Here is a 57,383-nt window from a genome sequence, read left to right as displayed (position 1 = left end):
GCACGCACTGGTTGCACGCGCAATTGTCGCGCAGCCAGACGAAGTGATACGGCGAGCTGCGCGCATCGCTCCACTGCACGACGATCGCGTCATCGCTCAGTGTCGCGCCGGCAATCGACACGCTCGTTGCAAACGCGCGCCAGTCTTCAACCATCGATCCGGCAACCTGCATCTCATGTCTCCCGAAGAGAATGCCCGATGCCGTGTGGTTCAACCGGCCGGGACGTCGTGAATACTGTCGGTGTGGCTTGCCGGCGTATCGCGTAGAAAGCGGCACACTTCGTCGTGCATGCGCTGCGCGCCCGGGCTCGCATCGAGTGCACGCCAGCAGCCATGCACGAGCCCTTTACCGAGCCAGAAACGCCCGTTGCCACCCGCTGCATGAATACGCTCGACGAACACGCTCGCGTCGTCGCGCAGCGGGTCGTGCTCGACGCCGATCGCCAGCACCGGCGGCAAGCCGTCGAAACGACCCGCGTCGAGCGGCACGGTCCACGCAGGCGGCGACACGTCGCCCCAATACAGCCGACGAAACGCATGGACATCGGCAAGCGTGAGCATCGGTGCGTCGGCCTCGGTGTCGCGTGCCGGTAGTTGCGGTTCGAAACCGAGCATCGGGTAGACGAGTGCTATTCCTGCAATTTCCGCGACTGCCGCCGCGCCGTCGGCGCCCGAGTCGCGCAGTTGCACCGCGACGCCTGCCGCGAGATTGCCACCGGCACTATCGCCGGCGAGCAGCAGCGCTGCCGGCAACGTTCGCTGCCACGAGACAAACGGCAACCGGCCTTCGAGCGCGGCCCGTGTGACCTCGACGCAGTCGTCATGTGCCGCAGGGGCGGAATGATCGGGTGCGAGCCGGTAATCGACAGCGATTACACATAGCCCGGTATCGGCCGCAATACGTGCCGTGATGATCTGATGACTGTCTAGCGAACCCAGCACGAAGCCGCCGCCGTGGAAGTACAGCACGGTGCCGCGTGCGGGATTAAGCGTGGACTGGTAGAGACGCAGCCGGATCGAATGACCGGCGGCAGATTCGAACTCCGCATCTTCAACGGATACGCCCGGCGGTAGCGGTGGAGTTAAAGCCAACGCATAACGATCGTAGATGACCCGTTGCTCGGCAACCGGGCGCTGTGCCGTGTCTGCGGGATAGACCGCCGCAGCCCGTGCAATGAATGCGGCGATTTCAGGTTCGAGCATGATCGCGGGGGTTCGATGTTATCGATTGTCGAAGCACAGACGCCGTTTTAACTGCGTCGCGCCGGCGGCAGTCCGATCACACGCCCAGCATATTGCGCCGGCGGCAGCGCGGCTTGCGACGCACCCAGTGCCTGCACGCGCCCGGCAACATCCGGATCGAACGCTACCGACCGCGGACCATTCGTATCGACGTGCAACAACATCTGCTCGCTCGCCGCGACCGCTTCGCTGTGCGCGTCGGCGTGCATCTCGAGGTACAGGTGCAGGCGCTTTGCATCGTGCGCGAGCAGCCGAGCGGCGACGCGCACTTTGGCGCCAAGCTTGATCTCGTGCAGGTAGTTGATATGCGCTTCGAGCGTATAGATCGAACGGCCCCGCGCACGGCGCGCCGTATCGTCGAGACCGATGTGCTCGATCAGCGCGTCGGTCGCGAAGCTGAAGATCAGCATATAGAACGCGTCGCGCAGATGGCCGTTGTAATCGACCCACTCCGCGCGAACCTCGTCGCGATAGATCTCCAGTCCTGGCATGGGCAGCTTGCTCCTTTCGCGTTGTGACGGTTGATCTACTCGCGACCGTTACTCGTCGGCATGCAAACCGTGCCGCGCCTTCGCCTCGCGGATCGCCGTCAGCACGCTCGTAATGCAGTCGTCGCGATAGCGTTCGAGCTGCTTGATCGAGCGCGGTCCGACCTGCTCGGCCGTGCCTTCCACTACACGGTCGATCAGTTCGTCGGTGAGTTGCGGTGCGACCAGTTTGGTCCACGGCAATTCGAGCGCCGGTCCGAACTGCTGCATGAAGTGTCGCATCCCCGCATCGCCGCCGGCAAGCGTGTACGTAAGGAAGGTGCCCATGAACGACCAGCGCAGACCGGCACCGAAGCGGATCGCATCGTCGATCTCGCCGGTCGTCGCGACGCCTTCGTTCACGAGATGCAGCGCTTCGCGCCATAGCGCTTCGAGCAGACGGTCCGCGATAAAACCCGGTACTTCCTTGCGCACGCGCAACGGTCGCATCCCCAGCGAGCGATAGACCTGCTGCGCGGCATCGATCGTCGCGGGCGCCGTACGTTCGCCGCCGAGCACTTCGACGAGCGGCAACAGATACACCGGGTTGAACGGATGCCCGACCACGCAGCGCTCGGGATGCAGCGCTCGCGCATAGAAGTCGGTGGGAAGCAGGCCCGATGTCGACGAAGCGATGATCGCATCGGGCTTTGCTGCCGCGCTGATCTGCTCGTGCAATGCCAGCTTCAGTTCTTCGCGCTCGGGTGCGCTCTCCTGAATGAAATCCGCTTCGGCGACACACGCTTCGATGGTCGTGACAAAACGCAACCGATCCTGCGATGCGCCCTCCTTCAACCCCGCGCGTTGCAATGCGGGCCATGCGTTTGCGACGTTGGCACGCAACTGCTGTTCGGCGCCCGGTGCCGGGTCCCATGCCACCACGTCGAGTCCGTTCGCGAGTGCGCGTGCCACCCAGCCGCTGCCGATCACGCCGGCCCCGATTGCTGCAAATGTCCTGATATCGACGATCACTGCCATTGCTGACGATCCCTTGCAAAAAGTGCGTTCATGCGAATTTCTTAAGCAAACTGTTCGACCGGTCGCCGCTCGAGCAGACGTTCGCCACGCGCCGGCAAACCCAGCTTGCGACGCCCTTCGGCCGGCGTCAGCGCCCGGCCACCCAGACGCTCGATGATCTCGACCGCACGCTGCACGAGCGTGCCGTTGCTCGCCGGCACACCGCGGTCGAGCCAGATGTTGTCTTCGAGACCGACGCGCACGTGGCCGCCGAGCAGCATCGCCTGCGCGACCATCGGCATCTGCATCCGGCCGATGCCGAAGCCGGCCCACTGCGCGCCCGGCGGCAGGTTGTCGGCCATCGCCTTCATCGTCGTGGTGTCGGCGGGTGCGCCCCATGGAATGCCGAGGCAGATCTGGAACATCGGCGGCGCATCGAGCAGCCCTTCCTTGAGCAACTGCTTTGCGAACCACAGGTGCCCCGTGTCGAAAATCTCCAGCTCCGGCTTCACGCCGAGTTCCTGGATACGCTTTGCACCGGCGCGCAATTGCGCGGGCGTCGACACATAGATGTAGTCGCCGTCGCCGAAATTGAGCGTGCCGCAATCGAGCGTGCAGATCTCCGGCAACAGCTCTTCGACATGCGCGAGCCGCGTTAACCCGCCCACCAGATCCGTACCCGCGCCGAAGCGCATCGGATCTTCGCCGGCGCCGATCTCGAGGTCGCCGCCCATACCCGCGGTCAGATTGATGATCACGTCGGTATTCGACGAGCGGATGCGGTCGACGACTTCGCGGTACAGGTTCGGATCGCGGCTGCCGCGGCCGGTCTGCGGATCGCGCACGTGACAGTGCGCCACGGTAGCGCCCGCTTTCGCAGCTTCGATCGCAGCCTCGGCGATCTGTTTCGGCGTGACGGGAATGGCCGGGTGTTTGCCGACCGTATCGCCGGCGCCGGTCACGGCGCAGGTAACGATGACTTCGTGGTTCATGCGGGGTAGTCCTGTCTGTTCATGTCGAATCGGCCGCTAGTGCGCCCAACCGTGTGTCAAAGCCCGAGATAGGCTTTCACCGCCGGCAGTCCATCCTTGCCGTCATACGTCTTCACACCGGCAAGCCAGGTATCCAGTACCTGGGGGTTCTTCTTCAGATAGGCCTTGGCAGCATCCGTGGGTTTTTCCTTGTTCATCACCGACTGCATCACGACGTTTTCGAGCTGCGTCGTGAAGCGCAGATTGCTGACGAGCTTGCCGGCGTTCGGACAGCGCGTCAGAAAATCGGGCGACGTCAGCGTATAGACGCGCGCTTCTCCGTCGTTAGGTCCGAACACGCCGTCACTGCCGGTCAGATATTTCATGTCGATCTGGATGTTCATCGGATGCGGTTCCCAACCGAGGAACAGCACCCACTTCTTGTCGCGGATCGCGCGATCGACGGTGACGAGCATGCCGGCCTCGCTCGACTCGATCAGCTTGAAGCCGCCCAGACCGAACTGGTTCGTGTCGATCATCTTCTTGATCGCAGCGTTCGCGCTGCTGCCCGGTTCGATGCCGTAGATCTTGCCGTCCAGTTCCGTCCGATGTTTCGCGATGTCGGCGAAGGTCTTGAGGCCCGCGTCGTATTCGTAGGTCGGCACCGCGAAGGTCGCCTTCGCACCGGACAGGTTGGGCGGTTGCAGCACCTGGATCGTCTTCGCATCGACAAACGGCGCGATCGCTTTTTCCTGCACCGGCCACCAGTAGCCGAGCGACACATCGAGTTGCTTCGTCTTCAGACCCGCGAACGAGATCGGCACCGACGCGACCGTCGTGACCGGTTGATAGCCGAGCCCTTCGAAGACCGTCGACGCCAGCGCGGTAGTCGACGTGATGTCGGTCCAGCCGATGTCGGCGAAGCGCACGTTGCGGCAGGTGGCCGGGTCCTGCGCGAAGGCCGGTTGGAGCAACGTGGCCGCGGCGTATAGCAGACCAGCGGACAAGGCTTTGACGCGTAACTTCATGACGTTCCCCCTTCTGATACCTGGTGGGTGGGTCGCAGCGCTATTCGCCAGAAGGCGAACCGGCCGGACACCGTGTATTGCGTGGCGTGATGCAAAGGTACTAGCGCATATTCCCGCCAAAGCGACCGGCTGCGACCCGTTCTTGCTTGCTTGCGACCATGAGGGAAAACCAGCATGATCGCCTCGCGCGCCGTCCTGATCGCGCGAACGTCAATATTGGCGGGCCTTGCCGGCTCGCGCACCGCTTGTTACGCTCGCCCGGATCGCGACCGCAGGTCCACGCAACCGCCCACGCCAGGCACCCCACGCTCCACACGATGCCCGAAGACATTTCGTTCCTGCTGCTACCGGGCTTCTCGGCGATCGGCTTCATGTCGGCGGTCGAACCGCTGCGCGTCGCGAACCGCTTTCGCGAGAACCTGTACCGCTGGCACATTCTCAGCGTCGACGGCGCGCCGGTCGCCGCGAGCAACGGCATCTCGCTGAACGCCGAAGCCGCCTTCGATAGCGTCGATCACGCGCAGACCGTTTTCATCGTCGCGGGCTTCGATCCGCTTGCGTGCTACAGCCGCGCGCTCGCCGGCTGGCTGCGACGGCTGGCGCAGGCGGGGGCGACGCTCGGTGGTATCGATACGGGCAGTTTCGTGCTTGCCGAGGCGGGACTTTTCAGCGCCGCGGACAGCCTGACCGTGCATTGGGAGGCGCTGCCCGCGTTCCGCGAGCGTTATCCGGCGCTGCAGGCCAGCCAGGAGTTGTTTGAGATCGGCGCGCGGCGCATTACCTGTGCAGGCGGCACCGCTTCAATCGACATGATGCTGGACCTGATCGGCCGCAGCCACGGCGCGGCGCTGGCATCGGCGGTGTCGGAGCAGTTTGTCGTGAGCCGGATCAGGCAGCGCTCGGACCATCAGCGCATGGAGATTGCCGCGCGCTACGGCGTGCACAATCGCAAGCTGATCCAGGTGATCGGCGTGATGGAACAGCATATGGAAGAACCGCTCGCACCCGACGCGCTCGCGCAGGAGATCGGCGTGACACGGCGGCAGCTGGAGCGGCTATTCTGCTCGTCGCTGAAGGACACGCCGACGCATTTCTATCTGCAGTTGCGGCTCAATCGCGCGCGCGAATTGCTGCAGCAGACCGACATGACGATCACGTCGATCTGCGTTGCGTGCGGATTCGAATCGCCGTCGCATTTCTCGCGGACCTATCGCGCGAAGTTCGGTGCGAGCCCGCGGCGCGATCGTAGCCCGGTGCGGGTTGCCGCGCAGTAAGCCATGTCTGCGCGCGGGGTCGCGAAGCTCCGCTGGCTGGAACCACGACACAACGCAACACGGCCCGCATCGCACGAACTTCGCGATGCGGGCCGTTACCCATTGGCCATGGATGTCTGGCACTCCAGGTCACGCGCCATACCGCAAGCGCGCGTGGCGCTCAGAACGAATGCCGCATACCCACGCGAACGTCAGCCTGCGTCGTCGTAGTAGACGGCGTGAAGCTATAACCGATCACCGCATCGACCCCTTGCGACGCCTTCAGGTAATCACCCGAGATATACACATCGGTGCGCTTGGAGAGCAGATAGTGGAAGCCCGCCGACACCTGGTTCCAGTGATGCCCTTCGAAGTTCGTGTACTGATAGCCGCCGATCGTGCTGAACGCCGGCGTGACCTGCCAGATCGCGCCGCCTTCGAGCACCTTCATATGCGACGACACGCCGAATGCCTTGATCGTCGTGTACGTGAAGTCGCCGTTCAATGTCACATTGCCGATCGCGTAGCTCGTCCCGACGCCGAACGTACCCTGCTTGTCGACGGGGAACGACGAACTCGAATACAGATCGGTGATGGCACCGGTCGTCTGGTTGACGCTGACGGTCGGACGACCGAGGAACGTGCTCGTGCCGATCATCGCGTACGGATCGAACGCGTAGATGCCGTTCGGATTGTTCAACTGCGTATAAGCCGCACCCAGTGTGAACGGCCCGTTCGCATAGTGCGCGCCGAGGCTGTATGCGCTGTTCTGGTGGAAATTGCCGGCCACATTGCCGAACGAATACATACCGCCGAACATGAAGCCCGAAAACTCATTCGACAGGAATTTCACCGAGTTCGGCAGACGGTCGCCGTTAAAGCGGTCGAAGTCGCCCTGGTGGATCGCGTACCCGCTGCCCCAGCTGGAGATGTTGTACAGATAGACCATCTCTTCGGTCATGTCGAGCTGATCGCCGAAGGACAGCGTGCCCCACTGGTTCTTCAGGCCGACATAGGCCTGGCGCCCGAACTCCGCGCCACCGAAGCCGAGCTGGCCATTGCCCACGTGAAAACCGCTTTCGAGCACGAACACGGCCGACAGCCCGCCGCCGAGATCTTCGACGCCCTTCAGACCCCAGCGGTTGCCGTACGACACACCGTCGTCGAATTTGACGACATGCGAGCCACCGGTGTTGTTCACGTAGGTGATACCGGCGTCGAGGATGCCGTACAGCGTCACGCTGCTCTGCGCGTGGCTAATGGCCGGGACGCTGGCGAGCACGAGGGCTGCGCCGGAGAATGCTGCGGCATTCAGTCTTTTCATTGTGTGGTTCTCTCTTGCCTTGCTGGATGGAAAGAGGATTCCGCCGCTAACCGGGCGAAATCGCCTGTCTTGCTGGAATGACGCACTGTCGGTGCAACGCTCGTCGCGGGTGCCATTACGCATAAACCGTCGTCGATGATGGACATTACAAATCCAATTTGCGGCCAATACGATCTGAAGCGACATCGATTGGTCGGAATGCGACAACCGGGGGAAAACGACAATGAGGGTGCGCCGCCCCAGAACGGGGCGGCGGGAGCAACGCAAGTTGAGGGGTTTAGCGAATGCCGAGCTGGCTCTGCACGGCCTGCAGGCCATCCGCGCCGCTGGCGGTCGTCACGCCCTTCAGCCACGTCGCCACGAGCGCGGGATTGCCCTGCAACGCGCGCAGCGCCGCCGTGTTCACATTGACCTTGTTCTGCAGCACGTTCGCGATGATCTGGTTTTCGAGGTCGACGTTGAAGGTCATCTGCTGGAACAGACGCGCGAGGTTCGTGCACTGACCGGCGAAGCCCGCCCGCGTCACGGTGTTGACGGTCGCGCCGCCGTAGTTCGGCCCGAAGTACGCGTCGCCGCCGGACAGATACGTGAGGTGGAATTTCGTGTTCATCAGATGCGGTTCCCACGCGAGAAACACGATCCACTTCTTGTCGCGCGCGGCCCGTTCGACCTGCGTGAGCATCCCCGTTTCGCTCGATTCGACGATCGACCAGCTGCCAAGCCCAAACGCCTTGTCGGCGATCATCTTCTTGATGTTCTGGTTGGCCGGCGCACCGGGCTCGATACCGTAGATCTTGCTGTCGAACTGGGCCGCATGCTTCTCGAGATCGGCAAACGAGTGGATGCCCGCAGCGGCCACGTAGTCGGGCACCGCAAGCGTGAACTTCGCGTTGGTCAGGTTTGCGTGCAGCACATCGATCGAATGCTCATCGACGAACGGTTTGACGAGCGGTCCTTGTGCAGGCATCCAGTTGCCGAGAAACACGTCGATCTGGCCTTTCTTCAGCCCCTGGTAGGTAATCGGCACCGACAGGTTCGAGACGTTCTGCTGATAGCCGAGCGCCTTCAGCAGCACGCCGGACATCGCGTTGGTCGCATCGATGTCGGTCCAGCCGGGATCGGCCATGCGTACCTGAGTGCAGCTTTGCGGTTCGGCCGCGGCAGCCGTGGTGACGCTGGCGATAGCGCCGATCCCTGCGCCCGCTGCGGCAAGCAGCAGGGACAACAACCACGTGTAGCGTTTTTTCATCATGGCCTCCGGTTCGTATGCAGAACGCGTTTGTATCGTGAGTGAGAAATTCGTTTCATTCCCTGGTCTCGCAGTCAGCGGGAACACAGTGTTCGAGGTGTCGCTTGTAGAGGCGTTCAGCTTCGCGCCAACCGTCCTCGGTCAGGATTGCGGATCTCGCCTTGTTGCGTGGATCGGTAATGAGGTCTCGCTCGTAAAGCTGGTCAAGTGCACCCCAGTCGCAGCCCCTCCACGCTCGCTTGTGTTCATGCTCCGTCAAGTAGAGAAGCGTCAGAACCGCGGTGTCGATCGAAGCGGTGTCGACGCTCATGCCGCTCATGACGGCCGCATCGTAGCTATGCCGTGCATCACGCAGTGCTATCGCCGGCAGGTTATTCAATGAATTTCTCGCTCATGACATTAACGGACGACGCGCGGAAACCGCGCCATCGCTTCCAGTGTGTCGAGCTCGATGTGATTGCGCATGTAGCGCTGGCTCGCATCGGTGAACGGCTGCCAGTCCCACGACTGGATGCGCCCCTGCGTCGTCGCCTCGAAGTGGAAGCGCCGCCGGCTCTGGCTCGCGAGCACGGCGTCATGCAGCGCAGGGAGATTCCAGCGGCGCGCCGTCTCCGCGCGAAACGCGTCGAGTACCGCGGCTGCGGCAGGGTCGGCGGCGAGGTTGTGCAGTTCGAGCGGATCGGCGGCGAGGTTGTACAACTGATCGGGATCGCATGGTGTGTGGATGAACTTGAAGTCGCCGCGCCGGATCATCACGATCGGCGCGACCGCGCCTTCGGCGAGGTACTCGGCGATCGCTTCGTCGTGCGCACTGTCGTGTGTTTGATCTTTTTCGCCAGTGCCGTGCAGATGCGGTACGAGGCTGCGACCGTCGACGGGGTCCGGCCATGCGCTGCGGCGCTCGCCTGTAGCCAGTTCGACGAGCGTCGGCAGCAGATCGACGTGCGATACCGATGCGGCGACGCGGTGCGCGTCGAAGCGGCCCGGCGCATGCACGATCAGCGGCACGCGCACGCCGCCTTCGAAGCAGGTCATCTTGTACCAGAGCCCGCGCTCGCCGAGCATTTCACCGTGGTCCGAGGTGACGATCACGATCGTGTCGTCGGCCATCCCGGTCGCTTTGAGTGCATCGAGAATCTGCCCGAACTGCGCATCGACATACGAAAGCGCGCCGTAGTACGCATGACGTGCCGCACGCACCTGCTGCGCGGTTGGCGGCGTCACATCGGCTTCGTAGACGTCGCGCAGGCGCCGCGAATGCGCATCGCTTGCTTCGCGCGACAGCTCGACCTTCGGCATGTCGATCTCGTCGTCGGAGTACAGGTCCCAGTATTCGCGCGGAATCGCGTACGGATCGTGCGGATGCGTCAGCGACGCGACGAGGCAGAACGGCCGCGCATCGCCGCCGGCTGCCCGCTCGCGGGCGATGTCGAAGAGCTTCTGGCGCGCGGTGAAGGTCACTTCGTCGTCGAAATCGAGCTGGTTGGTGCGCACGCACGGACCCGCGTCGAGTACCGAACTCATGTTGTGATACCAGCTCGGCCGTACATCCGGCTGCGCCCAGTCCGGCACCCAGCCGAAGTCGGCGGGGTAAATGTCGGTAGTAAGACGTTCCTCGAAACCGTGCAACTGGTCGGGGCCGCAGAAATGCATCTTGCCGGAAAGCATGGTCCGGTAGCCGGCCGCGCGCAGATAGTGGGCGAACGTCAGGGTTTGCGCTGGAAATTCGGCGGCGTTATCGTAGGCGCCTATCTTCGACGGCAGCTTGCCCGCCATCATCGAGAAGCGGGCGGGCGCGCACAGCGGGCTCGCGCAATACGCGGAATCGAATACGACGCCTTCGCGCGCCAGCGCGTCGATACGCGGCGTCAGCGAGACGGTATGGCCATATGAACGCAGCGCAAACGGTGTCATCTGGTCGGCCATCAAGATAAGGATATTCTGCTTTGTATTAAGGCTCATGGGCGGGGTCGATTAGAATCGAGAGTTCGTTTGCGGCCGCGGGTTCGTAGCGACCCGGCTGCAGCGCCAGTCCTGCACGCGCCGCCTGCATCGTCGCGTACGGTGCAGAATCAGGCTGAAAACCGCACCGCGCACGAAAGCGTCCTCACTATTGCCGGTTAATTTCGCTGTGTGAAGCCGCGCAATGCTTATAGGTCCATAAGGGGGTGTTATGCCGAGACAAGATCGCCTGCCGCCGATGCAGACGCTATCGGTATTCGAATCGGCCGCGCGGCTCGCGAGTTTCACCGCGGCTGCGCGCGAGCTCGGTTCGACGCAGCCCGCCGTCAGCCAGCGCGTCGTGCAGCTCGAAACCGATCTCGGCACACCGCTCTTCGAGCGCGGACACCGTGGCGTGACGTTGACCGCCGACGGCGAACGGCTCTTCGAAGCCGTGCGACAAAGCCTCGACGCGATCCGCGTCGCCACCGGCGATATCCGCACGCGCCGTGCAACCGGCTCGCTCACCCTGCTCACCGATTTCGGCTTTGCCACCTACTGGCTGATGCCGCGCCTCGCCCGTCTCAAGCATTCGATGCCCGACGTGAGCGTGAAAATCGTCACGTCGCAACAGGGCTTCGATCCGCATCGCGATCACGCGGACGTCGCAATCGCATTCGGCGACGGCGACTGGGCACCCTGCACGTCGACGCGGCTCTTTCCCGAAGAGGTCACGCCGGTCTGTTCGCCCGCATTCGCCGCCGCGCACCCGGGCATCGTCCACGCCGGCGATCTCGCCCATCTGCCGCTATTGCATGTGCAACCCACCGAGCCCGAACGCTGGCTCGCGTGGGATAGCTGGTTTGCAGCGCTTGGCATCGAACGTGGTGCGACGAACACGGACGGCATGACGTTCAACAGCTATGCGCTCGTGGTCCATGCCGCGCTGATGAATCAAGGTGTCGCGCTCGGCTGGACACCGCTTGTCGATGAACTCGTCGCGACAGGTCAGCTCGTGCGTCTGCTCGACCAACCCGTGGTCACCGCGCGCGGCTATTTCCTCGTCTGCCCGCTCGCACGACCTGAAGCTGCGGCGGTGCCGCTGTTTCGGCGCTGGCTGTTCGACGAGTGCCGGGCGCTGGCCGCCTGACATCGCTTTGTGCAAGATCGCAGCGGAAAGCACCGCGTCGCAACATCGTCGCCAGGTGCAATGAATCCGAACCGGCATAACACGAGCTTCAGCCAATCCTAACAATTACCTGACAAACATCGATCGTTGAGCTTTCCTGTGTGCGCGAGCGCACAGACTGCTCCGCACCGCTGCGCGCCCTTCTCCAGCCGGCGCAATACCCCACACGTATGTCATCTGGCCTTGTTACCATGCGCCGGGCACTGCACGTTAGCGTCACCGTTGTTCCGTTTGGTGCAATATCTGCGAGAGGACTCCGTTGATTTGCGCAACGAACTTTTCCAGTTGCGGCATCGCACAACCCGCGCTGTCCGGCATAAGATAGCGGAGCCCCTTTCTACCGAAACGACTGACAAAGGAGTACGCATGAAAGAAGACCAGGTACGCTCGAAGGCGTTTGCGATGCCGCTCACCAGCCCCGCATTCCCGATGGGCCCTTACCGTTTCGTCGGTCGCGAATTCCTGATCATCACCTACCGCACCGATATCGACCGTCTGCGCGAGATCGTGCCGGAGCCGCTCAAAGTCACCTCGCCGCTCGTCCATTACGAATTCATCCGCATGGCTGACTCCACCGGTTTCGGCGACTACACCGAAAGCGGCCAGGTCATTCCGGTCGAATACAACGGCGTAGCAGGCGGCTACACGCTCGCGATGTATCTCGACGATCACCCGCCTATCGCTGGTGGACGCGAGCTGTGGGGCTTCCCGAAAAAACTCGCCTCGCCGACGCTTGCGGTTCACACCGACACGCTGCTCGGCACGCTCGACTACGGTCCGGTGCGCGTCGCAACCGGCACGATGGGCTACAAGCATAGCCAGCTCGACATGGCAAAAGAGCAGCAACGCCTCGCCGGCCCGAACTTCCTGCTGAAGATCATCCCGCACGTCGACGGTACGGCGCGTGTGTGCGAACTCGTGCGTTACTACCTGCAGGACATCACGATGAAGGGCGCGTGGACCGGCCCCGCCTCGCTCGAACTGGCGCATCATGCGCTGGCGCCGGTGGCCGATCTGCCTGTGCTCGAAATCGTCGAAGCGCGACATCTGATCGCCGACCTGACGCTCGGTCTCGGCGAAGTCGTGCACGACTATCTCGCGCAGTAACGCCCCGCCCCCTCATTCACTTACGAACAACAAACAGGAACCCAGTCATGAGCAATCTGAACGGAAAAGTAGCGGTCGTCACTGGCGCGGCCAGCGGCATCGGCAAGGAAATCGCGCTGACCTACGCGAAGGCCGGCGCGGCCGTCGCCATCGCGGATCTGAACCTGGACGGCGCCAACGCAGTCGCGAACGAGATCAAGGCGGCTGGCGGTAAAGCGATCGGTATCGCGATGGACGTGACCAGCGAAGAAGCGGTGAATACCGGTATCGATCAGGTCGCGGCAGCGTTCGGCACGATCGACATCCTCGTATCGAATGCGGGCATCCAGATCGTCAACCCGATCGAAAACTACGCGTTCTCCGACTGGAAGAAGATGCAGGCGATCCACGTCGACGGCGCGTTCCTCACGACCAAGGCCGCACTCAAGTACATGTACAAGGGCGACCAGGGCGGCGTGGTGATCTACATGGGTTCGGTGCATTCGCATGAAGCATCGCCGCTGAAGTCGGCCTACGTGACGGCCAAGCACGGTCTGCTCGGTCTGGCACGCGTGCTGGCCAAGGAAGGCGCGAAGCACAACGTGCGTTCGCACGTGGTGTGTCCGGGCTTCGTGCGCACGCCGCTCGTCGACAAGCAGATCCCCGAGCAGGCGAAGGAACTCGGTATCAGCGAAGCCGATGTCGTGAAGAACGTCATGCTCGGCGATACCGTGGACGGCGTGTTCACGACCGTCGAGGACGTCGCGCAAACGGTGCTCTTCCTGTCGGCCTTCCCGAGCGCCGCGTTGACCGGTCAGTCGTTCGTGGTCAGCCACGGCTGGTACATGCAATGAAGCCACGCGCCCGCACCGAAAAGCAGGCCGTCGATCCGACCGACCTGCACAACGAGGTTGGCGCGACGCCGGTGCGCGCGCTGCCCTACGAAACCATCGCCCTCGTGCTGCAAGGGGGCGGTGCGCTCGGCGCGTATCAGGCTGGCGTGTTCGAAGGTCTGCACGAAGCCGAGATGCCGCTCGACTGGATTGCCGGTATCTCGATCGGTGCGCTCAATACTGCGCTGATCGCCGGCAACCCGCCCGAGCGGCGCGTGGAGCGGCTGCGCGAGTTCTGGGAAACGATCTGCCAGCCGGCGTTCTTTCCCGCGCTGCCCGCCGCGTTCGAGTTCGCGCTGTTCAACAGTCACGAATCGGTGCGCTCGATCTTCACCGCATCGCAGGCGATGAGTGCGATATTGCAGGGGCAAAAAGGCTTCTTCGTGCCGCGTTTTCCGCCGCCGATCGACGGCATCCCGGGCGAGCCCGGCAAGGTGAGCTATTACGACACGTCGCCGCTGCGCGCCACGCTGCTTGCACTGTGCGACTTCGATCGCATTAACGACGGCAGCACGCGCGTGTCGGTGGGCGCGGTCAACGCCCGCACCGGCAACTTCGTCTACTTCGACAACACGCGTATCGAACTGCGCCCGGAGCATTTCATGGCGTCGGGCGCACTGCCGCCGGCGTTTGCGCCGGTCGAGATCGATGGCGAGTTCTTCTGGGATGGTGGTGTGGTATCGAACACGCCGCTGATGGAAGTGCTGCAAAGCTCGCCGCGCCGCGACACGCTCGCGTTCCAGGTCGACTTGTGGAGCGCGCGCGGTCCGGTGCCCGACACGATGGCCGGTGTCGCCGAGCGCATGAAGGACGTGCAGTATTCGAGCCGTACGCGTTTTGTCACCGACACGCTGCAACGCGAGCAGCGTTACCGCAATCTGCTGCGCCACGTGCTCGACCAGGTGCCCGAAGATCAGCGCCACGACAACCCGTGGTGCAAGGAAGCCGAAGCGTTGTCGTCGAACAAGCGCTACAACGTCCAGCATCTGATCTATCAGCGAAAGAACTACGAACACCAGTACAAGGATTACCAGTTCGGTCTTTCGACGATGCGCGACCATTGGGCCGCCGGTCTCGCTGACATCCGCAACACGCTCGCGGTGCCGGATGCGCTTGCGTTGCCGCATAACGACGCGGGCTTCGTCACGCACGACGTGCATCGCCGTCGCAAGTAATCGGGCGCATCGGTCGGGGCGCGGTGGAGGTCGAACCCGCCGCGCCGCTCATCTATAGTGATCTGAACCCGGCCGCCGTCCTGGCGCGCCGGTACTAGCAGCACGGCGTATCGATTCTATGCACGGGGAAATTGGGCTGCTCTACTGGAGCATCCCGCCTGTGCCGTCGTCGCGTGGTCGCGCTGCTAACGGCTTCATGCGGGCAATCCTATGAAAAACCGAGGACCCGCATGCCCGCCACCGATCGTTTCCATCAATACGTGCTGACGCTGTCGTGCCCGAGCGCCGCAGGACAGGTCGCCGCTGTCGTCGCGCTGCTCGATCGGCACCACTGTTATATCGACGAGCTGAGCGTATTCGATGACGACCTGAGCGAGCGCTTTTTTGTACGTTGCGTGTTTCATGGCGTGGCCGACAGCGGTGAGGATGCAGCGGGTCGCCCCGCACTCGATCTCGACGCGCTGCGTCGCGAGTTCGTACCGATCGCCGCCGACTTCGACATGACGTGGGCAATCCACGACGTCGACGCGCGGCCGAAGGTGTTGATCATGGTGTCGAAGCTCGAACATTGCCTCGCCGATCTGCTGTTCCGCTGGCGCATGGGCGAACTGAAGATGGATATCGTCGGGATTGGTTCGAATCATCCGGATTTCGAACCGCTCGCCGCGCAGCACGGGTTACCGTTCTGGCACCTGCCGGTGAATGCCGATAACCGCGCACAGCAGGAGCAGCAGGTGCTCGATCTATTCGCATCGACCGGCGCCGAACTGATGATTCTTGCGCGCTACATGCAGATCCTCTCCGATGAGACGAGCCGCAAACTGTCGGGACGCGCGATCAATATTCATCATTCGTTCCTGCCGGGCTTCAAGGGTGCGCGGCCTTATCACCAGGCGCATACGCGCGGTGTCAAGCTGATTGGCGCGACGGCTCACTTCGTCACTGACGATCTCGATGAAGGTCCGATCATCGAACAGGTCGTCGAGCGCGTCGATCACTCGTATAAGCCGGAGCGGCTGCTTGCGGTTGGGCGCGACGTCGAGTGCATTACGTTGGCGCGGGCTGTGAAGGCGTTTGTCGAGCGGCGGGTGTTTATCAATGGGGATCGGACGGTGGTGTTGTGATGAGGTGATTGCAGAACATCCGATCAGGCGAGTTCATTCGCCTGCTTCCTGAAATACCGTCCTGCGATGGCCCAATAGACGAGACCCACAGCGCAGCTAACCGGAACCAGTCGCGTTAAGTACCAATGAAGGATGTTAGGTCTCATGGGACTGAAATGACTGGGCAGTAGAAAGGCGATTGCAAATCCAAACAGTCCTAGCAAGCCACCTGCAACGACGTAAAAGATGGGGTTGCCAATCCGGAAGTGAGCCGCAAACAGATGCAGAAGAACGCACGGTAACGCTGAGATAAAGAAGCCTGCGATATAGATGACCACGAAAAGAAAACAAAACGTGCCAATCAGGGTTGCCATACTCACTGATCCGGCGTGCGATGGTCTCTGCATGCTGTGCAACATATCGTGCAGGACGGGGGAAAGCAGAAGAGCGGTGGGAAATACGCCGAGACATAACAGGTACGTCATCGTGGAGCGAAAGGCTAGGGGCACTGCCTGGCCGGTTTTCATTGATGCGCTCCCCGTTCGTCGTTAGTGGAGGCGATTATCATCGGCGATCGATCAGGCGACAAGGTCGTGCAATGCAATTGCAAGGATTGGCTCAATGCGTCAGACGCAACTTCCTGCAACCGTTATTCTGATTGCGCCACTGCCGTCGATCGCGGTTCACTATTTCTCGAGCGTTCGGCGGAAGATCGAATGTGAGGTGGCGAGATGCAGGGCGTATGCTTGCGTCGTGCGAGCACGCAAGACGGCTTGAACGCACAACCTGCCGCCGGAACACCGATCCGCTCTGTCAACGTCAACGAGCATTGCCATGGCCCAGCGCAGTTCTACCTACGTTCTCCTGCCGCTATTTCTGATCGGCCTGATTTTTCTAGCCGTAACCGCGGTTGCGCTCACACAGACACTGACCTTCGTCGTTCACGCAACCCGAACCGAAGGGGCCTTCGTGGGTGCCGTTGCAAAGTCCGGCGGCAATCATGGCGGCACGTTTTTGTATCCGCAGGCTCAATTCACTACACCAGACGGTCGCACTTTTAAGGCGACTTCCAGGAGCGGTTCCACGGATCAGCCCTACGCTGATGGAGACGCTATTACGGTTCTCTATGATCCGCACGATCCCGCCCACGCCGAAATCGAGTCGATCTGGCTGTGGATCGGTTCGATTATTCCGGGGTCGTTCGGTCTGCTTTTCAGCGTCATTCCGGCCATCGTGTTCTTTTCCCTGCGTAAAAGATCACGAGCGGCCGGATAACGGAGTTGGCGTAGAAACGAACTTGAAGCGTTCAATCTAATCGGTTCGCGCTGGTCACAATACGCGGTCACATCATCGATCTCAGGCTTCCCGCCGCGCCGCCTGGCGATAAAGAGCTTTGGTAAAAGCTTCAGCCGTCCATGATTCCCGGAGCGCTCTCGCGAACAACATCTGCGGGCTTTCCGGCGCAAGGCCGCCAACGGGTGGATCGCTATCGAGATTCGTCGGAAACGGATAGCCGTCCGCGCTCGACGCAATCACCGCCTCGATTTCCACCTCGGTTAACCGGTGATTCGCCAATTGATCGAGCAGAACCGGGTACAGCGCATCACACATGCTCGTGCGATTCAACGACTCCATGGCACGACCGTAGGCCGAAGAAACCTGCAACAGATTCGCCATGCGTTGAACGTCAGCCGTCCGGTTCGCCCCCGCTGCATGGAAGAGTGCGGGGTTGAAGAAAAGCACGTCGCCCTTTTCGAGGGGCAGTTGAATGTAGTTCGCCTCGAAGTAGTTGCGGAAATCCTGCCGTCGCCAGGCAAGATAACCCTCGGCGTAGCGCTGCGAGAACGGAAGCAGCTTGGTCGGCCCGCTTTCTACGGGCATATCGCTGTGTGCAACGGCACCTTGCAGCGTCAGAAAGGCAGACATGCTGTGGACGTGCGCCGGATAGCGTTCGGCCTGCTCGACGGTCTGAAACCCCAGGTGGTAGTCGCGGTGCGCCTGCTGCGCCTCGCCACCCGGACGCACGACATTCACCTGCGAAGTCATCTGAAAGCACGGACCTAGCCATGCTTCTGCTGCTGCAACCAGCATTGGATTTGCGTAGTAACGGGCGAACACCGATGGCGCGCGCAAACAAAGCTTTTGCTGCGCGTTCCATATCCGGTCATTCGCGCCCGCCTTTGCGAAATGATCGGCTGCCGCGCTGCCTGCTTCTCGCTCGTCGCGGATGATGGTGTCGAAGACCTCGGTGGCGTCGTCGATCGGCGCGGTGTCGGGGAAAGCGCGCTTTAGTACGAAAACACCCGCACCGTGCTCGAGCATGGCCGCCCATTCGGCTTGCAACTCCGCGCGACGCGTCGCATCCTTGAGTAACCGATTTAACGGAATGCAATCGTAGACCGGCACGTCCTCAACTAACTCGTCTGCGTATTCGATTTGCACCGCATCGCGACGATCTTGCAGTACTTCAAGAAAATCGTGCAGCTTACAGTCGTGCTCGCGATACCGTTTCCTCCGCCCTGGCTCCAGGCGTGAGCGTTGCTGGTCCATATCGTCTCCCGATTGATTTTCTCAACGATACTGCCGTTGCATCGATCTGCGTTGGCATAAACACATCAAAAACACCTCAATAGTGGCGCCTGCCCTTCGACACGATCAGATGAATTCGCGACAATCGAGCGTTAATGGCGAGTATCCAAAGGGGATCTGGATGGAAGATCGGGTTGAACTATTGACCAAGCACCTGCGGCTGCGTCGTGCGCGCGAGGGCGATGCTTCGGTGCTGTTCGACAACTACACGGGGGTACGGAACTGCTCACGGTTTCTGCAACGCGATGCTCATCAGGACGTCGACCGTACCGCCGCGATGCTCGACAAGTGGTGCGACTCAGCGTGGCATGAGGCCGGCGCGCCATTTTCGTGGGTCATCGCGACACGAGAAGAGGATGAACCGATCGGAGTATTCGTCGCGATTCCACAGGGCCACAAGATCGAAATTCACTACGGAATCGGTGAGCGCTTTTGGGGGCGCGGACTCGCAGTCGAAGCTGGCCATGCGGCGATCTCCGCGTTGTGGCGAGCGCTAGGCACGCAACGCATCTGGACCGTGTGCGATGTCGAACACGTTGGCTCGCGGCGCGTTCTGGAGAAGCTGGGGTTTCACTGTGAGGGGACGCTGCGGAAGTGGTTGGTACTTCCTGCGTTTGGCGAGGTGGCAAGAGATTGCTATGTATTCTCTTTGACGCCTCGCCTTTCGGACGAACTGAGTGCCGGTGCAGAACCCGATGAATACCGATGATTCAACTGTTGGGCCTTCCTATGGAGATACCGCTTTGAGCAACGAGAGCTACATGAGCTGGCTAAGAAAGCGCGTTGGACAGGACCGGGTACTGAGCCCATCCGTCGCGGCCGTGATTCACGATCACACGGGCAGATTGCTGCTGCAGGAGAAATCCTCCGGAGAAGCCTGGAGCTTGCCAGCGGGTGGAATTGAGTTGGGTGAAAGCCCTCAGGAAGCGATCATTCGCGAGGTGATGGAAGAGACGGGGTATGCGGTCGAAATCCATCGAATTCTGGGCGTATTCGGAGGACACACGTTCCGATACACGTATCCCAACGGCGATCAGGTCGAGTATGTGGTGACGTTGTTTCAGTGCAGGGTCATCGGTGGGTCTGGAATTCCTACCGACTCCGAGACTAAGTCCACCCGGTATTTCGGCAGGCATGACATGCCTGAGCTGGCGTTGCCGTATCCGATCGATGATTTGTTTCGCTCGTTCTAGAACGAGCGTTTCAAGACTGATTACGGTTTGGGAATCCTGATACGACTGATCATCAACGACCCCGACAGACCAAAAAGCAACGTCATCAGATGAAGCGTACCGCCGTGCATATGAACTTCACCGAACCACAGGTTCGGGCCGATCGCGTCGAGCTTCGCGGCAATCACCAACACCAGCACGAGCACAATCGATGTCGGGATCGGCGTGCCCTCGAAATAGGACACTTTCCCGGTTTCCTGCGAGAGCGCTTCGGCTGTGACGTTATACCGGGCCAGTCTCGATACGCCGCAGACCACGAAATAAACCAGCAGCAACCGGTCGTACAATCCACGCATGCCGCACCCGTAAGCGACGATGGCCGGTGCCACGCCGAACGAAATCACGTCGGCTAACGAGTCCAGTTCCCGTCCCAGGGTCGACGACTTCTGACGCCAGCGGGCAATTCTTCCGTCCAGAACATCGAACACCAGGGCCGCGAGTATCAGGCCGCCCGCGTAATAGACGTGCAACACGTCGTCTGTGGCGATGTAGGTGATGATGGAAAAGAGCGCACCGGTGCCGCAGGCGGCATTGCCGAGCGTGAACCAGTCAGCAAGATGAAATTCACGAATCATCGAGAAGCGCCGGACGGGTTTTGTCATGTTCTTGTCGCGAGGATTGGGTAGATCGCTATGCTAGCAGGCTATTGAAAGCGTCTCCGATGAGCGATCGGTGGACACCCGCAGCCGCTACGCCCGGTGCGCCGGGGCCTGCCTTGCTGTGTAGCCGCTGGGCGCCGCAAGGCACAAGCGGCGCAGAAAAAGACAGCCCGACCCGTCCGGTCGGCTATCATGCCAATCCTCTCCGAAGTAGCTCCTTATGATTTCCGTCCGTAATCTCACGCTGCGCCGCGGCGTCAATGTCGTACTCGACAGCGCGTCCATCACCTTCACCCCCGGCGAAAAAATCGGTCTAGTCGGCCGCAATGGCGCCGGCAAGTCGTCGTTCTTCGGCCTTCTCAACGGCACGTTGCACGAAGATAGCGGCGAGTTCTCGATTCCCGCTGCGTGGAAAATGGGCCAGGTCGCGCAGGACATGCCGGAGACCGAGCAGAGCGCGACCGACTTCGTCGTCGACGGTGACACCGTGCTGCTGGCCGCGCAGGCCGAAGTCGCCGCCGCCGAGGCCAGTGACGACGGCATGCGCATGGCGCACGCCTACATGGAGCTACACGACGCCGGTGCGCACGACGCCCCCGCACGCGCCCAGGCGCTGATCCTGGGCCTTGGCTTCACTGAGGCGCAGCTCAGCCACCCCGTCAACAGTTTCTCCGGCGGCTGGCGCATGCGACTGCAGCTGGCACGCGCGCTCATGTGCCCGTCGGACCTGCTGCTGCTCGACGAGCCGACCAACCACCTGGACCTCGACGCACTGGTCTGGCTGGAAGCCTGGCTTAAGCGCTATCAAGGCACCATGGTCGTGATCAGCCATGACCGCGAATTCCTCGACGAGGTGACGCAGGTGACCGTGCATGTCGACAACGCCAAGCTCGTGCGTTATGGCGGCAACTACAGCAAGTTCGAAGACATGCGCGCCGAGCAACTCGTATTGCAGCAGGCCGCGATGGCAAAGCAGGTGGAAAAGATCGCCCATCTGCAGAAATTCATCGACCGTTTCAAGGCCAAGGCCTCGAAGGCGAAGCAGGCGCAGAGCCGGGTCAAGGCGCTCGAACGCATGGAGAAAATCGCACCGGTGCTGGCCGACGCGGAGTTCACCTTCGAATTCAAGGAGCCGCTCAACGTCCCGAACCCGCTGTTGTCGATGCTGGACGCGAGCTTCGGCTATCCGGCGCCGACCGACGCACTGCCGGGCACGCCGCCCACGGTCATCGTGCGGGGCATCAACCGGTCGGTGCTGGCCGGGCAGCGCATCGGCATCCTCGGTGCCAACGGCCAGGGCAAGTCCACGCTGGTGAAGACGGTGGCGCACGCGCTGACGCCGATTGCCGGCGAAATCAGCGAAGGCAAAGGCCTGAACATCGGCTACTTCGCCCAGCAGGAACTCGACGTGCTCCGCCCGCTCGATACGCCGATGGAACACATGATCCGGCTGGCCAAAGACACGCCGCCGCACATGCGCGCGCCGGGCCAGAGCGGCACCGAACAATCGCTTCGCACGTTCCTCGGTACCTTCAGCTTCAGTGGGGACATGGTGCATCAGGCGGTCGGCACGATGAGCGGCGGCGAAAAGGCGCGGCTCGTGTTGTGCATGATCGTGTGGCAGCGCCCCAACCTGCTGCTGCTCGACGAACCGACCAACCACCTCGACCTGGCCACACGCGAAGCGCTTGCCATGGCGCTCAACGAATTCGAAGGCACGGTGATGCTGGTCAGTCACGACCGGGCCCTGTTGCGCGCCGTATGCGATGAGTTCTGGCTGGTCACCAAGGGCGGCGTCGAGCCTTTCGACGGCGATCTGGATGACTACCAGCAATTCCTGCGCGACGAAGCGCGTCGCATACGCGAGCAGGCTGCTGCGGGGTAGAAGGTCAGCGCTTGAGATACCGCAGGCAGGCGGTGGGGGTGCATGGAAGGCGAAGCCGGATATCACTTGCACCAGGTCTCCGCCCAATTGTTTAGCGGTCGCAACGCTACCCGTAGCGCCATCCCTCCCTCGGTCAGGCAATACCCCTCTCCCGCGTGATCGATGAGTCCTGCTTCGCGCAATTCCTTTAACCGGGTATTGAGCAAGCTGGGATTCGTATCGGCCGCCTCTTGCAGTGCGCGAAACGTCAGTGGCTCGCCGCGCAATTCCCAGAGAATGCGCAGCGCTGCCCGGCGTCCTAGCAGGTCGAGCGCAACCATGATCGGCCGCCCTGTCGTCGACCCGCGTACAGGTTTTCCAGCTTTCGGTGTTTTCATGCTTTACTTTTCATAGCAAAATGACCAGAATGTGCTATCGAAATTATAGCAAAGAGATCCGCCATGCCTGCACGCATCGAACCCGCGCAGCCGCCTTTTTCGCCGTTCATTCAGGAAAGCATTGAGAAGACCATGCCGCAGGGTGTTCCGGCGCTGAGCCTGTTCACCACGCTGGCTCGCGACGAACGGCTATTTGGAAAATTCTTCGCCGCCGGTCTGCTGGGTCGTGGACACCTGACGTTACGGCAGCGCGAGTTGATCATCGATCGAACGACTGCCTTGTGTCGGTCCGAGTATGAATGGGGTGTACACATGACCTTCTTTGGCGCACGTGCTGGTTTCTCGGAGGAACAAATCGAGGCGCTCGTGCATGGCACACCTCACGACCAATGCTGGTCGACCGAAGACTCGGTCGTCTTGCAAATGTGTGACGCGTTACATAACGACTGCGACATCGACGAAGACACATGGCAGGCGCTACGCGCCCATGTCTCCGAGGAAGCGATTCTTGAAATGTTGATGTTGGCAGGTCTCTATCGAACCGTAAGCTACCTCACTAATGCTCTACGGTTGCCGCTCGAATCTTATGCAATGCGTTTCCCCGAACGCACGGCGACCCAAGCGCGGTGATGAGTCGGGGTTAATGCGTGGGACACGCTATCTGAAGTCTTCGCAACCGAGGGTGAATTTCCATGATCACCGTGATCACCTCATTTCAATTTCCAAAGCCCGTCACACGCGAAGAAGCGCGACGCATTTTCCTGAGTGCGGCCCCGAGATACCTGGGCGTGGCCGGTCTTCTCCGTAAGTACTATGTCCTGTCGCAAGATGGCACCACTGCTGGGGGAGTCTATCTATGGAACTCCCGCGCCGAAGCCGAAGCGATGTACACGGAAAGTTGGCGTGCTGTTGCACGTGAGACCTTCGGTGCAAATCCTTCGGTCACGTACTTTGACAGCCCTGTCGTGGTTGACAACATTACGAACGAAATTCTGTCGGATGAGTAGTTCGGATCTTGCTATCCGCATCGCAACTCATAGACCTAAGTCCTGCAGAATAAACAAGACCTCACGCGTTCGCTTCCTGAAAGCAACGCGCAAGCCTATGCGCTTGACATGACCCTCCCGTAGTACCTGAGCGAATACTCAATCCCGCTGACAAGTAAATGTCATCGGAATGGACGATAACGTCGCGTGCATCTACATTTCGATGCATCCATTCCGATCAGGCGAGATGTCCGATCGCACAAAACGACAAGACCTGTCCCCCGGGGAACACCCAAATTTCTGGAGGTTATCCATGAGTCGAACCGTTTTGACTGCCTGGCTTTATGCCTTGACGCTGCTATCCGCTACCGCCCAGGCCGCTACACTGCCCGCTCAAACGCCCGCCACTGCATCCGCTTCAAGCCCCACGCTGATCACCGAACCCGATCAAGGTCTCACGCCGATCTACACGTTCATGCAATCGGCAACCAAGACGCTCGACATGACGATGTACGAACTCGTCGACACGACAGCCGAGCAGACGCTCGTTCAGCTCGCAGCCAACGGCGTCACAGTGCGCGTGATCCTCGATCAGAACCTCGAGTCGAGCAACAACCAGGCGGCCTACACTTACCTGTCGCAGAACGGTGTCAACGTCGTCTGGGCCAATCCGACTTATGCGGCCACGCATCAGAAGTCGATTGTCGTCGATGGAAAAACGGCGGCGATCATGACGCTCAATCTGACGAGCCGCTACTATTCGACGTCGCGCGATTTCGCGGTGATCGACAGCGACGCCAACGACGTCGCCGCCATCGAGACCGTCTTCAACGCCGATTTCAACAGCAGCTCGATCACACCACCCGCCGGAGACGATCTGGTGTGGAGCCCGACGCAGTCGCAAACGGATCTCGTCAATCTCATCAACTCGGCGCAAAGCACACTGCAAGTCGAGAACGAGGAGATGAGCAATTCGAAGATCGTGACTGCACTCGTCAACGCGGCAAAACGCGGGGTAACCGTCCAGGTCGCGATGACCTACAGCAGCGACTGGGTCAGCAACTTCGACAAGCTCAGCGCGGCCGGCGTGCAGATCAGCACTTACGCATCGAGCGCGTCGCTGTACATCCATGCAAAAGCGATCCTCGTCGATTACGGCACACCGCAAGCGAACCTCTTTATCGGCTCGGAGAATTTCTCGGTGGCATCGCTGACCAAGAATCGCGAGCTGGGTCTCGAGACGACGAACGCAGCCATCCTGTCGTCGATCCAGAGCACGCTCACTGCTGACTTTAACGGTGGCACGCCGTTTAGCAGCAGTAGCAATAGCGATGAGCGCTTGCTGAGACAATCGCCGTTTCACTGACTTGCGGCCGTCCGCGCGACCCAAATGCCGCTTAGCGATTAAACGTTTTGTGCACTACGATTGCCTCTGCACGTTCGGTACGTTGAGTACGCCAGTGCGTGACATACCATCAAGGAGACATCGGATGAGCGAGCACTATGGGTCGTTTTGCCCGTGCTGCGGCAACGCGGAGCATCGGGCAATGAGTCGCCGTACTTTCATGAGCCTCGTCGCCGGTACGGCTGCGGGGCTCGTCATGCCGCCGGCTTTCGCGGACGCACAATCGGTGCCGTCGATTCCTTTCGATTCGATTGCCGATCCCGTTCGTTTGCCTGAAGACACCTACTTCGGCGAATGCTCCGGCGTTGCGCTCAACTCGCAAGGGCACATCTTCGTGCTGTCGCGCGGCAACACAACCGGGCCGGCCTATGGCGCGGCTGCGGCACAACTGCTGGAGTTCGCACCCGACGGACGCTTCATCCGCGAGATAGGACACAACCTGTATGCCTGGTCGTTCGCGCATTCGGTCAAGGTCGACCGGCAGGACAACATCTGGGTGACGGACAAGGGCTCCGACATGGTGATCAAGTTCACACCGGAGGGACGCGTCGCCATGGTGTTCGGCCGCAAACAGGAAGCCGCCGACGAAGAGACCGGCCCGCTCAAGCACCCTAACCCGCCGCTACCCGCCGAGCCCGGGCGCTTTCGCCAGGTCACCGATGTCGCGTGGGACGTCGCAGGCAACACGTACATCAGTGACGGCTATATCAACTCGCGGGTCGCGAAAGTCGATCGCGACGGCAACTGGATCAAGTCATGGGGCGACCGCGGCACCGGACCGGGACAGTTTCATACGCCGCATAGCATCGCGCTCGATGCACACGACAACATCTATGTCGCCGACCGCAGCAACCGGCGCATTCAGGTGTTCGACACCGACGGCAAGTTCCTGCGGCAATTCACGATCGATGTTCCGGTGCCCGCGGATGCGCGTCCCGCGATCGGCAACATGCCGAATGAGGCGGACATCGCAGCCGGCACGTTTGCGCCGGGCTCGCCGTGGGCGATCTGCATTTCGCCGGGACCGAACCAGGTGCTCTATAGCTCCGATGCTTTTCCAGGTCGCATCTACAAGATGACGCTCGACGGCAAGGTACTCGGCGTGCTCGGCAAAGCAGGCAAGCAGCCGAAGCAGTTCGGCTGGATTCATCAGATGGCGTGTCCATCGGAGAACGTGCTGTTCGTCGCCGAGTTGTTGAACTGGCGTGTGCAGAAACTGGTTCTGCACGCCTGACAGTGGGGCGTAAGACCGCTTACGCAGACTCCTTCTCGCTATCGAAGCGCAGGCGGGCCGCCGTGACCGCAGCATGGTTGTCGTCGGCCCACTGGATCAACACGTTCAACGCATCGAACATCGAATGCCCGAGATCGGTCAGGCTGTATTCGACGCCCGGCGGCTTGGTCGGAAAGACCACGCGATGCACATAACCATCGCGTTGCAATTCATGAAGTGTCTGCGTCAGCATGCGTTGAGAAATGTCGGGCACCAACCGGCGCAGTTCTCCGAATCGACATGGATGCTCGGCCAGCGCCGTCATCAGTAACGAACTCCACCGCCCGCTGATCACATCGACGACGTCGCGCACCGGGCAATTCGCCCAGGCGCCGTGTTCGGCCCGAGCCTTCTCCAGCCTCGCTTTGAGCGCGCTGGTCGATACCTTGGTGGTTCCCATCTGGTAACTATCTCCTCAGAAACTGCCTTCTTTACGAGTGCTCGCAGAAGCCTGATTATCGAGTCACTCTCAAAAAGAGAGTAACACTCACAATGAGGCGAGTACATGAGCGACACCATTTTCGTCACCGGCGCATCCGGCCAACTCGGTCAGCTTGTTATCAAGCATCTGCTTGCACGCGGCGTGACACACGAGCGCATCGTCGCCGGCACGCGCAGCCCCGAAAAACTTGCCGACCTTGCTGCAACTGGCATTGAGGTTCGCAAGGCGGACTTCGAAGATCCTCAGGGCCTGACCGAAGCTTTCAAAAACGTCGGTACCGTCCTGATCATTTCGACAGATGCCATGGATGGAGTCGACACACGATTGAAGCAGCATCGCAATGCGGTCGCATCGGCGGTCGCGGCAGGTGTCGAGCGTATCGCCTATACATCGCAGCCCAATCCGGACAGCTCGCTACTGAGCTTCGCGCCGGACCACCTGGAAACAGAGCGGGCCATCAAGGCCACCGGCCTGCCGCACGTGATTTTCCGCAACAGCTGGTATCACGAGAATCTGCACAGATCGCTCCCCCATGCGCTGAAGAGCGGGCAATGGTATTCGGCGACTAGGGGCGGGAGAACGTCGTCCGCCGGACGGGAGGACTACGCTGAAGCGATCGCCGCAGCGCTGGCCACATCGAGCACCGATAGCCGGACCTATACGCTCACAGGTCCGGAAGCGTTGTCCAACGAAGAAATCGCCGACCTCGCTAGCCGGGTGACAGGCAAGCCGCTTGTCGTCGTCCATGTGACTGACGAGCAATTCGTCACGGGACTGAAAGCGGCGGGTGTTCCTGACGTATTTGTTTCCGCACTGGCGTCGATTGAAGTGGAGGTCCGGGCCGGAAATCTTTCTATCGTCACCGACCATCTCGAGTCGCTCATCGGACGTGCTCCAAAGCGGCTTGGCGAATATCTGCAAGAGGCGAGAGCCAGCTATATCGTTTGAATGTGTTTTTGCGGCGTCGGGCTGTGGCGGAGTTCGAGCAAGATTCCGCCCGACACTTCGCCGCGATCCACTCAGGCAACGCCCCTCACGACAACCTCATGATCGGTACGGTGAGCAACCTCATCAACCCCAGACTCCAGCCGCTTCACGTTCCGCTTTGGCGGCTCGCCGAACATGCGCGAATATTCGCGGCTGAATTGCGACGGGCTTTCGTAGCCCACCTGAAAAGCCGCTGTCTCGACGTTCGCGCCGAGCGAGACCATCAGTCTGCGAGCTTCCAGCAGCCTTAGCTGCTTGTGAAACTGCAACGGCGAGAGCGATGTCAGTGCCTTGAAATGTCGGTTGAAAGAAGACGGACTCATCTGCGCAACCGTGGCTAGTTCCTCGACGCGGATCGGTTCAGCAAGATTTTCGCGAAGCCGGCGCATCGCGTTGAGCACGCCTTTCGAAGGCGCATTCGTCAATGCCATGCGTGCGACGTCCCCGCCGTGTGGCCCGGTTAGAAGCCAGTAGCAGATCTCTCGCATGATGAGCGGATAAAGCGTCGCAATCGCACCAGGCGTATCGAGCAACTTGACGAGACGCAGCGCACAGTCGGCGAGCGGTCCCAGGAAATCGGTCACGAAGACGCCTCGACCGACATCGCCACTCGCCTTCGGTGGCTCGTCCAGTTCCGCCGCAACACTGCGCATGATCGCGAGATCGAGTTCGAACGCGAGGACAAGACATGGCCGGTCGGGGCTGGCCGCGCTTACCTTGCCAACCGATGGAGCCTCGACTCCAACAATGAGTGCCTCGCCGGCCTTGTATTCGTAGCGCGTTTCGCCAAAGCTGGCCCACTTGGCACCCTGAGCCACGATACACATGGCCGGTTGCGATATCCGGTGGACCGGTGGCTTGGGGTGATCCGAGCGAAGAATGAACACGCTTTCGATCGCCGTAAAGTACGGGCTCGCGCCCTCCTGGCGGTCGGTATATCGCAACATCGCAGCGACTAAATCTTCCAGCATGAACCTGATCTCCCATCCGGGCATTGACTGACAACCATACGTCGCCGAGTCGGAATAGGCAAGAAATGGGGTGGTTTGGGTATTCAGATTGCGTCACCTCCAAACCTATACTCGGTTCCAGTTTCTAACCGGGAGCACGAACATGGCAGTCGCAGATTCAACCCCATCAACGAACAAGATCGCTATTGTCACCGGCGGCAGCCGGGGCATCGGGCGCAACACCGTGATAAGCCTCGCAAAACGCGGGGTGCGGTCGATATTCACCTACCACGCAAATCAGGCAGAAGCGGAGAAGGTCGTGGCGCTCACAAGCGATATCGGTATTCCGGCTATCGCGTTGCAGCTCGACACGGGCAACGCGGCGAGCTTCGGCGGTTTCATCGATCGAGTGACACGCGCCCTGAGCGAAGTGCACGCGGAACGCTTCGACTATCTCGTGAACAACGCGGGGACTTCCTCTGCGGCATCGCTGGCGACGGGCACGGAAGCTGAACTGGATGCGCAATTCAACGTGCATTTCAAGGGCGTTTTCCTGCTCACGCAGGCGCTTTTACCGCTCATGAACGACGGCGGGCGAATCGTGAACATCTCGTCGGGTCTTGCCCGCGTGGCGATGAATGGCCGTGCGATCTACGGCCCGATGAAGGCCGCGGTCGAATCGCTCTCGCGTTATATGGCGCTGGAACTCGGGCCGCGCCGGATCGCGGTGAACGTCGTGGCGCCGGGAGCCATTGCCACCGATTTCAGCGGGGGTGTCGTGCGTGACAACCCCGCTGTCAACAAGATGGTTGCGGATCATACGGCGCTCGGACGTGTCGGCGTGCCCGATGACGTTGGCCCCGTGATTGCCGGTTTGCTATCCGACGAGTTCGGTTGGGTCAATGCTCAACGGATCGAAGTGGCGGGGGGAATGCAGATCTGAGTGCCGCTGGTTCGCTCAATAGAAGGGCTTCGCAAGATAATGCGAAGCCCACACCACAAGCGCAGCCAGCACCAACGCACCATAAGGCAACACACGCCGCATACCCCTCACCCCGCTCCCCGGCTGCATCTCCATATCCTGCGCCATGCGCGCAGGAAAACGCCCACGATCCTGCCAGTAATGCCGGAACACAAACACCGGCACGATCAACAGCATCGCAATCAAGCCGTTACGCAACGTGCCTTCGCCCTGCAAATCCGCACCCGCACCGATGAACGCCAGGTCGAGATAACCACACACCGCGCCTGCAGCAAGCAACCAGGTCGGACAGCGAAAAGGCCTGTCCGCGTCAGGACGATCCATGCGATGAATCCACCCCGACTGCAGGTTCAGAAACACGAAGATCATGTAGCACACGCCCGACACGGACAGCACCGTCATATAGTCGGACATCATCAACAGGATCAGGTTGAAGCCGAGATCGGTCCACATCGCGCGCGTCGGTGCGCCGTGTTCGTTCACATGCGACAGGTAGCGCGGCAACCAGCCGTCCACCGACGCCTGGTACAACGTGCGCGACGATCCCATCATCGAAGTCATCACGATCAGCAAGATTGACAGCATCAGCATCACGACGATCACGTTCGCAACCACCGCACCGCCGCCCACCATATGCGCCATCGCCGCACCCACACCGGTGCCGTCGACGATCTTCGGGTTCAACATGCCCGCCGTGCCGAGCGCGCCCTGAAACGCGATCGGCACCAGCGTCATGACGACAAGACACAACGCACCCGACCAGAAGATCGCCTTGACCGTATCGGTACGCGGATTGCGGAACTCGCGCGTATAGCAGACGGCTGTTTCGAAACCGTATGCAGCCCAGCCCGCCATGAACATCGCGCCGAACACCATCGTGATGCCGGTGCCGTTCCATGAACCAAACGATGCCGCGCTGAGGTTGCCGTGCGCATCGTGTGCGAGCGGCAGCAGCGGCCACAGGTGCGCAGCCGGCACGTCGCCGGTCACGAACGGGACGATCCCCACGATCAGCAGCGGCGTCAGCGACGCGATGCCAAGCAGGCGCTGTGTCTTCGCCGCTTTCGCCGCACCGCTGTGCTGCAGCCTGAAAGTGATCAGCAGGAATGCGACCGCAAGCAGAAACGTGGCGTTGATGCGCAGCGTAAGACCGTGCTTGACGAAGCCAAGATCGAGCAAGGTCCATTGCCACGTGTTGATCAACGCATCGGGCGCGAACAATGTGGTGAGCGCATAGCTCGCGGCGAGCCCGGTGCCGAGCGCCAGCATCGGCGACCACGCGACCCAGTTGCACCACACCGACACCGGCGCAATCAGCTTGCCGTAGCGAACCCAGCCCATCGCGCCGTACACCGACGCGCCGCCAGATTTATGAGGAAACAGCGAGGAAATCTCGGCATACGTCGCGCTCTGGATCAACCCCATCGAGATCGCCGCGATCCAGATCGCCCACGCAGGTTGACCGATCGTCGCGCATACGCCGCCTATCGTGAACAGAATGCCGGCCGGCACACCGCTCGTCACCCAGAATGCGTCCTTCCATGTGAGGCCGCGTTGCAGCGTGTGGCCTTCGTCATGAGCGGCACCATGTGCCGCGTCGCGGGTGCTGCGCGTGCGCAGTCTTGCCTGTTCCATCCAGAGCCTCCTGTAGAGAGCCTGTGCCTGGACCGGAACGCGTGAACCTGAACCCAGCATGCGGATCGCCCTGCAACGGCGATCCGCACGCTGTGTGACAACGTCAAAGCGAAGACGTTATTGCGCTCCAGCCACCCAGCTGTCGACCCGGTCGCCGTGCGCGGCGATCCATGTGTCGGCTGCGGCAGCAGGCTTGGCGCCGTTCTGTGTCGCCAGCATCACGCTGTCGATTTCGCCCGGCTTCCATTGAAATTTCTTGAGAAACGCAACCACGGGTGCAGCCTTTGTCTCGAGCCCGGGGTTGATTACGTTATCGACATGCTCCGATTCGCCGAACACCTTCTTCGGATCCTCGAGGAACTTCAGTTTCCACTTCGCAAACATCCAGTGCGGTACCCAGCCGGTCACGATGATAGGTTTATTGGCATGCATCGAGCGCGCAAGTTCCGCGGTCATCGCACTGCCCGAGCTGGGCATCAGCTGAAGACTGAGGTTGTAGGCCTGGATCGCCTCGCCCGCTTTCTTCATCACACCCGCGCCCGCATCGATCCCGACGATGCGGCCACCGAAGTCCGCCTTATGCGCTTCGAGGTCGCCGATGCTCGTCTCCGGTAAATCAGCAGGGACGATCAGACCGATCTTCGCGTCGTTGAAATTCGGCCCGAGATCGGTCACCTTGCTCTTGAACTGATCCCAGTACGCACCATGCGTCACCGGCAGCCAGGCCGACAGCGTTGCGTCGAGATCGCCGCGTGCCACGCCCTGCCACATGATCCCTGCCGCAACCGGCACCAGTTGCACCGGATAACCCAGCCGCTTCTGGATGATCTGTGCGGCGACGTTCGAGGTCGCGACGCTGTCATCCCATCCTTCGACATAGCCGATCTTGATCGTCGGTTTCGTATCCGCTGCCGCAGTTACGCTCGCGCTCATCGTCGCGATCAACGCAGCCCCGAGTGCACCGCACAGCAAGAGTTTTTTAAGGCGTTTCATGGTCGATCTCCTTATGGCCGCTAGCGCGGTGTAGCACTGAGCATCGCCAGCCAGAATTGACGGCGGATAGTCTGTTGCGACAGCGGCTTGTGGAAATGCGACACGCATCATCGGCAGGCGTCGATACGTCGGGCAACCGGATGCGCGGGCCGCGCGCATCGGGTGTTCATGCCGTGCGGTCCGGTGCAGGACAAACCGACTGTCACTTCTCGACGACGAGATCCGTCAATGGTTTGCTGCAGCAGAGCAGCACCATCCCCTGATCGATTTCCCGCTGACGAATGCCGCCGTTGTGTTTCATCTCGACCTGCCCGGAGACGAGCTTGACCTTGCAGGTGCCGCACATGCCCTGCGTGCACGACGACGGCAACCGCACGCCGGCCTGGCGCGCAGCGTCGAGCACGTGCTGGTCGCTGCCGCAACTGATCTCACGATTGCTGCGTGCAAAGCTGACCGTGAACGTCTGTGTGCCCTGCTCTACGGGACTGGCTGCGTGTTCTTCGACGAGAACCTCGGGCGCCGACTGCGTCAGCGTCTCGAACGAGAAGCTTTCCTCGTGATAATGCGTGCGATCGAAACCCGCATCGCCGAGCAGATCGCGCACGGCCTTCATATACGGCGCCGGGCCGCACGTGAAGATCTCGCGCTCCATGAAGTCCGGTGCGATCACCTGCAACAACGGCAGCGTCAGAAAGCCCGTTACGCCGTGCCAGTTGGTACGCGGACCGACACGTTCGCAGATGAACGATGTGCGGAAATTGCTCTGGTTCGACGCGATCAGATCGAGTTCGCGCGCGAAGATGATGTCGTCGGGTGTGCGGGCGCTGTGCACGAACACGATGTCGCGATCTTCGCTCAACTCGTGATGCGCGCGGCTCATCGACATCAGCGGCGTCACACCCGAACCCGCCGACAGAAACAGATACTTGCGCGCCGGATGCCGCGCACAGGTGAAGTCGCCGGACGGTCCCAGCACGCGAACCTGCGCGCCGGCCTGCAGGTTGTCGTGCAGCCAGTTCGAAACCGGGCCGCCGGGCACGCGTTTTACGGTGATCGAAATGGTATGCGGCCGCGTCGGCGACGAAGAGATCGTGTAGCAGCGATTGATCGTCTCGTCGTTGATTTCCAGTTCGAGCGTGAGGAACTGTCCTGGCTCGAACACAAACGCACGTCCTTGCGGCGAACGGAAGAAAAAGCTCTTCACGTCGTGCGTTTCCTGGCGCACCTGGCAACACACGAGCGTCTCTTCGACGTCGCTCGTCCAGCGCTCGGGCAGCGCGCCCCAGAATTGCGGCTTGGTCAGCCGGCTCTCAACGGGTTCGAAAGTTGCCGCATCCCGCATCATCGTTTGCTCCACCTGCCCGAGGCAGCCAGTTGTCTGCTTGTGTTCGTTGCGTTGCTGTTTACGCTGCTGCTTGTACTACTGCCTGCTGCGCGTTAGCTGCTAGCGTGTGCTTCAGTCTGCGAATCGATCTGCGCCGCGACCCGTCCCACATACCAGTCGCTGAACTTCTCGACGAGCCCTTCGGTGAACGGCGAATACGGACCCGGTTCGTACGCGCTGCTCGACGCACCGCGCTGCGAATATTCGACGAGCGCGCGGTCCTGATCGTTGGTCGCGTTCCACACAGCCGTCAGGTTGTTCACGTCGTAATCGACGCCTTCTTTCGCGTCCTTGTGCACGAGCCACTTCGTGCGCACCAGCGTCTCGCCGGCCGACAACGGAATCACCGAGAACGTCACGACGTGGTCGCTCATGAAGTGATGCCACGAGTTCGGCTGCGTCCAGAACGATAGCCCGCCGAGGTCGGCCTGCTTGAATTCGCCGAGCAGTTTCTTCGATGCAACCTTCGCGTCGAGCGTCTGCGATTCGCCGCTGCGATCGAGCGGCAGACGCTGCGTACGAAAACCGGTCACGTCAGACAACCGGTCCACTTCGACCGACGGCAGATTCATCGCTTCCCACTGCGCCGCGCGTTCGACGCAGGTCCGTTCGAACGCGGCCATACCCTCGGCATTCGCCGCTGACGGCTGATAGCCGAACCCGTACTCGTACAGCGAAATAGTCAGCTCCGGATGGTTCGCGACGCAGTGATAGCACTCGCGATTGTTCTCCATCGTCAGCTTCCAGTTGCCCTTTTCGATGATGTCGATCGTGGCGGCGATCTTGAGGTTCGGCAGATCGTGCGGCAGCAGGTACGGCTCCATCGCGGCGCGCATCACGTCGAAATCGACCGGCGATTCGTCTGCGAGGCAGATGAAGATCAGCCCGGCCAGATTCTGCACGTGCACGCTCTTCAGGCTGTGCTTGCAGCGGTCGAACTTCTCGCCCATGTGCTCGGCGAACATCAACTGGCCGCTCAGGTTGTAGGTCCAGCTGTGATACGGACACACGATATTGCCGACCGAGCCCTTCTCTTCGTTGCACAGGCGCGCACCGCGATGGCGGCACACGTTGTGGAACGCGCGGACTTCCATGTCGTCGTCGCGCACGATCAGGATCGAATCGTGGCCCAACTGGACCGTCGTGTAATCGCCGGGCTCGGGGATATCCGGCTCGATGGCGACCTGGATCCAGTGCTGACGGAAAATCGCGTCCATGTCGAGCGCGAAAATCTCTTCGCTCAGGTAAAACGGTGCCTCGAGGCTGTAACCCTTCTTGCGCCGATCGACCAGCGCGCGAATGTCTGCCGATACTTTCATCGTGTGCTCCGGAACGCTCTTTTTCAGTAGTCGATGAGTTGATGCTCGCGCAAATAGGCGAGGATCACTTGTGCTTTTTCGACCGAAGTCCCTTCAATTACGACGCTGCCGCCGCGGCTTTCGGTCGTGGTCGCGGACATCATGCGCGCGTGTCCGGAACGCTTCTCCGGCGCGGCGAGCCGCACGGGTTTGCGGGTTGCCGGCGCGACCGTCCAGTGGGCCGCTTCGGCGTCCACGCCGCGTGGTGCCACGCTGCGCGTGTCGACGGTGCCGGCGCGCAGCCTTGCATAGGCGTACAGCGGCTGAACCGGCGCGAGCGGATGCACGGCGACCACGGCCGGCAGCGGTGTCTGAACGCGCCGGCGCACGCCCTTCGGCAAGAATTGCCTGACCGTCGCCGTCGTCACCTCGCCGTTTTCGATCACGATGTCGACCGCCGAGCCAACCAGCGGATAACCCAGCGCAGCGGCAAGGCGATACGGCAGCATGCCGCTGTCGAACGCGCCTTCCGCGCAGGTGCCAGTCAGCACCAGATCGTAGCCCTGCACACGCTGGGCGAGCGCGGCCACGGCATCGTCGGCGGGATCGCAGACTAGTACCTCGACGCGCGCGGCGCCGAGCGCCAGATAGGCTTCGAGTGCCGCGTTGGACGGGTCGCCGGCATGCACGACGTCGAGCAGCGCGCCGTGCTTTTCGGCGAGCGCGCGGCCAGTCTCGAGTGCGGCTGCGTCGTTGCGGCTATAGCGCGCCACGCCGCTCACCGGATGGCGACCGACTGAAACGAGCACGGCGATCCGTGCGAGTTTGCGGTTCATGCGGCGACTCCTTCTGCAACGGTTGCGGCGGGTGTCGCAGCTGTGGCTCCGGCCGACGCACGCGTGGACCGCGCATGCGCGACCTCGTCGATCAGCGACGCGATCGTGGCCTGCGTATCGCCGATGATCGTCAGGTTCGCGCGCTTGACGATCGGCGCGCTGCCGTCCAGATTCACGGCGATCACGTGCCGGCAATCCTTGATGCCCTGCAGATGCTGGACCGCGCCCGAAATACCGAACGCGATATAGACGCTCGCCTCGACGGTCTTGCCGGTCGCGCCGATCTGCTTGTCGCGCGGAAAGAGACCGTTGTCGACCGCCACGCGGCTCGCGCCGACGGCCGCTCCGAACGCGCCGGCCAGTTGTTCGAATGCCGCGACATCGGCCACGCCGTTGCCCGCCGAGACGATGAAGTCCGCCTCCTCGAGCGCGACCTGCGCGGCGTCGATTTCTTCGATGCCGAGATCGCGGTAGCGATCGCTCGCCGCGCCTTCTTTTGCTTCGGCTGGCAGCGCAATCTCGACGCGTTCTCCCACGCCGACAAACGGCAACCGCGCATCGACAGCGCCCGCCGCCAGCAGCACCACATCGGGCAGTGCGCGGCTCGCGTAGGCCTGCTTCGCCTGCGCATAGCTGCTCACATGCGCGGCATCGATCTCGACAACCTGCGTGGCGATACTCGCACCTGCATAAGCGGCATAACGCCGGCCGAGATCGCCATCGCCGGTTGCGTTGTCCGGCATCAGGATGTGCGCCGGCGCAATCTGTGCGACGCATACGGCCAGCGCCTGCAGCTCGCGTTCGGGCGCGAACCTGCGACGGTCGAACGTTGCGAGTTCAACGATACGATCCGCGCCGAGTACCGCCGCATCGTCCTTCAGTTCGCCGAACACGACGAGCGCCACCTGGGTCTGTGCATCGGCGATCAACGCGGCGGCAGCGAGCGCCTGGCGCGTGTGTTCGTCGAGCGCGCCGCGGTCGCTGTGCGCGGCAACCAGTACCGTGCGCTGCGCCGGTTGCCTAGTGCGGAGCGGCTTCGCAACCTGACCGTGCGCGTGTGCGCCGCCCGCGGCCGCGCCGTGGCTCTGATCGTTCGATGCATGCGCATCGAAAGTCGCACCGAGCGTAATACGCCGGATACCGGCCGCCGTGATCGTGAACGGCCGCCGCGGATCGATACGTTTGATGGTCGTGTTCATCGCGTCACTCCAGCGCAGCGGCAACGAGTTCGGCTACGTCGAGCACTTCGGGGCGCGGACCGACCACGCCTTCGAGCATCGCCGTGCAGTTCGGGCACCCCACCGCGACCACGTCCGCTCCAATGGCACGAGCATCGGCGATGCGGATATCCGGAATACGCTGCTTGCCGGGGATGTCGGTCAGCGGTGCACCGCCTCCACCGCCACAGCAGCGACCGCGCTTGCCGTTGCGTTCCATTTCGATGACCTGGATGCCGATCGACTTCAACAGCTTGCGCGGCGCGTCCGTTTCGCCGTTGTAGCGGCCGAGGTAGCACGGATCGTGGTACGTGACGCGTTTGTCGTGCAAAGCATCGGCGGCCTTTGGCGACAGCTTGCCCGAGGCGACCAGTTCCGCGATGAAGCTCGTGTGATGCAGCACGTCGTAACGCGTGCCGAGCGAGCGGTATTCATTGCGCAGGCTGTGCATTACGTGCGGGTCGGCGGTGACGATGCGTTTGAACGTGAGGTTCGAAAGCGTGCCTGCCAGTTGCCGCGCGAGTTGCTGGAACGTCGCTTCGTCGCCGAGGCGACGCGCGACGTCGCCCGTATCCGTTTCTTCTCCACCCAGTACCGCATAGTCGACGCCGGCCTTGTTCAGCACCGTAACCAGGGCACGCAGCGTGCGTTGATAGCGCATATCGAATGCCCCTTCGCCGGCCACCAGCAGCACGTCGACGGGTTTGCCCGGTTGCGCCACCGGTGCGTTCAGATCGACGGCCCAGTCGTAACGCGCAGCCTTGTCGTAGCCGCCAGCCGTGCCGGTTTCACGCAGATTCGCGAGCACTTCGGGGCCCTTGCCCGGCACCGTACCGTGCACCAATGTCTGATTGCGGCGCATGTCGACGATCGCATCGACGTGCTCGATCAGCATCGGACATTCCTGCACACAAGCGCGGCATGTCGTGCACGACCACAGCGTGTCGGCTTCGATCAGACTCGAGATGATCGGCCGGTTCGGCTCGCCCGTATGGTGACCTACCGGCAGACCCGGCGTCGGGCTGCCTGCATACGCCGCATCCGAACCGCCGACCATTCCGGTTACGAGATCCTGAATCAGCTTTTTCGGGTTCAGCGGCTGGCCCGCGGCGAAGGCCGGGCATGCTGCTTCGCACTTGCCGCACTGCACGCACGCATCGAAGCTCAGCAATTGATTCCAGCGAAATTCGACCGGCTTGCCGACGCCGTATTCGTTCTGTTCCAGTACCGGCGTTTTCAACGCCGTTGGTGGCGTCATGCTGACGGCACCGGCGCGGCGGACATCGCCGGACGCTGCGAAGCGCTCCTGGCGCGGATGAAACGCCAGATGCAACAGACCGGCAAGCGCATGCTTCATCGGGCCGCCGTGGGCCGCGCCAACTGTCATCGCGAAGGCGCCCGCAGCAATCAGCAGCGCGAAAATCACAGCAAGTGCGCCGGACATCGCCCCAGCCGGCACCGCGACAAACAACACGAGACCAAGTGCAAACGAGCCAAGCAGCCACGGCAACGTGTCCCAAGGTCCGCGTGAAAGTCGCGCGGGCACCGCCTTCGCACCATGCCGGCGACGCCACACGAACACCACGCCGACCAGCATGACGAGCGCCGCGATAAAGATCAGCCGGTCGAGCCACGGTGAGTAGATCGCGAGCCCATAGTTGAGAAACACCAGCGCGAACGCGCCAATCGCGCCGCCCGCGGTCGCGACGTGGGTCTTCGCGATATACGGATCGCGCGCAACCACGTGGTGCAGATCGACGAAATAGCGCTTCGGGATCGTCAGCAGGTTGGTCCAGCCGAACGCGCCCGCCGCAGTCGCGCGGCCGAGGCGCCAGTACGCCGAGCGCTTCGCGACCGCGAACGCAAGGCCGGCCACCGATACCCACAGCAATGCGGTGATGAGAAACGCCGGGCTCATCGTCAGAAATCCTTGCAGAGGCGCAGCGCGTCGTAGATCGCGCCGTGGATGTTGTGCATCGAAATGCAGTCGCCGACGCGGAACAGCAGGAAACGACCGTTGCCGAGTTCTTCCGACAACGACGGTTGCGGCTCCGATGCAAACAGCGTGTGCACATCGGTCTGGCCGTGATTCACCGATTCGGGCTTCAGCGTCCAGTACAGCGCGTCGTTCGGCGTGCTGCCGTTTTCGATCACGACCTGATCGACGACGCGCTCTTCGAGTTCTTCGGTGTATTCGTTGCGCAGCACCGCGATCTTGCGGCCGTCCTCTTCATACACGCGATCGAGCCAATAGTTCGGCGTATGGATCACACCGAGCGCATACAGACGCCGGTAGAAGATCGGGAACGTCGTGCCGCCCACATCGTCGGCGATCTTCACATCGGGTGTCACGATCTCGACCTTCGCCCCACGGCTCGCGATGAAATCCGCGACGCCCGCACCGGCATGCGTGCTGACGCCGTCATAGACGAGCACGTGCTGTTTCGGCTCGACGCGACCTGAGAGGATGTCCCACGAGCTGACCGCGAGCCCTTCCTCGACACCCCACGCCGGCACCTGCTGCGTGAAGCTCGAACCGCCCGTGGCTAGCACGACGATATCGGGTTTCTCGGCCATGATTGCCTTCTCGTCCGCGGCGACACCGAGGCGCCGGTCCACGCCGAGACGCTTCGTCTCCATGTCGAACCAGCGCACGATGCCAGCCATCTGTTCGCGCTGCGGCGCCTTTGCAGCGAGCATGATCTGGCCGCCCACCGCGTCGTTCTTTTCGAACAGCACGACGTCGTGACCGCGCGAACGCGCGACACGTGCAGCTTCGAGTCCGGCGGGACCCGCGCCGACCACCACCACCTTGCGGCGCGGTCCACGGGTCTTTTCGATCACGTGCGGCATCGTCGCTTCGCGCGACGTTGCGGCGTTCTGCACGCACAGCACGTCGAGGCCGTTGTACTGACGGTCGATGCAATAGTTCGCACCGACGCATTGCTTGATCTCGTCCTCGCGACCATCGCGAATCTTGATCACCATGTGCGGATCGGCGATCTGTGCGCGCGTCATGCCGACCAGGTCGACCATGCCGTTGGCGAGCAGGCGTTCGGCCTGACCCGCGTCGCGAATGCTTTGCGCATGCATCACCGGCAGCTTCACCACCGACTTGATGCCGGCCGCGAGGTGCACGAATGGTTCGGGCGGCAGCGCCATCGGCGGCATGCAGTTGGCGAGCGTGTTGTGTGTGTCCGCACCGGAACCGATCACGCCGAGGTAATCGATCAGGCCGGTCTCGGCCATCGCCTGGGCGATTTCCTTCAGTTGCTCGTGGTCGAGGCCGTCTTCGTGGAATTCGTCGCCGCACATGCGTAGGCCGATGCAGAAGTCCGCGCCGACCGCTTCACGTACGGCCTTTAGTACTTCGGTGCCGAAACGCAAGCGGTTTTGCAGCGAGCCTCCCCATTCGTCGGTACGGAAGTTCGTACGCGGGCTCCAGAACTGATCGATCAGATGCTGGTGCGCCGCCGAAATCTCGATGCCGTCCATCCCGGCCTGCTTTACGCGCTTCGCAGCCGCCGCGAAATCGCCGATGATGCGGCGGATTTCCTCGACCTCGATGATCTTCGCGTTGCCGCGGTGCACCGGTTCACGCACGCCGGACGGCGTCATCAGATGCGGCCAGTGCTCGCCGTGAAATGCCGAGCGACGACCCATGTGCGTCGCCTGGATCATGATCTTCGCGCCGTGCCGATGCATTGCTTCGGCGAGTCGCGCGAGCGGATCGATGATCTTGTCGGTCGACAGATTGACCGACTTCCACCAGCCCTGCGGACTGTCGATCGACACCGGGCTCGAGCCGCCGCATACAGCGAGTCCGACACCGCCCTTCGCCTTCTCTTCGTAGTAGCGGATATAGCGATCGCCGGGCAGACCGCCCGGTTCGGCATAGACCTCAGCGTGCGCGGTGCTGACGATGCGGTTGCGCAGCGTCAGTTGATTCAGCGTCAAGGGTTTGAACAGATTGGGGTAACGCATCGCGATCGACCTCGGGCGGTGTGCGGTAAAAGTCTCGACAATCAGGCGAGCGGCGACACTTCGAACACGCAGTGCGCGTGATGTTCGGCGGCGCACTGCACTTCCTTCGACTGCGAACGCGGCGCATTTTTGCCCGCTTCGGTCGTGTCATTCACCCAGTCCATCGCGCCAGCAAACCAGCCCGCGAACATGTAGCAAAGCTTGCCGCTCTTGTCGGGCTGCGCGAGGACGAACGACGAGTGATGCAGCTCGATGCGCGCATGCGCACGCGCCGGATCCGCCTCGACGATCTTGAACAGACCCCAGCCACGTTGCGACAAACGCTTCAGATAATGTTCGAACACCGCCATCCCAGCGATGCCGTGCTGCTTCGCTTCCTTATCGCACCAGTGGTATGCCGATTTATAACCGGCCTTATAAAGAATCTCGGCATACGTGTCGCGCCCCAGCGCTTCTTCAACTGCCGTGTGGTTATTCGTGAAGAAATGACGCGGCACGTACAGCATCGGCAGTGCGTCGGTGGTCCATACGCCGGTGTTGGGATCGACGTCGATCGGCAGTTGCGGTTGCATCGCGGGGTGACTCCGTGGGGTAAGCAGATTCGTATCGGTGCTGGTTTAACGCGGGCGCTCGCAGCGGCGCCCGTCATCGTTTTTGTATCGCGTAAGCTCTCTCAGGCTCCCCACACATCGCGGAACACGCGTACCCAGTTTTCGCCCATGATCTTGCGGATGCGGGTCTCGCTCCAGCCGGCGCGCTCCATTGCAGCTGTGAGGTTCGGAAACTCGCCGATCGTGCGAATACCTTCCGGGTTGACGACCTTGCCGAAGTTCGTCAGACGGCGATAACGGCCCTTGTCATGCGTGATCCAGTCGAAGAAGTCGGTGGTATAGCCCTGCGTGAAATCGCTACCGATACCGACCGTGTCCTCGCCAACGATGTTCACGACATAGTCGATCGCTTCGACATAGTCTTCGACGGTTGCATCGATACCGCGCTTCAGGAACGGCGCAAACATCGTCACGCCGACAAAGCCGCCCGCATCGGCGATTTCCCGCAGCTGCTCGTCGGACTTGTTGCGCGGATGTTCCTTGAGCCCCGACGGCAGACAGTGCGAGTAGCACACCGCTTTCTTCGAGAACGCAATCGCTTCCGACGACGTCTTGCCGCCCACATGCGACAGATCGACCATGATGCCGACGCGGTTCATTTCGGTGATCACTTCGCGACCGAAGTCCGACAGGCCGCCGTCACGCTCGTAGCAACCGGTACCGACGAGGTTCTGTGTGTTGTAGCAAAGCTGCACGACACGCACGCCCATATCGGCGAACGCTTCGATATAGCCGAGGTTGTCCTCGAACGCATGCGCGTTCTGGAAGCCGAGGATCACGCCGGTGCGGTTCTCTTTCTTGGCACGCAGGATGTCGTCGGTGGTGCGCACGAGCGTCAGCAGTTCGCTGTTCTCGCGGATCTGCTGCTTCATCAGTGCGATGTTATCGACGGTCTTCTCGAAGCTCTCCCAGACCGACACCGTGCAGTTGGTCGCGGTGATGCCGCCTTTTTTCAGGTCCTCGAACACCGAGCGGTCGAACTTCGAAATGTTCAGACCGTCGATGATGATGCTGTTCTCGTGCAGAGTGCTCATGATTCGGTGCTCCAGCTATCAGCGTGTGGGGAAACGCGGCGCATGTGTGTCTCGCGCGTGTTGTTTATTGCAGTATCAGTAGATCGGGAAGCGCTCGCACAGCGCGAAGATCTCGCGGCGCACGCGCTGTTCGGTGGCGGGGTCGCCGTCCGGATGCTCGCGCAGCGAGTCGAACACTTCGAGGATCAGACGGCCGGTTTCGCGGAATTCCGCCACGCCGAAGCCGCGCGTCGTGCCCGCCGGCGTGCCGAGACGGATGCCCGAGGTGACCGTGGGCTTCTCGGTATCGAACGGAATGCCGTTCTTGTTGCAGGTGATGCCCGCGCGTTCGAGCGCCTGTTCGACCTGCGCGCCCTTCAGGCCCTTCGGACGCAGATCGACGAGCAGCAGATGGTTGTCGGTGCCGCCCGTCACGAGATCGACACCGCCTTCTTTCAGCACTTCGCCGAGCGCCTTTGCATTGGCGAGCACGCCGTCGATGTAGGTCTTGAAACCATCCTGCAACGCCTCGCCGAATGCGACCGCCTTGCCGGCAATCACATGCATCAGCGGGCCGCCTTGCAGGCCCGGGAACACCGCGGAGTTGATCTTCTTCGCGATGTCTTCTTCGTTGGTGAGTACGAAGCCGCCGCGCGGACCGCGCAGCGTCTTGTGCGTGGTCGACGTGACGACATGCGCATGCTCGACCGGATTTTGATGACGACCGGCTGCGATGATCCCGGCGATATGCGCCATATCGACCATCAGCTTCGCGCCGACGCTATCGGCGATCGCCCGGAAGCGCGCGAAGTCGAGTTCGCGCGGATAGGCGGAAAAACCGGCGATGATCAGCGACGGCTTGTGCTCATTGGCCAGCGTCTCGACCTGGTCGTAATCGATGCGCATCGTTTCGCGGTTCACGCCATACTGCACGGCGTTGAACCACTTGCCCGACAGCGCGGGTTTGGCGCCGTGCGTGAGATGACCGCCTGCGTCGAGCGACATGCCGAGCACCGTATCGCCCGGTTTCGTCAGTGCCAGCATCACCGCACCGTTTGCCTGCGCGCCCGAGTGCGGCTGCACGTTCGCAAACCCGGCATTGAAGATCTGCTTGATGCGATCGATGGCGAGTGTCTCGATCTGATCGGCGAACTCGCAACCGCCGTAGTAGCGCTTGCCCGGGTAGCCTTCCGCATACTTGTTGGTCAGCACCGAACCCTGAGCTTCGAGCACCGCACGCGACACGATGTTTTCCGACGCGATCAGCTCGACCTGCGACTGCTGCCGCTCGAGCTCCTTGAGAAGCGCGCTGCGGACCGGCGCGTCGCGTTCGGCAAGAGGTTGCGAGAAGAAGGGATTGGCGTTCGTCATGGGGTGTCCCGGGGGTGTCTGTTAGTCATGGAAAGCAAGGGGTCGCACGGCGATTCAAACAGACCGACGAGGCGCGCTGTACCTTCCCGCTTCCCTTGACTGGCCTGCCGGCACCGGCTCCCAACGGCTCTATTCTTCTCCGCTGTCTCGCCCGTCAATTTACGAATTCAGACGTGTTCTTGGCGTTTTCCGACATCCAGGTCCGTTTTGGACAAGTGGCCCGGTGGCCGGCCGGCTTGGCGGCATTATTCGTGACGTCCGATCGTATGTTGCGGTGCAGCGCGATCGCACTGCCGGCGTGCGCGGCCCGCCCGCGAACAGTGCCCTCGCCGCACATGCAAGGTGCGGCGAGCCGCCCCCGCCTGGTCCGACCGCGCGTGCCAGCCAGGGTTTAGCCGTATGGCATGCTTGTTGCGCTAGATCTCAGAATAGTGCGGCCGTCCCCCCCACGTCGGCTGCTACACCAGAGATCAGAGTCGAAGGAACACTCGCCCCCCATGTCTCCCGACCGCACCGCGTCGCTGGCGCACTTTGCGTTCATGCCGCTGCCCAACTTCACGATGATCGCTTTTACCAATGCGATCGAAGTGCTGCGCATGGCCAACTACCTGAGCGGGCAAACGCTTTATCGCTGGTCGATCATCAGCCCCGAAGGCGGCCTCGTGTCGGCCAGCAACGGCCTTGCCGTCGATACCGCGGCAGCGGAATGCGCGGGCCAGCCCGACATCGTGTTTGTCTGCGGCGGCATCGACGTGCAGCGCGAAACCACCCCGGCCCATCTGTCCACATTGCGCCGCTTCGCGCGCGCAGGCGTCGCGCTCGGCAGTCTGTGCACCGGCACTTATGCGCTCGCAAAATCGGGGCTGCTCGCGGGCTATGCGTGTGCGATCCATTGGGAAAACATGTCGGCGTTGAAGGAAGAGTTTCCCGACACGCGTTTCCTGAAAGAACTCTTCGTCATCGATCGCGACCGCGTGACCTGCACCGGTGGTGTCGCCCCGCTCGACATGATGCTGAACCTGATCGCGGCGCGCGTCGGTACGCCGCGCGTCACGCAGATCGCGGAACAGTTCATCGTCGAGCATGTTCGCGATACCAGCGCGCAGCAGCGCATGCCACTCGTCGCACGGCTCGGTTCGGCGAACAAGTCGCTGTTCGAAGTGATCGCGCTGATGGAAAACAACATCGAAGAGCCGTTGTCGCGTGAAGAGTTGTCGCGCCTCGCGAACATGTCGCAACGACAACTACAGCGACTCTTTCGCGAACACCTCGGCATGACGCCGACTCACTACTACCTGACCCTGCGCCTGCGCCGCGCGCGCGAACTGCTGCTGCAGACCGACATGTCGATCATGCACATCACGATGGCGTGTGGGTTTCAGTCAGCGTGTCATTTCAGCAAGAGCTACCGCGACGCATTCGGCACGGCGCCGACACGCGAGCGCCGCAAACAGGTTGCACCGCTTGCTCACGTCATGCCGGGTGTGACAAGCGGGCTGGCGCTGCCGGCCTGACACCCCTCTCCTGCCTGTTTCCGGGGCACCCGCGCCCCGCGTCCGAAGCGGCCCACACATGGCCAGAAAAAAGCCTCGTATGGCGCTATAGTGAATGATCTCCAGTCCGTCAGCCCTTCGCCCGAGGCAGGAAATCATGGCCGAAAACGACACCGATATCGCCGCGCGCACGCTCTCCGTCGCTCCACAACAATTCTCGCTCGACGTCCTGCTCGAAAAGTACGCGAAGGGTGACGAACAAAGCGTCGACGACGTTTACCGGCGCGTCGCGCACGGTGTCGCACAGGCCGAACCGCCGGCGCTTCGCGAAGAGGTCGAAGCGCGTTTCGTCGAGAACCTGCAGCATGGCGCGCTCGGCGCCGGGCGCATCATGAGCGCGGCCGGCTCAGGCATCGCCGCGACGCTGATCAACTGCTTCGTGCAACCGGTCGGCGACAGCATTCAGGGTGTCGACGAAGACGGTCTGCCGGGCATCTACGTGGCACTGCTGCAGGCGGCCGAAACGATGCGCCGCGGCGGCGGCGTCGGCTACAACTTCTCCGCGATCCGCCCCAAGGGCGCGCGCGTGCACACCACCAGTTCGTCGGCATCGGGCCCGTGCAGTTATATCGATGTCTTCGACGCATCGTGCCGGACTGTCGAAAGCGCCGGCTCGCGTCGTGGTGCGCAAATGGCCGTGCTCGACTGCACGCACCCGGACCTGCCCGAGTTCATCGAGGCCAAGCATTCGAAGGGCCGCTGGAACAACTTCAACGTCTCCGTCGCCGTCACCGACGAATTCATGCAGGCCGTCGAAGCTGATCTGCCGTGGCAACTCGTGCATCGCGCGGAGCCGTCACCCGCGTTGCGCGCAGCCAGCGACCTGCGGCAACGCGAAGACGGCTTGTGGGTGTATGCAGAGAAACGCGCCCGTGAAATCTGGGAGCGCATCATGCGCTCGACCTACGACGTCGCCGAACCCGGCGTCGTGTTCATCTCGCGGATGAACGAGGACAACAACCTGCGCACGCTCGAAACGATTCGCGCAACCAATCCATGCGGCGAGCAACCGTTGCCCGCTTATGGCTGCTGCAATCTCGGCCCGCTTAATCTGACGCGCTTCGTGATCGATCCGTTTGCGCAGATGCGCGGCGGCAAACCGTCGTTCGACTGGGACGAACTCGCCGCGCGCACGCGCACGCAGGTGCGTTTTCTCGATGACGTGCTCGACGTGACGCTGTGGCCACTTCCTGAGCAATACGACGAATCGCGCGCCAAGCGCCGCATCGGCGTGGGATTTACCGGTCTCGGCGACACGCTCGTCATGTTGGGCTTGCGCTACGACCGCGCCGAAGGCCGCGACTTCGCCGCGCGCATCGCGCAACTGATGCGCGACGAGGCGTACCGCGCATCGGTCGAACTCGCGCGCGAACGCGGTGCGTTTACATTGTTCGACGCCGACAGCTATCTGGCCGACGGCACGTTCGCCTCGCGCCTGCCCGACGACATCAAGGCATCGATTCGCCGCGACGGCATCCGTAACAGCCATCTGCTTTCCATCGCGCCGACCGGTACCGTGAGCCTCGCGTTCGCGGACAATGCATCGAATGGTATCGAGCCCGCGTTCTCGTGGACCTATACGCGCATGAAGGTAATGGCCGACGGTAGCCGCGCTTCGTTTGCGGTCGAAGATCATGCGTATCGCGTCTATCGCGCGTTCGGCGGCGACGTCGATGCGTTGCCCGACTACTTCGTGAGCGCGCTCGACATGTCCGCGCGCGATCACCTCGACATGATGGCGGCTGTGCAGCCGTACATCGACACGTCGATCTCGAAGACCGTCAACGTCCCCGCCGACTACCCTTTTGATGCATTCGAAAGCCTCTACTTCGATGCATGGAAAGGCGGTTTGAAGGGACTCGCCACTTACCGGCCCAACGAAACGCTCGGTGCGGTGCTGAGTGTCGCGCCACAATCCACCGACGATGCGCTCGCCGAAATCGATACCGATCCGCTGCGCGTCGCCATCGATCACCGGCCGAAGGGCGAACTACCCGCGATCATCGAGAAGGTCGAATACCTGACGCAGGTAGGCAAGAAATCACTGTATGTCGCGGTGTCGTTCATCGAGGTGACGGGCAGAGTCGGCGGCGAAGACATGACGATCGAGCGGCCGATCGAATTTTTCATTCCGGTCGGCCAGCGCGATGAATCGCAGCAATGGATTACCGCGACGATGCGTTCGCTGTCGCTCGCTGCGCGCGGAGGGTTCGTCGCGCGCAATCTGCAGGATCTGCGCAAGGTGTCGTGGGATCGCGGCCAAGTAAGGCTCGGCGATGTGCTGCGGCTCGATGGGCACCGCACGCCGCGCTGGCACGATTCGGAAGTGGCTGCAATCGCCTATGCGATCCAGCAGATCCTGCATCGGCGTGGGTTCCTCGATGCGGAAGGTAATCAGGTGCCGACGCGGTTGCTCGCGCGCTTGCCGCGTGGGCATCTTGCCGAAGCTGCGGCGCCTGTGGCCGGCCTTGCTGAACCGGATCGTAGCGATAGCGGCGAAACTGCCGCGCTGCCGGAAGGCGCAGGCCCGCTCGAACTACGTACGATGCTCGGTCGCAAGTGCGATACGTGCGGCGCGAATGCGGTCATTCGTAAGGATGGCTGCGACTTCTGCACGGCGTGTGGGGAAGTGGGCGCGTGCGGGTAGTGGTTTGAGCGTGGCGCGTTGTCGAGACGACGCGCCACACCTGTACCCTCGTTCCATACGACGCCATCACTTCGCTTTCCAGCGCTTCATTTCGCACGCCCCCGTTTCCGGGCACATCCCCTCCTCTACAGTGATCGCATGCACTGAAACAACCGGTTTCAGTGCAGTTCCCAATCCGGGTCAGCTTTCAATCCAGGAGAAACGATATGGGCATCGCCTCAATTGCTGGTTCACTTGGCCATTCCGCTAGCGGCGGTCTCAAGGCACTTGGAGAGCATAAGGATGGTTTTGAAGCGCTAAATTCCGTGAAAGATCTCACAAGCTCGGGTGGCGGCGAATCGAGTAAAGCGACGTCGGACGAGTCGCCGTCGGGTGGTGCACTCCAGCAACTGCTGCAAGGCATCGAGAAAAAATTATTGGGCGATTGAACCCGGATTCCGGCTTGAACAGGGTGTTCGATCAATACAAGGAATTCTATGGACCTGCCCCAAACCACTGAGGCCGCCCGGCTAGGACGAGCCGTGTTCGACAGCATCAGGGCCGAACGTTTCGACGAAGCGGAAACGCTCCTGCAGCAGTTGCACGAGGCTCATCCGGCGTCGCGGGACATGCTGTTCTTTCCCGTGCTGATGGCGATCCAGCGTGGCGATGTGCGGGGAGCGTGGCAGGTCGTCAACGGCTTGCCGGAAGACCAGAACCCCGAGTTGAAGGCAATCTGCCTGTATCTGCTGAAAGACCCCACATGGCATAGCTATGCGGCAGCACTCGAGGACAGCTCCGATCCGTATATCCGTCGGGCAATGTTTGCGCTACTCGGCCGTACAGAAGAAACCAGCGTTGCAGAGCCCGTGCAGTCCACCATGTTGCACGCCTTGCAGGTATGACTTTCGGTTCCCCGGTACAGCTTTACTGAAGCAAACGTGGTCCGCCTGCACCTGTGCAGGCGGACCACCACCGCATCAAGCCGCTTTCAGCAACCCATGCGGGTCGATCACGAATTTACGCGGCGCACCCCCATCGAACTTGCGATAACCATCCGGCGCTTCTTCAAGCGAAACGACCGTGACGTTCACGATCTGCGCAATCGGCAGACGGTCCCACAAGATGGCCTGCATCAGATTGCGGTTGTACTTCATCACCGGCGTCTGGCCCGTGTGGAACGAATGCGACTTCGCCCAGCCGAGGCCGAAGCGGATGCTCAGACTGCCTCGGCGCGCGGCGGCGTCGGCGGCACCCGGATCGTCTGTCACGTACAGGCCCGGAATACCGATCGCACCGGCCACGCGCGTGATATCCATCAGCGAATTCAGCACTGTAGCGGGCGCTTCTTCCTGGCTGCCGTGGCTACCATGGCCGTGCGCCTCGAACCCGACGCAATCGACCGCGCAATCCACTTCCGGCTTGCCCAGAATCGCGGCGATCTGTTCGCCGAGCGTCGCATCGCGTGAGAGATCGACCGTTTCGAAGCCGACCGAGCGCGCATGCGCGAGGCGTTCCTCGTTCATGTCGCCGACGATCGTGCACGCCGCGCCCAGCAGCCGCGCCGAAGCGGCAGCAGCCATCCCGACCGGGCCCGCACCGGCGATATACACCGTCGCACCCGGTTTCACGCCCGCCATCACCGCGCCGTGATAGCCGGTAGGCAGAATGTCGGACAGGCAGGTCAGATCGCGGATCTTCGCCATCGCGCGATCGCGATCCGGGAATTTCAGCAGGTTGAAATCGGCATACGGCACGAGCACATATTCCGCCTGCCCGCCGATCCAGCCGCCCATATCCACATAGCCGTACGCACCGCCCGCACGCGACGGATTCACGTTCAGGCACACACCGGTGTGCTGCTCCTTGCACGTCTGGCAGCGGCCACACGCAACGTTGAACGGCACCGACACGAGATCGCCGACCTTCAACGTCTCGACATCGCGCCCAACCTCGATCACCTCGCCGGTAATCTCATGGCCCAGCACGAGGCCGACTTCGGCCGTCGTACGGCCACGCACCATATGCTGATCCGAGCCGCAGATATTGGTCGACACCACTTTCAAAATCACGCCATGACCGATTGCGCGACCGCGCGGATCGACCATCTTCGGAAAATCGATCGACTGGATTTCGACCTTGCCCTGCCCCAGATACACGACACCGCGATTGCTGCTCATTGTCTCGTCTCCATGTTCGTCTGACGTCACGCATTTCGACACGGCATTCGGCGAACGCCGCTCTTTCGAGCGTAGCCCCTCGGCACCCGCACCCGGTGTATGAAACCCGACATCCGTCTGACTAAAACCGACACGGTCGCTTTTTGCGGTTTTTGTTGATTGAACGGTCAATAAAAAAACGCTAAGCTACGGCTTCCTCGCAGCCTGGCGCTATCTGGTGTCGGGTTCGTGCAGCCTGTTTTTTGTGGGTTTTCGCGTTTTTTGGGGGTTCGACAGCATGCCCAAGCTTGGAATGCGTGAAGTGCGCCGCGCCCAGCTGATCGACGCCACCCTGCTCACCATCGATCAGGCGGGCCTGTCCGGCACGACGCTCGCTTCAGTTGCGCAGCGCGCCAATATTTCGACGGGGATCGTCAGTCACTACTTTGGCGACAAGGACGGTCTGCTCGAAGCGACGATGCGGCATATCCTGCGCGACCTGTGGGCGGCCACCACACGTCGGCGCAACGCTGCGAAGGCACAGCCGCGTGCACGGCTGCGCGCGGTCGTCGCCGCCAATTTCGACGTATCGCAAGTTAGCGGACCGGTGATGAAAACCTGGCTCGCGTTCTGGACCGAAAGCATGCACGAGCCCGGGCTGCGCCGTCTGCAGCGCGTCAATACGCGGCGCCTGTACTCGAACCTGTGCACGGAATTCGCGAAAGAACTGCCGCGCGGCGCCGCACGCCGGGCGGCGAGCGGCCTCGCGGCGATGATCGACGGGCTGTGGCTGCGCGGCGCGCTATCCGGCGATCCATTCGACACCCGGGCCGCGCTGCGGCTCGCCAACGACTACATCGACATGCTGCTCGCGCACGCAGCCTGACGCGTTTCCAGCATATCCAGCTCGCATACAAGGAGAACCCCGTCATGACCTCTTACGGCCTGCAACGTCTTTATATCGGCGGCGAATACGTCGACGCCACGAGCGGTGAGACCTTCGATACATTCGACCCCGCCACCGGCGCAAAGCTCGCCACGGTGCAGCAAGCGAGCGCAGCCGATATCGACCGCGCGGTGCAGTCGGCACGCGAAGGCCAGCGCGCGTGGGCCGCGCTTACCGCAATGCAGCGCTCGCGCATCCTGCGACGCGCCGTCGAGTTGCTGCGCGAGCGCAACGACGTGCTCGCCGAACTGGAGATGCGCGACACCGGCAAACCGATCGCCGAAACGCGCTCGGTCGACATCGTGACGGGTGCCGACGTGATCGAGTACTACGCGGGTCTCGCCACTGCGATCGAAGGTCAGCAGATTCCGCTGCGCGCCGAATCGTTTGTCTATACGCGGCGCGAACCGCTCGGCGTCACCGCCGGCATCGGTGCATGGAACTACCCGATCCAGATTGCCTGCTGGAAATCGGCACCGGCGCTCGCCGCGGGCAACGCGATGATCTTCAAGCCGAGCGAGGTCACGCCGCTATCCGCGTCGAAGCTTGCCGAAATCTACCTCGAAGCCGGTGTACCGCCGGGCGTTTTCAATGTCGTGCAAGGCGACGGCCGGGTCGGCGCGCTGCTCGCGGGGCACGAAGGCATCGCAAAGATTTCGTTTACCGGTGGCGTCGCCACGGGCAAGAAAGTGATGTCGCTGGCTGGTGGCTCGACGCTCAAGGAAGTGACGATGGAACTCGGCGGCAAGTCGCCGCTGATCGTCTTCGAAGACGCCGATCTCGACCGCGCCGCCGATATCGCCGTCACCGCTAACTTCTTCAGCTCGGGTCAGGTGTGCACGAACGGCACGCGTGTGTTCGTGCATCAGTCGGTGCAGAAAGAATTCGAAGCGCGCATCGTCGAGCGTGTGAAGCGCATTCGTATCGGCAAGCCGTCCGATCCCACCACCAACTTCGGCCCGCTCGTGAGCGCCGCGCAACTCGACAAGGTGCTCGGCTACATCGAAAGCGGCAAGCGCGAAGGCGCGCGGCTCGTGGCCGGCGGTGCGCGGATCGTCGACGGCGATTACGCGCAGGGCCAGTACGTGCAACCGACCGTGTTCGCCGATTGCCGCGACGACATGCAGATCGTGCGCGAAGAAATCTTCGGCCCTGTGATGAGCCTCTTGAGTTTCGCCGACGAAGAGGAAGTCATCGCGCGCGCCAACGACACGATCTACGGCCTCGGCGCCGGTGTCGTCACCGAGAACCTCTCGCGTGCGCATCGCGTGATTCACCGTCTCGAAGCTGGCATCTGCTGGATCAACACGTGGGGTGAATCGCCGGCGGAAATGCCGGTGGGCGGCTACAAGCAATCGGGTGTCGGCCGCGAGAACGGCATCACGACGCTCGAGCACTACACGCGTATCAAGTCGGTTCAGGTGGAACTCGGCAAGTATCAACCGGTGTTTTGAGGGAGCGTCGCATGGCAGCGAACGAATACGACTACATCGTCATCGGCGCGGGTTCGGCGGGCAATGTGCTCGCGACGCGTCTGACCGAAGAACGCGACGTGACGGTGCTGCTGCTCGAAGCCGGCGGCCCCGACTACCGCTTCGACTTCCGCACACAGATGCCCGCGGCCCTCGCCTATCCGCTGCAAGGACGGCGCTACAACTGGGCGTACGAGACCGACCCGGAACCGCACATGAACAACCGCCGGATGGAATGCGGTCGCGGTAAGGGGTTGGGCGGATCGTCGTTGATCAATGGCATGTGCTACATCCGCGGCAATGCGCTCGACTACGACGGTTGGGCACAACGCAAAGGGCTCGGGGACTGGAGCTATCTCGACTGCCTGCCGTATTTCCGCAAAGCCGAAACCCGCGACGTCGGCGCGAACGACTATCACGGCGGCGACGGTCCGGTTCACGTCACCACCAGCAAACCCGGCGCGAACCCGCTGTTCGAAGCAATGGTCGAGGCCGGTGTGCAAGCGGGCTACCCGCGCACCGACGATCTGAACGGCTATCAGCAGGAAGGCTTCGGCCCGATGGATCGCACGGTCACGGCACACGGCCGCCGTGCGAGTACTGCACGCGGCTACCTCGACCAGGCCAGGGAGCGGCCGAACCTGACGATCGTCACGCACGCGACCACCGACCGTATTCTCTTCAGCGGCAAACACGCTAACGGCGTCGCGTATCTGCACAGCGGCGCATCGGTTACCGCGCACGCGCGGCGCGAAGTGCTGCTATGCGGCGGCGCGATTGCTTCGCCGCAGATCCTGCAGCGCTCCGGCGTCGGTCCGGCCGCGTGGCTGCGCGAACTGGACATTCCGGTCGTGCTCGATCTGCCCGGCGTTGGACAGAACTTGCAGGACCACCTCGAGATGTACATGCAGTACGCGTGCAAGGAACCCGTATCGCTCTATCCCGCACTGCTGCTGCGCAATCAGCCGGCAATCGGACTCGAGTGGCTGCTGAAAGGCACCGGTATCGGCGCGAGCAATCATTTCGAAGCGGGCGGTTTTATCCGCACGCGCGACGACGACCTGTGGCCGAACATCCAGTACCACTTCCTGCCGGTGGCGATCAACTACAACGGCACCAACGCGATCAAGATGCACGGCTTCCAGGCGCATGTCGGCTCGATGCGTTCGCCGAGCCGTGGACGCGTGAAACTGCGTTCGCGCAATCCGCACGAGCATCCGTCGATCCTCTTCAACTACATGGCCGAGGCGCTCGACTGGCGCGAGTTCCGCGACGCGATCCGGATTACGCGCGAGATCATTGCGCAGCCGACGCTCGACCGGTTTCGCGGCGATGAACTGAGCCCCGGTGCCAGGTTGCAGAGCGATGCGGAGATCGATGCGTTCGTGCGTGCGCGTGCCGAAACGGCCTATCACCCTTCGTGCTCGTGTGCGATGGGCTATGACGACATGGCCGTGGTTGACGATGAGGGCCGCGTGCATGGGATCGACGGGTTGCGTGTAGTCGATGCATCGATCATGCCGTTGATCACGACCGGCAACCTGAATGCCCCCACCATCATGATCGCCGAGAAAATCGCCGACAAGATTCGCGGGCGAACCACGCTGGCGCGCTCGACTGCGCGGTATTTCGTCGCGAATGGAGCACCGGCGCGGGGCACGGAAGCACACAAGCGTGCAGCGGAAACGATTCACGCAACGTAAAGCGCTGAGAGGTTGAGGGGCTTGCCCTGGGTGACGCCCCCATCCTATCCAGATGCCGCATTCCTTCTATGTCGGCAAATAATGGTCAAGTCTACTGAAAGGATCGAGGCCGCGAAGACGCTAGCGAGTGTGCGCATCTCCGCGAGCCTCCTCACATCCATTCAGAGGATGCCATGTCGACCACCGCTTCTTCCTCCACCTCACGTCCCAGCGCTGCCGCCCGCTTAGAACGCTTACCGTTCTCTGGCTACCACCGCACGATCTTCCTGATCATCGCGATCGCCTTCTTCTTCGATTCCGTCGATCTCGGCACGATGACCTTCGTGCTCGGTTCGATCCGCACGGAGTTCGGACTGTCGAGCGCGGCTGCGGGTCTGGTCGCGAGTGCGAGCTTCTTCGGCATGGTGCTCGGCGCGGCCGTGGCGGGTTTGCTCGCGGATCGCTTCGGACGACGCCCCGTATTTCAGTGGAGCATGGTGTTGTGGGGCCTCGCGTCCTACCTCTGCTCGACCGCGCACTCCGTCGATACGCTGATCGTCTATCGCATCCTGCTCGGCATCGGCATGGGCATGGAGTTTCCGATTGCGCAAACACTGTTGTCCGAATTCGTACCGACGGCGTCGCGCGGCCGGCTCGTTGCGTTGATGGACGGCTTCTGGCCACTCGGTTTCATCACGGCGGGTGTCGTGTCGTACTTCGTGCTGCCGCAGTTTGGCTGGCGCACCGTATTCGCGCTGCTCGCCATTCCCGCCGTATTCGTGCTGTTCGTGCGCCGCATCGTGCCCGAATCGCCGCGCTGGCTCGAACATCGCGGCCGTCTGCATCAGGCCGACTCGGTGCTCATGCAGATCGAAGCGAAGGTGATGAAATCGAAGGGCCTGACATCGCTGCCCGCGCCGTCGATGCTCGTCGAAGCCGTCGGCCAGCGCACGCGCGGTGCGTTCCGCGAGATCTGGAGCGCGGCCTACCGGCAGCGCACGATCATGGTGTGGGCGCTGTGGTTCTTCGCGCTGCTCGGTTTCTACGGCCTGACATCGTGGCTCGGCGCGCTGATGCAGCAGGCCGGCGTTGCAGTGACGAAATCCGTGCTGTACACGGTACTGATTTCGCTCGGCGGCATCCCGGGGTTTCTCTGCGCGGCGTGGCTGGTCGAGCGCTGGGGTCGCAAACCGACTTGCATTGCTTCGTTGATCGGCGGCGGCGCCATGGCTTATCTGTACGGCCAGGCCGCACTGCACGCCGAGAGCGTCACGCTGCTCATCTGCTCGGGCCTGCTCATGCAGTTCTTCCTGTTCGGCATGTGGGCCGTGCTCTACACCTATACGCCCGAGTTGTACGGTACCGGTGCACGCGCGACCGGCTCCGGTTTCGCCTCGGCGATCGGACGGATCGGTTCGCTGATCGGACCGTACGCGGTCGGCGTCGTGCTGCCGGTGTTCGGTCAGGGCGGCGTGTTCACGCTCGGCGCGTTGTCGTTCGTGGTGGCAGCGCTCGCCGTCTGGGTGCTCGGGATCGAAACGAAGGGGCTTGCGCTCGAATCGCTGGCGTCGGAGACGACGGATGGCGTAGCGGCGACGTATCGCGTAGCGGTCGACGAGGTGCGCTGAGTACTCTCGCACGCGGGGTTGGTCGAAAGATAGGGGTATACGCGGATTCGTGAACCTGATCGCACTACGAGTCGTTCACGCATCCCGCATGCTATGCCTATCAGATCCTCACATCCGATAAGAATAATTGCACCCTCCGCACTGGTCCGACTTTTTCAACCGTTCGTCTTTATCCCTGGCGAGGCCATGAAAGCGGACGAGCTTCGGTCGCGACGCCGTATATCGCATCGGACGGGCAATGAGCATGGATCAGCAGTATCTGCGCACGGATCACAGCATCCCGACGCACAGCAGCAGCGATATCCCCCACCGGATTTCGATCGATGCCGATCGATCCGCCCCTGAACCCCGGGCGACGCATACCGCGGCGGCGGTTGCGACACGCGTGTCGGCGTGGCAACCGGATTTCGCCCTCCTGCGCGGCAATATTCGCATCGCGCTGGCCGATCAGATCGAGCAGGCGGTACGTCTCGGCGTGCTGCGGCCTGGCGATCTGTTCCGCCCGCAACGCGAAATCGCCGATGCGCTCGGGTTTCATCGCAACACGATCAACGCGGCATTCCGCGAAGCGGCACGCCGCGGCCTCGTCCGTGGCAGCAAGCGCCGCGGGACGGTCGTGCTGCCGCTCGACGAGGGCTGAGCCAGCGCCGTAAGCGGTCCACCGTACGCGGTTATTACGCGCGTCGGGTAGTTTCGCGTCGCCGCCACGCGTGCGACGCGCTCTGCGTCGCCTACGCTGCACGCGTAGGCGTACTCCATCGCACATTCCATCTCGCCCGCCAGTAGAAATACTGGCGGCGCCCATCCCGCGCCCCTCGCGCAACAGCAAACGTTTTTGTCGATTTTTGTGTGTTCGTGCGATGCCGTCACATACGACAATTCGCTGTCGAAACGTTAAATTGTTAAATGCGCTTCAGCGTCGAAAACATATAAGCTAATAACCCGCAACGCGCTTTCGCCGAAAAGCACGCAAATCTTAGGCAATATCGCCGATTTTCACTAAACATCGCAGGCCGGTTTTGCCGGCAACGAAGCACTACGCATCGAGCCCCTCACTTCGCATCCGATGGTCCGCCACACGCACGCTCGCCGCAGCGCACGCACGTGTACAGTCCTGTCTGGTCGCTGCTTGACACTACAAATCTGGCCGGGTAAAAGTTAGTAACATTCGGCAGGACGTCGTAATTAAAGCGGTGATACGAGGCAGCATGTCAAACCGCCCTTCCTTTCTACAAACTCGCGCTTCGTCGCACTCGCCTGGAGTTAACTTGGCTAAGGGGCTTTTCGATGAACTGGTCAGCGGCTATCACGAGTTAAAACGGGTGCTGAC

53 protein-coding genes and 1 pseudogene (2 of these 54 cut by a window edge) are annotated in these 57,383 nt (G+C 61.9%); 26 read left to right on the top strand and 28 right to left on the bottom strand.

Annotation, left to right across the window (positions count from 1 at the left end; translation table 11 throughout):
* The 6 genes in view from M0D65_RS26755 to M0D65_RS26730 are tightly spaced (at most 56 nt apart) and all read right to left on the bottom strand, a layout consistent with a single transcriptional unit that may run on beyond the window.
* Positions 1–172 carry the 5' end (the start) of a TauD/TfdA family dioxygenase gene (locus M0D65_RS26755; protein ID WP_266255273.1) on the bottom strand. The gene continues 1,004 nt to the left of window position 1, outside the view, so only the first 172 of its 1,176 coding nucleotides appear in the window; the start codon lies at positions 170–172; the stop codon falls past the left edge of the window.
* Positions 173–210: 38 nt separating this feature from the next.
* Positions 211–1,203, bottom strand: coding sequence for an alpha/beta hydrolase (locus M0D65_RS26750; RefSeq protein ID WP_266255272.1), 993 nt, complete (start codon positions 1,201–1,203; stop codon positions 211–213).
* A gap of 47 nt (positions 1,204–1,250) precedes the next feature.
* Complete coding sequence (locus M0D65_RS26745) at positions 1,251–1,733, bottom strand: thioesterase family protein (protein WP_266255271.1); 483 nt, start codon at positions 1,731–1,733, stop codon at positions 1,251–1,253.
* Positions 1,734–1,781: 48 nt separating this feature from the next.
* A complete protein-coding gene (locus M0D65_RS26740) occupies positions 1,782–2,747 on the bottom strand; it encodes an L-carnitine dehydrogenase (protein WP_266255270.1) in 966 nt (321 codons plus the stop codon).
* A gap of 41 nt (positions 2,748–2,788) precedes the next feature.
* Positions 2,789–3,718 (bottom strand): 3-keto-5-aminohexanoate cleavage protein, encoded by a 930-nt coding sequence (locus M0D65_RS26735; RefSeq protein WP_266255269.1) that lies wholly within the window; start codon positions 3,716–3,718, stop codon positions 2,789–2,791.
* 56 nt (positions 3,719–3,774) lie between these two features.
* Positions 3,775–4,725: a choline ABC transporter substrate-binding protein gene (locus tag M0D65_RS26730; protein WP_266255268.1), complete on the bottom strand. Its 951-nt coding sequence runs from the start codon at positions 4,723–4,725 to the stop codon at positions 3,775–3,777.
* A gap of 317 nt (positions 4,726–5,042) precedes the next feature.
* Here M0D65_RS26730 and M0D65_RS26725 point away from each other — a divergent pair, with 317 nt between their 5' ends.
* Positions 5,043–5,999 (top strand): GlxA family transcriptional regulator, encoded by a 957-nt coding sequence (locus tag M0D65_RS26725; protein WP_266255267.1) that lies wholly within the window; start codon positions 5,043–5,045, stop codon positions 5,997–5,999.
* A gap of 160 nt (positions 6,000–6,159) precedes the next feature.
* Here the strand turns inward: M0D65_RS26725 and M0D65_RS26720 are convergent, their stop codons facing one another.
* The 4 genes from M0D65_RS26720 to betC all read right to left on the bottom strand — a co-directional run bounded on the left by M0D65_RS26720 (position 6,160) and on the right by betC (position 10,513).
* Positions 6,160–7,302 (bottom strand): porin, encoded by a 1,143-nt coding sequence (locus M0D65_RS26720; RefSeq protein WP_091018129.1) that lies wholly within the window; start codon positions 7,300–7,302, stop codon positions 6,160–6,162.
* A 277-nt stretch (positions 7,303–7,579) separates the two neighbouring features.
* Positions 7,580–8,551, bottom strand: coding sequence for a choline ABC transporter substrate-binding protein (gene choX, locus M0D65_RS26715; protein ID WP_266255266.1), 972 nt, complete (start codon positions 8,549–8,551; stop codon positions 7,580–7,582).
* A 55-nt stretch (positions 8,552–8,606) separates the two neighbouring features.
* Positions 8,607–8,930: a DUF6429 family protein gene (locus M0D65_RS26710; protein WP_308076733.1), complete on the bottom strand. Its 324-nt coding sequence runs from the start codon at positions 8,928–8,930 to the stop codon at positions 8,607–8,609.
* Positions 8,931–8,950: 20 nt separating this feature from the next.
* On the bottom strand, positions 8,951–10,513 hold the full coding sequence (betC, locus tag M0D65_RS26705) for a choline-sulfatase (RefSeq protein WP_266255265.1): 1,563 nt from the start codon (positions 10,511–10,513) through the stop codon (positions 8,951–8,953).
* Between the two features lie 211 nt (positions 10,514–10,724).
* Here betC and M0D65_RS26700 point away from each other — a divergent pair, with 211 nt between their 5' ends.
* The 5 genes from M0D65_RS26700 (at position 10,725) to purU (ending at position 15,959) form a co-directional block, all read left to right on the top strand.
* Positions 10,725–11,642, top strand: coding sequence for a LysR family transcriptional regulator (locus tag M0D65_RS26700; RefSeq protein WP_266255264.1), 918 nt, complete (start codon positions 10,725–10,727; stop codon positions 11,640–11,642).
* A 405-nt stretch (positions 11,643–12,047) separates the two neighbouring features.
* A complete protein-coding gene (locus M0D65_RS26695) occupies positions 12,048–12,788 on the top strand; it encodes an acetoacetate decarboxylase (protein ID WP_091018122.1) in 741 nt (246 codons plus the stop codon).
* Between the two features lie 47 nt (positions 12,789–12,835).
* The gene (locus M0D65_RS26690; RefSeq protein ID WP_091018119.1) at positions 12,836–13,621 is read left to right on the top strand and encodes a 3-hydroxybutyrate dehydrogenase; all 786 of its coding nucleotides are present in this window, start codon (positions 12,836–12,838) and stop codon (positions 13,619–13,621) included.
* Positions 13,618–14,835: a patatin-like phospholipase family protein gene (locus tag M0D65_RS26685; protein ID WP_266255263.1), complete on the top strand. Its 1,218-nt coding sequence runs from the start codon at positions 13,618–13,620 to the stop codon at positions 14,833–14,835. The genes M0D65_RS26690 and M0D65_RS26685 overlap by 4 nt, the downstream gene beginning before the upstream one ends.
* A gap of 230 nt (positions 14,836–15,065) precedes the next feature.
* A complete protein-coding gene (gene purU, locus M0D65_RS26680) occupies positions 15,066–15,959 on the top strand; it encodes a formyltetrahydrofolate deformylase (RefSeq protein ID WP_266255262.1) in 894 nt (297 codons plus the stop codon).
* A 23-nt stretch (positions 15,960–15,982) separates the two neighbouring features.
* On the opposite strand, the gene M0D65_RS26675 is transcribed toward purU, so the two are convergent.
* Positions 15,983–16,312, bottom strand: coding sequence for a hypothetical protein (locus M0D65_RS26675; protein WP_266255261.1), 330 nt, complete (start codon positions 16,310–16,312; stop codon positions 15,983–15,985).
* A 460-nt stretch (positions 16,313–16,772) separates the two neighbouring features.
* On the opposite strand from M0D65_RS26675, the gene M0D65_RS26670 reads away from it, so the two are divergent.
* Complete coding sequence (locus tag M0D65_RS26670) at positions 16,773–17,213, top strand: DUF3592 domain-containing protein (RefSeq protein ID WP_266255260.1); 441 nt, start codon at positions 16,773–16,775, stop codon at positions 17,211–17,213.
* Between the two features lie 81 nt (positions 17,214–17,294).
* Here M0D65_RS26670 and M0D65_RS26665 read toward each other — a convergent pair whose 3' ends face one another.
* Positions 17,295–18,488: a phytanoyl-CoA dioxygenase family protein gene (locus M0D65_RS26665; protein ID WP_266255259.1), complete on the bottom strand. Its 1,194-nt coding sequence runs from the start codon at positions 18,486–18,488 to the stop codon at positions 17,295–17,297.
* A gap of 160 nt (positions 18,489–18,648) precedes the next feature.
* Between M0D65_RS26665 and M0D65_RS26660 the strand changes: the two genes are divergently transcribed.
* Entirely contained in the window at positions 18,649–19,236 is a 588-nt protein-coding gene (locus M0D65_RS26660) for a GNAT family N-acetyltransferase (RefSeq protein WP_266255258.1), read from the top strand.
* On the top strand, positions 19,223–19,720 hold the full coding sequence (locus M0D65_RS26655) for an NUDIX domain-containing protein (RefSeq protein ID WP_266255257.1): 498 nt from the start codon (positions 19,223–19,225) through the stop codon (positions 19,718–19,720). Before M0D65_RS26660 ends, M0D65_RS26655 begins: the two co-directional genes overlap by 14 nt.
* Positions 19,721–19,740: 20 nt before the next feature.
* Here M0D65_RS26655 and M0D65_RS26650 read toward each other — a convergent pair whose 3' ends face one another.
* A complete protein-coding gene (locus M0D65_RS26650; protein ID WP_266255256.1) occupies positions 19,741–20,361 on the bottom strand; it encodes a phosphatidylcholine/phosphatidylserine synthase in 621 nt (206 codons plus the stop codon).
* A gap of 217 nt (positions 20,362–20,578) precedes the next feature.
* Between M0D65_RS26650 and M0D65_RS26645 the strand changes: the two genes are divergently transcribed.
* A complete protein-coding gene (locus M0D65_RS26645; protein WP_091018092.1) occupies positions 20,579–22,243 on the top strand; it encodes an ABC-F family ATP-binding cassette domain-containing protein in 1,665 nt (554 codons plus the stop codon).
* Between the two features lie 62 nt (positions 22,244–22,305).
* Here M0D65_RS26645 and M0D65_RS26640 read toward each other — a convergent pair whose 3' ends face one another.
* A complete protein-coding gene (locus M0D65_RS26640) occupies positions 22,306–22,620 on the bottom strand; it encodes a helix-turn-helix domain-containing protein (protein ID WP_266255255.1) in 315 nt (104 codons plus the stop codon).
* Between the two features lie 63 nt (positions 22,621–22,683).
* On the opposite strand from M0D65_RS26640, the gene M0D65_RS26635 reads away from it, so the two are divergent.
* The 4 genes from M0D65_RS26635 to M0D65_RS26620 all read left to right on the top strand — a co-directional run bounded on the left by M0D65_RS26635 (position 22,684) and on the right by M0D65_RS26620 (position 26,245).
* Entirely contained in the window at positions 22,684–23,250 is a 567-nt protein-coding gene (locus M0D65_RS26635; RefSeq protein ID WP_266255254.1) for a carboxymuconolactone decarboxylase family protein, read from the top strand.
* A gap of 62 nt (positions 23,251–23,312) precedes the next feature.
* Positions 23,313–23,627: a YdhR family protein gene (locus M0D65_RS26630; protein WP_266255253.1), complete on the top strand. Its 315-nt coding sequence runs from the start codon at positions 23,313–23,315 to the stop codon at positions 23,625–23,627.
* A gap of 292 nt (positions 23,628–23,919) precedes the next feature.
* Positions 23,920–24,972 carry a phospholipase D-like domain-containing protein gene (locus tag M0D65_RS26625; RefSeq protein WP_266255252.1) on the top strand — a complete coding sequence of 351 codons (1,053 nt, stop codon included), beginning with the start codon at positions 23,920–23,922 and terminating at the stop codon, positions 24,970–24,972.
* A 124-nt stretch (positions 24,973–25,096) separates the two neighbouring features.
* The gene (locus M0D65_RS26620) at positions 25,097–26,245 is read left to right on the top strand and encodes a peptidyl-alpha-hydroxyglycine alpha-amidating lyase family protein (protein WP_308076732.1); all 1,149 of its coding nucleotides are present in this window, start codon (positions 25,097–25,099) and stop codon (positions 26,243–26,245) included.
* A 19-nt stretch (positions 26,246–26,264) separates the two neighbouring features.
* Here the strand turns inward: M0D65_RS26620 and M0D65_RS26615 are convergent, their stop codons facing one another.
* Positions 26,265–26,684, bottom strand: coding sequence for a helix-turn-helix domain-containing protein (locus M0D65_RS26615; RefSeq protein ID WP_091018078.1), 420 nt, complete (start codon positions 26,682–26,684; stop codon positions 26,265–26,267).
* Between the two features lie 105 nt (positions 26,685–26,789).
* On the opposite strand from M0D65_RS26615, the gene M0D65_RS26610 reads away from it, so the two are divergent.
* Positions 26,790–27,674, top strand: a complete 885-nt coding sequence (locus M0D65_RS26610) for an SDR family oxidoreductase (protein ID WP_266255250.1) — start codon at positions 26,790–26,792, stop codon at positions 27,672–27,674.
* A gap of 71 nt (positions 27,675–27,745) precedes the next feature.
* Here the strand turns inward: M0D65_RS26610 and M0D65_RS26605 are convergent, their stop codons facing one another.
* Positions 27,746–28,684, bottom strand: a complete 939-nt coding sequence (locus M0D65_RS26605; RefSeq protein WP_266255249.1) for an AraC family transcriptional regulator — start codon at positions 28,682–28,684, stop codon at positions 27,746–27,748.
* 142 nt (positions 28,685–28,826) lie between these two features.
* Here M0D65_RS26605 and M0D65_RS26600 point away from each other — a divergent pair, with 142 nt between their 5' ends.
* Complete coding sequence (locus tag M0D65_RS26600) at positions 28,827–29,606, top strand: SDR family NAD(P)-dependent oxidoreductase (protein WP_266255248.1); 780 nt, start codon at positions 28,827–28,829, stop codon at positions 29,604–29,606.
* A 15-nt stretch (positions 29,607–29,621) separates the two neighbouring features.
* Here the strand turns inward: M0D65_RS26600 and M0D65_RS26595 are convergent, their stop codons facing one another.
* The 11 genes from M0D65_RS26595 to M0D65_RS26545 form a co-directional block, all read right to left on the bottom strand.
* Positions 29,622–31,280 (bottom strand): APC family permease, encoded by a 1,659-nt coding sequence (locus M0D65_RS26595; protein WP_266255247.1) that lies wholly within the window; start codon positions 31,278–31,280, stop codon positions 29,622–29,624.
* Positions 31,281–31,397: 117 nt separating this feature from the next.
* A complete protein-coding gene (locus tag M0D65_RS26590) occupies positions 31,398–32,273 on the bottom strand; it encodes a glycine betaine ABC transporter substrate-binding protein (protein ID WP_091018067.1) in 876 nt (291 codons plus the stop codon).
* 202 nt (positions 32,274–32,475) lie between these two features.
* Positions 32,476–33,618 carry a hybrid-cluster NAD(P)-dependent oxidoreductase gene (locus M0D65_RS26585; protein WP_266255246.1) on the bottom strand — a complete coding sequence of 381 codons (1,143 nt, stop codon included), beginning with the start codon at positions 33,616–33,618 and terminating at the stop codon, positions 32,476–32,478.
* Between the two features lie 92 nt (positions 33,619–33,710).
* Positions 33,711–34,976 (bottom strand): aromatic ring-hydroxylating dioxygenase subunit alpha, encoded by a 1,266-nt coding sequence (locus tag M0D65_RS26580; protein ID WP_266255245.1) that lies wholly within the window; start codon positions 34,974–34,976, stop codon positions 33,711–33,713.
* Between the two features lie 23 nt (positions 34,977–34,999).
* Positions 35,000–35,791 (bottom strand): electron transfer flavoprotein subunit beta/FixA family protein, encoded by a 792-nt coding sequence (locus M0D65_RS26575; RefSeq protein WP_266255244.1) that lies wholly within the window; start codon positions 35,789–35,791, stop codon positions 35,000–35,002.
* Entirely contained in the window at positions 35,788–36,990 is a 1,203-nt protein-coding gene (locus M0D65_RS26570) for an electron transfer flavoprotein subunit alpha/FixB family protein (RefSeq protein ID WP_266255243.1), read from the bottom strand. Before M0D65_RS26570 ends, M0D65_RS26575 begins: the two co-directional genes overlap by 4 nt.
* Positions 36,991–36,994: 4 nt before the next feature.
* Positions 36,995–38,926 (bottom strand): (Fe-S)-binding protein, encoded by a 1,932-nt coding sequence (locus tag M0D65_RS26565; protein WP_266255242.1) that lies wholly within the window; start codon positions 38,924–38,926, stop codon positions 36,995–36,997.
* Between the two features lie 2 nt (positions 38,927–38,928).
* The gene (locus tag M0D65_RS26560) at positions 38,929–40,992 is read right to left on the bottom strand and encodes an NADH:flavin oxidoreductase (RefSeq protein WP_266255241.1); all 2,064 of its coding nucleotides are present in this window, start codon (positions 40,990–40,992) and stop codon (positions 38,929–38,931) included.
* A 41-nt stretch (positions 40,993–41,033) separates the two neighbouring features.
* Entirely contained in the window at positions 41,034–41,564 is a 531-nt protein-coding gene (locus M0D65_RS26555) for a DUF5943 domain-containing protein (protein WP_266255240.1), read from the bottom strand.
* 101 nt (positions 41,565–41,665) lie between these two features.
* A complete protein-coding gene (locus tag M0D65_RS26550) occupies positions 41,666–42,637 on the bottom strand; it encodes a dipeptidase (RefSeq protein ID WP_266255239.1) in 972 nt (323 codons plus the stop codon).
* Positions 42,638–42,712: 75 nt separating this feature from the next.
* A complete protein-coding gene (locus tag M0D65_RS26545) occupies positions 42,713–43,987 on the bottom strand; it encodes a serine hydroxymethyltransferase (RefSeq protein ID WP_266255238.1) in 1,275 nt (424 codons plus the stop codon).
* A gap of 494 nt (positions 43,988–44,481) precedes the next feature.
* Here M0D65_RS26545 and M0D65_RS26540 point away from each other — a divergent pair.
* From M0D65_RS26540 to M0D65_RS26525, 4 genes and pseudogenes are all read left to right on the top strand, one after another.
* A pseudogene (locus M0D65_RS26540) lies at positions 44,482–45,501 on the top strand (GlxA family transcriptional regulator); the annotation flags it as partial.
* Between the two features lie 136 nt (positions 45,502–45,637).
* Positions 45,638–48,187, top strand: a complete 2,550-nt coding sequence (locus M0D65_RS26535) for an adenosylcobalamin-dependent ribonucleoside-diphosphate reductase (protein WP_266255236.1) — start codon at positions 45,638–45,640, stop codon at positions 48,185–48,187.
* Between the two features lie 206 nt (positions 48,188–48,393).
* On the top strand, positions 48,394–48,615 hold the full coding sequence (locus tag M0D65_RS26530) for a hypothetical protein (RefSeq protein ID WP_266255235.1): 222 nt from the start codon (positions 48,394–48,396) through the stop codon (positions 48,613–48,615).
* A 48-nt stretch (positions 48,616–48,663) separates the two neighbouring features.
* Entirely contained in the window at positions 48,664–49,071 is a 408-nt protein-coding gene (locus tag M0D65_RS26525; protein ID WP_266255234.1) for an HrpB1 family type III secretion system apparatus protein, read from the top strand.
* A gap of 75 nt (positions 49,072–49,146) precedes the next feature.
* On the opposite strand, the gene fdhA is transcribed toward M0D65_RS26525, so the two are convergent.
* Positions 49,147–50,346, bottom strand: coding sequence for a formaldehyde dehydrogenase, glutathione-independent (gene fdhA / locus M0D65_RS26520; RefSeq protein WP_091018034.1), 1,200 nt, complete (start codon positions 50,344–50,346; stop codon positions 49,147–49,149).
* Between the two features lie 277 nt (positions 50,347–50,623).
* Between fdhA and betI the strand changes: the two genes are divergently transcribed.
* The 6 genes from betI to M0D65_RS26490 all read left to right on the top strand — a co-directional run.
* Positions 50,624–51,211 carry a transcriptional regulator BetI gene (gene betI, locus M0D65_RS26515; RefSeq protein ID WP_266255233.1) on the top strand — a complete coding sequence of 196 codons (588 nt, stop codon included), beginning with the start codon at positions 50,624–50,626 and terminating at the stop codon, positions 51,209–51,211.
* Positions 51,212–51,255: 44 nt separating this feature from the next.
* Positions 51,256–52,725 (top strand): betaine-aldehyde dehydrogenase, encoded by a 1,470-nt coding sequence (gene betB / locus M0D65_RS26510; RefSeq protein WP_266255232.1) that lies wholly within the window; start codon positions 51,256–51,258, stop codon positions 52,723–52,725.
* 11 nt (positions 52,726–52,736) lie between these two features.
* Positions 52,737–54,446, top strand: coding sequence for a choline dehydrogenase (gene betA / locus M0D65_RS26505; RefSeq protein ID WP_266255231.1), 1,710 nt, complete (start codon positions 52,737–52,739; stop codon positions 54,444–54,446).
* 173 nt (positions 54,447–54,619) lie between these two features.
* Positions 54,620–56,053 (top strand): MFS transporter, encoded by a 1,434-nt coding sequence (locus M0D65_RS26500; RefSeq protein WP_266255230.1) that lies wholly within the window; start codon positions 54,620–54,622, stop codon positions 56,051–56,053.
* A gap of 238 nt (positions 56,054–56,291) precedes the next feature.
* Entirely contained in the window at positions 56,292–56,693 is a 402-nt protein-coding gene (locus M0D65_RS26495; protein ID WP_245811706.1) for a winged helix-turn-helix domain-containing protein, read from the top strand.
* A gap of 568 nt (positions 56,694–57,261) precedes the next feature.
* Positions 57,262–57,383 carry the start of an RNA polymerase sigma factor gene (locus tag M0D65_RS26490; protein WP_091018021.1) on the top strand. It continues 433 nt past the right edge of the window, so the window shows 122 of its 555 coding nt (coding positions 1–122); the start codon lies at positions 57,262–57,264; the stop codon falls past the right edge of the window.

The organism is Paraburkholderia sp. CHISQ3, from assembly GCF_030464945.1.
Lineage (GTDB): Bacteria > Pseudomonadota > Gammaproteobacteria > Burkholderiales > Burkholderiaceae > Paraburkholderia > Paraburkholderia megapolitana.
This window is presented reverse-complemented; position numbering and strand designations above follow the sequence as displayed.

Coding starts and splice junctions, on each gene's coding strand:
- M0D65_RS26740 (WP_266255270.1), bottom strand. CDS start 2,747: ATGGCAGTGATCGTCGATATCAGGACATTTGCAGCAATCGGGGCCGGC.
- betA (WP_266255231.1), top strand. CDS start 52,737: ATGGCAGCGAACGAATACGACTACATCGTCATCGGCGCGGGTTCGGCG.
- M0D65_RS26745 (WP_266255271.1), bottom strand. CDS start 1,733: ATGCCAGGACTGGAGATCTATCGCGACGAGGTTCGCGCGGAGTGGGTC.
- M0D65_RS26655 (WP_266255257.1), top strand. CDS start 19,223: ATGAATACCGATGATTCAACTGTTGGGCCTTCCTATGGAGATACCGCT.
- M0D65_RS26600 (WP_266255248.1), top strand. CDS start 28,827: ATGGCAGTCGCAGATTCAACCCCATCAACGAACAAGATCGCTATTGTC.
- M0D65_RS26660 (WP_266255258.1), top strand. CDS start 18,649: ATGGAAGATCGGGTTGAACTATTGACCAAGCACCTGCGGCTGCGTCGT.
- M0D65_RS26700 (WP_266255264.1), top strand. CDS start 10,725: ATGCCGAGACAAGATCGCCTGCCGCCGATGCAGACGCTATCGGTATTC.
- betI (WP_266255233.1), top strand. CDS start 50,624: ATGCCCAAGCTTGGAATGCGTGAAGTGCGCCGCGCCCAGCTGATCGAC.
- choX (WP_266255266.1), bottom strand. CDS start 8,551: ATGAAAAAACGCTACACGTGGTTGTTGTCCCTGCTGCTTGCCGCAGCG.
- purU (WP_266255262.1), top strand. CDS start 15,066: ATGCCCGCCACCGATCGTTTCCATCAATACGTGCTGACGCTGTCGTGC.
- M0D65_RS26695 (WP_091018122.1), top strand. CDS start 12,048: ATGAAAGAAGACCAGGTACGCTCGAAGGCGTTTGCGATGCCGCTCACC.
- M0D65_RS26525 (WP_266255234.1), top strand. CDS start 48,664: ATGGACCTGCCCCAAACCACTGAGGCCGCCCGGCTAGGACGAGCCGTG.
- M0D65_RS26595 (WP_266255247.1), bottom strand. CDS start 31,280: ATGGAACAGGCAAGACTGCGCACGCGCAGCACCCGCGACGCGGCACAT.
- M0D65_RS26555 (WP_266255240.1), bottom strand. CDS start 41,564: ATGCAACCGCAACTGCCGATCGACGTCGATCCCAACACCGGCGTATGG.
- M0D65_RS26670 (WP_266255260.1), top strand. CDS start 16,773: ATGGCCCAGCGCAGTTCTACCTACGTTCTCCTGCCGCTATTTCTGATC.
- M0D65_RS26635 (WP_266255254.1), top strand. CDS start 22,684: ATGCCTGCACGCATCGAACCCGCGCAGCCGCCTTTTTCGCCGTTCATT.
- M0D65_RS26630 (WP_266255253.1), top strand. CDS start 23,313: ATGATCACCGTGATCACCTCATTTCAATTTCCAAAGCCCGTCACACGC.
- M0D65_RS26750 (WP_266255272.1), bottom strand. CDS start 1,203: ATGCTCGAACCTGAAATCGCCGCATTCATTGCACGGGCTGCGGCGGTC.
- M0D65_RS26585 (WP_266255246.1), bottom strand. CDS start 33,618: ATGATGCGGGATGCGGCAACTTTCGAACCCGTTGAGAGCCGGCTGACC.
- M0D65_RS26495 (WP_245811706.1), top strand. CDS start 56,292: ATGAGCATGGATCAGCAGTATCTGCGCACGGATCACAGCATCCCGACG.
- M0D65_RS26690 (WP_091018119.1), top strand. CDS start 12,836: ATGAGCAATCTGAACGGAAAAGTAGCGGTCGTCACTGGCGCGGCCAGC.
- M0D65_RS26620 (WP_308076732.1), top strand. CDS start 25,097: ATGAGCGAGCACTATGGGTCGTTTTGCCCGTGCTGCGGCAACGCGGAG.
- M0D65_RS26720 (WP_091018129.1), bottom strand. CDS start 7,302: ATGAAAAGACTGAATGCCGCAGCATTCTCCGGCGCAGCCCTCGTGCTC.
- M0D65_RS26570 (WP_266255243.1), bottom strand. CDS start 36,990: ATGAACACGACCATCAAACGTATCGATCCGCGGCGGCCGTTCACGATC.
- betC (WP_266255265.1), bottom strand. CDS start 10,513: ATGAGCCTTAATACAAAGCAGAATATCCTTATCTTGATGGCCGACCAG.
- betB (WP_266255232.1), top strand. CDS start 51,256: ATGACCTCTTACGGCCTGCAACGTCTTTATATCGGCGGCGAATACGTC.
- M0D65_RS26575 (WP_266255244.1), bottom strand. CDS start 35,791: ATGAACCGCAAACTCGCACGGATCGCCGTGCTCGTTTCAGTCGGTCGC.
- M0D65_RS26610 (WP_266255250.1), top strand. CDS start 26,790: ATGAGCGACACCATTTTCGTCACCGGCGCATCCGGCCAACTCGGTCAG.
- M0D65_RS26590 (WP_091018067.1), bottom strand. CDS start 32,273: ATGAAACGCCTTAAAAAACTCTTGCTGTGCGGTGCACTCGGGGCTGCG.
- M0D65_RS26665 (WP_266255259.1), bottom strand. CDS start 18,488: ATGGACCAGCAACGCTCACGCCTGGAGCCAGGGCGGAGGAAACGGTAT.
- M0D65_RS26685 (WP_266255263.1), top strand. CDS start 13,618: ATGAAGCCACGCGCCCGCACCGAAAAGCAGGCCGTCGATCCGACCGAC.
- M0D65_RS26560 (WP_266255241.1), bottom strand. CDS start 40,992: ATGCGTTACCCCAATCTGTTCAAACCCTTGACGCTGAATCAACTGACG.
- M0D65_RS26535 (WP_266255236.1), top strand. CDS start 45,638: ATGGCCGAAAACGACACCGATATCGCCGCGCGCACGCTCTCCGTCGCT.
- M0D65_RS26605 (WP_266255249.1), bottom strand. CDS start 28,684: ATGCTGGAAGATTTAGTCGCTGCGATGTTGCGATATACCGACCGCCAG.
- M0D65_RS26675 (WP_266255261.1), bottom strand. CDS start 16,312: ATGGCAACCCTGATTGGCACGTTTTGTTTTCTTTTCGTGGTCATCTAT.
- M0D65_RS26650 (WP_266255256.1), bottom strand. CDS start 20,361: ATGACAAAACCCGTCCGGCGCTTCTCGATGATTCGTGAATTTCATCTT.
- M0D65_RS26530 (WP_266255235.1), top strand. CDS start 48,394: ATGGGCATCGCCTCAATTGCTGGTTCACTTGGCCATTCCGCTAGCGGC.
- fdhA (WP_091018034.1), bottom strand. CDS start 50,346: ATGAGCAGCAATCGCGGTGTCGTGTATCTGGGGCAGGGCAAGGTCGAA.
- M0D65_RS26615 (WP_091018078.1), bottom strand. CDS start 26,684: ATGGGAACCACCAAGGTATCGACCAGCGCGCTCAAAGCGAGGCTGGAG.
- M0D65_RS26735 (WP_266255269.1), bottom strand. CDS start 3,718: ATGAACCACGAAGTCATCGTTACCTGCGCCGTGACCGGCGCCGGCGAT.
- M0D65_RS26625 (WP_266255252.1), top strand. CDS start 23,920: ATGAGTCGAACCGTTTTGACTGCCTGGCTTTATGCCTTGACGCTGCTA.
- M0D65_RS26565 (WP_266255242.1), bottom strand. CDS start 38,926: ATGAGCCCGGCGTTTCTCATCACCGCATTGCTGTGGGTATCGGTGGCC.
- M0D65_RS26730 (WP_266255268.1), bottom strand. CDS start 4,725: ATGAAGTTACGCGTCAAAGCCTTGTCCGCTGGTCTGCTATACGCCGCG.
- M0D65_RS26500 (WP_266255230.1), top strand. CDS start 54,620: ATGTCGACCACCGCTTCTTCCTCCACCTCACGTCCCAGCGCTGCCGCC.
- M0D65_RS26640 (WP_266255255.1), bottom strand. CDS start 22,620: ATGAAAACACCGAAAGCTGGAAAACCTGTACGCGGGTCGACGACAGGG.
- M0D65_RS26550 (WP_266255239.1), bottom strand. CDS start 42,637: ATGAGCACTCTGCACGAGAACAGCATCATCATCGACGGTCTGAACATT.
- M0D65_RS26725 (WP_266255267.1), top strand. CDS start 5,043: ATGCCCGAAGACATTTCGTTCCTGCTGCTACCGGGCTTCTCGGCGATC.
- M0D65_RS26580 (WP_266255245.1), bottom strand. CDS start 34,976: ATGAAAGTATCGGCAGACATTCGCGCGCTGGTCGATCGGCGCAAGAAG.
- M0D65_RS26545 (WP_266255238.1), bottom strand. CDS start 43,987: ATGACGAACGCCAATCCCTTCTTCTCGCAACCTCTTGCCGAACGCGAC.
- M0D65_RS26645 (WP_091018092.1), top strand. CDS start 20,579: ATGATTTCCGTCCGTAATCTCACGCTGCGCCGCGGCGTCAATGTCGTA.